Annotated in this window: 42 protein-coding genes and 1 pseudogene; 28 read left to right on the top strand and 15 right to left on the bottom strand. The window is 55.4% G+C overall.

Annotated elements, in window-relative coordinates; translation table 11 throughout:
- Positions 1-57: 57 nt before the first annotated feature.
- From ABJV08_RS05420 to asd, 5 genes are all read right to left on the bottom strand, one after another.
- Positions 58-1,065: a hypothetical protein gene (locus ABJV08_RS05420; protein WP_348037570.1), complete on the bottom strand. Its 1,008-nt coding sequence runs from the start codon at positions 1,063-1,065 to the stop codon at positions 58-60.
- A gap of 189 nt (positions 1,066-1,254) precedes the next feature.
- Positions 1,255-1,491, bottom strand: a complete 237-nt coding sequence (locus ABJV08_RS05425) for a hypothetical protein (protein ID WP_348037572.1) — start codon at positions 1,489-1,491, stop codon at positions 1,255-1,257.
- A gap of 1,123 nt (positions 1,492-2,614) precedes the next feature.
- Entirely contained in the window at positions 2,615-2,899 is a 285-nt protein-coding gene (locus tag ABJV08_RS05430; RefSeq protein ID WP_348037574.1) for a hypothetical protein, read from the bottom strand.
- 830 nt (positions 2,900-3,729) lie between these two features.
- On the bottom strand, positions 3,730-4,341 hold the full coding sequence (locus tag ABJV08_RS05435) for an SRPBCC domain-containing protein (RefSeq protein ID WP_348037576.1): 612 nt from the start codon (positions 4,339-4,341) through the stop codon (positions 3,730-3,732).
- Between the two features lie 204 nt (positions 4,342-4,545).
- On the bottom strand, positions 4,546-5,364 hold the full coding sequence (gene asd, locus ABJV08_RS05440) for an archaetidylserine decarboxylase (protein ID WP_348037578.1): 819 nt from the start codon (positions 5,362-5,364) through the stop codon (positions 4,546-4,548).
- 507 nt (positions 5,365-5,871) lie between these two features.
- Here asd and ABJV08_RS05445 point away from each other — a divergent pair.
- Positions 5,872-6,279, top strand: coding sequence for a PilZ domain-containing protein (locus tag ABJV08_RS05445; protein ID WP_348037580.1), 408 nt, complete (start codon positions 5,872-5,874; stop codon positions 6,277-6,279).
- Between the two features lie 95 nt (positions 6,280-6,374).
- Here ABJV08_RS05445 and ABJV08_RS05450 read toward each other — a convergent pair whose 3' ends face one another.
- The 3 genes from ABJV08_RS05450 to ABJV08_RS05460 all read right to left on the bottom strand — a co-directional run bounded on the left by ABJV08_RS05450 (position 6,375) and on the right by ABJV08_RS05460 (position 9,215).
- The gene (locus ABJV08_RS05450) at positions 6,375-7,877 is read right to left on the bottom strand and encodes a hypothetical protein (RefSeq protein ID WP_348037582.1); all 1,503 of its coding nucleotides are present in this window, start codon (positions 7,875-7,877) and stop codon (positions 6,375-6,377) included.
- A gap of 260 nt (positions 7,878-8,137) precedes the next feature.
- Positions 8,138-8,503 (bottom strand): hypothetical protein, encoded by a 366-nt coding sequence (locus ABJV08_RS05455; RefSeq protein WP_348037584.1) that lies wholly within the window; start codon positions 8,501-8,503, stop codon positions 8,138-8,140.
- An 85-nt stretch (positions 8,504-8,588) separates the two neighbouring features.
- A complete protein-coding gene (locus ABJV08_RS05460) occupies positions 8,589-9,215 on the bottom strand; it encodes a GNAT family N-acetyltransferase (protein ID WP_348037586.1) in 627 nt (208 codons plus the stop codon).
- 115 nt (positions 9,216-9,330) lie between these two features.
- Between ABJV08_RS05460 and ABJV08_RS05465 the strand changes: the two genes are divergently transcribed.
- From ABJV08_RS05465 to argC, 6 genes are all read left to right on the top strand, one after another.
- Positions 9,331-10,875 (top strand): NAD(P)/FAD-dependent oxidoreductase, encoded by a 1,545-nt coding sequence (locus ABJV08_RS05465; protein ID WP_348037588.1) that lies wholly within the window; start codon positions 9,331-9,333, stop codon positions 10,873-10,875.
- An 81-nt stretch (positions 10,876-10,956) separates the two neighbouring features.
- Entirely contained in the window at positions 10,957-11,289 is a 333-nt protein-coding gene (locus ABJV08_RS05470) for a PilZ domain-containing protein (RefSeq protein ID WP_348037590.1), read from the top strand.
- Positions 11,290-11,348: 59 nt separating this feature from the next.
- A complete protein-coding gene (locus ABJV08_RS05475) occupies positions 11,349-12,863 on the top strand; it encodes an NAD(P)/FAD-dependent oxidoreductase (RefSeq protein ID WP_348037592.1) in 1,515 nt (504 codons plus the stop codon).
- 39 nt (positions 12,864-12,902) lie between these two features.
- Positions 12,903-14,321, top strand: coding sequence for a leucyl aminopeptidase family protein (locus tag ABJV08_RS05480; RefSeq protein ID WP_348037594.1), 1,419 nt, complete (start codon positions 12,903-12,905; stop codon positions 14,319-14,321).
- Positions 14,322-14,449: 128 nt separating this feature from the next.
- Positions 14,450-15,376: a C40 family peptidase gene (locus ABJV08_RS05485; protein WP_348052398.1), complete on the top strand. Its 927-nt coding sequence runs from the start codon at positions 14,450-14,452 to the stop codon at positions 15,374-15,376.
- An 8-nt stretch (positions 15,377-15,384) separates the two neighbouring features.
- The gene (argC, locus tag ABJV08_RS05490) at positions 15,385-16,314 is read left to right on the top strand and encodes an N-acetyl-gamma-glutamyl-phosphate reductase (protein WP_348037598.1); all 930 of its coding nucleotides are present in this window, start codon (positions 15,385-15,387) and stop codon (positions 16,312-16,314) included.
- Positions 16,315-16,319: 5 nt separating this feature from the next.
- Here argC and lepB read toward each other — a convergent pair whose 3' ends face one another.
- From lepB to pyrE, 4 genes are read right to left on the bottom strand one after another with little or no spacing between them, the layout of a single operon-like run.
- Positions 16,320-17,183, bottom strand: coding sequence for a signal peptidase I (gene lepB, locus ABJV08_RS05495; protein WP_348037647.1), 864 nt, complete (start codon positions 17,181-17,183; stop codon positions 16,320-16,322).
- A 41-nt stretch (positions 17,184-17,224) separates the two neighbouring features.
- Entirely contained in the window at positions 17,225-17,626 is a 402-nt protein-coding gene (gene acpS / locus ABJV08_RS05500; RefSeq protein WP_348019005.1) for a holo-ACP synthase, read from the bottom strand.
- The gene (locus tag ABJV08_RS05505; protein WP_348037600.1) at positions 17,623-18,357 is read right to left on the bottom strand and encodes a pyridoxine 5'-phosphate synthase; all 735 of its coding nucleotides are present in this window, start codon (positions 18,355-18,357) and stop codon (positions 17,623-17,625) included. The genes acpS and ABJV08_RS05505 overlap by 4 nt, the downstream gene beginning before the upstream one ends.
- Positions 18,354-18,935: an orotate phosphoribosyltransferase gene (gene pyrE / locus ABJV08_RS05510; protein WP_348037602.1), complete on the bottom strand. Its 582-nt coding sequence runs from the start codon at positions 18,933-18,935 to the stop codon at positions 18,354-18,356. The genes ABJV08_RS05505 and pyrE overlap by 4 nt, the downstream gene beginning before the upstream one ends.
- A 238-nt stretch (positions 18,936-19,173) precedes the next feature.
- Here pyrE and coxB point away from each other — a divergent pair, with 238 nt between their 5' ends.
- The 16 genes from coxB (at position 19,174) to ABJV08_RS05590 (ending at position 31,507) form a co-directional block, all read left to right on the top strand.
- Positions 19,174-20,202, top strand: a complete 1,029-nt coding sequence (gene coxB / locus ABJV08_RS05515; protein ID WP_348037604.1) for a cytochrome c oxidase subunit II — start codon at positions 19,174-19,176, stop codon at positions 20,200-20,202.
- Positions 20,203-20,213: 11 nt separating this feature from the next.
- The gene (gene ctaD, locus ABJV08_RS05520; RefSeq protein WP_348037606.1) at positions 20,214-21,875 is read left to right on the top strand and encodes a cytochrome c oxidase subunit I; all 1,662 of its coding nucleotides are present in this window, start codon (positions 20,214-20,216) and stop codon (positions 21,873-21,875) included.
- Between the two features lie 32 nt (positions 21,876-21,907).
- Positions 21,908-22,813, top strand: a complete 906-nt coding sequence (locus ABJV08_RS05525; RefSeq protein ID WP_348037607.1) for a heme o synthase — start codon at positions 21,908-21,910, stop codon at positions 22,811-22,813.
- Entirely contained in the window at positions 22,810-22,971 is a 162-nt protein-coding gene (locus ABJV08_RS05530; RefSeq protein ID WP_348037608.1) for a hypothetical protein, read from the top strand. The genes ABJV08_RS05525 and ABJV08_RS05530 overlap by 4 nt, the downstream gene beginning before the upstream one ends.
- Positions 22,971-23,558, top strand: a complete 588-nt coding sequence (locus tag ABJV08_RS05535) for a cytochrome c oxidase assembly protein (RefSeq protein ID WP_348037609.1) — start codon at positions 22,971-22,973, stop codon at positions 23,556-23,558. Before ABJV08_RS05530 ends, ABJV08_RS05535 begins: the two co-directional genes overlap by 1 nt.
- A gap of 31 nt (positions 23,559-23,589) precedes the next feature.
- Positions 23,590-24,450, top strand: coding sequence for a cytochrome c oxidase subunit 3 (locus ABJV08_RS05540; RefSeq protein WP_348037611.1), 861 nt, complete (start codon positions 23,590-23,592; stop codon positions 24,448-24,450).
- Between the two features lie 9 nt (positions 24,451-24,459).
- Complete coding sequence (locus ABJV08_RS05545; RefSeq protein ID WP_348037613.1) at positions 24,460-24,852, top strand: DUF983 domain-containing protein; 393 nt, start codon at positions 24,460-24,462, stop codon at positions 24,850-24,852.
- On the top strand, positions 24,849-25,457 hold the full coding sequence (locus ABJV08_RS05550) for an SURF1 family cytochrome oxidase biogenesis protein (RefSeq protein ID WP_348037615.1): 609 nt from the start codon (positions 24,849-24,851) through the stop codon (positions 25,455-25,457). Before ABJV08_RS05545 ends, ABJV08_RS05550 begins: the two co-directional genes overlap by 4 nt.
- Before the next feature lie 13 nt (positions 25,458-25,470).
- Positions 25,471-26,874, top strand: a complete 1,404-nt coding sequence (thrC, locus tag ABJV08_RS05555; RefSeq protein WP_348037617.1) for a threonine synthase — start codon at positions 25,471-25,473, stop codon at positions 26,872-26,874.
- On the top strand, positions 26,867-27,751 hold the full coding sequence (locus ABJV08_RS05560) for a class I SAM-dependent methyltransferase (protein ID WP_348037619.1): 885 nt from the start codon (positions 26,867-26,869) through the stop codon (positions 27,749-27,751). Before thrC ends, ABJV08_RS05560 begins: the two co-directional genes overlap by 8 nt.
- A 37-nt stretch (positions 27,752-27,788) precedes the next feature.
- A complete protein-coding gene (locus tag ABJV08_RS05565) occupies positions 27,789-28,160 on the top strand; it encodes a dihydroneopterin aldolase (protein WP_348037621.1) in 372 nt (123 codons plus the stop codon).
- A complete protein-coding gene (locus ABJV08_RS05570) occupies positions 28,157-28,924 on the top strand; it encodes an SDR family oxidoreductase (protein WP_348037623.1) in 768 nt (255 codons plus the stop codon). The genes ABJV08_RS05565 and ABJV08_RS05570 overlap by 4 nt, the downstream gene beginning before the upstream one ends.
- Positions 28,925-29,047: 123 nt before the next feature.
- Positions 29,048-29,629: a fasciclin domain-containing protein gene (locus tag ABJV08_RS05575; RefSeq protein WP_348037625.1), complete on the top strand. Its 582-nt coding sequence runs from the start codon at positions 29,048-29,050 to the stop codon at positions 29,627-29,629.
- A 177-nt stretch (positions 29,630-29,806) separates the two neighbouring features.
- Positions 29,807-30,376: a fasciclin domain-containing protein gene (locus tag ABJV08_RS05580; protein WP_348037627.1), complete on the top strand. Its 570-nt coding sequence runs from the start codon at positions 29,807-29,809 to the stop codon at positions 30,374-30,376.
- A gap of 100 nt (positions 30,377-30,476) precedes the next feature.
- Positions 30,477-30,887, top strand: coding sequence for an EVE domain-containing protein (locus ABJV08_RS05585; RefSeq protein WP_348037629.1), 411 nt, complete (start codon positions 30,477-30,479; stop codon positions 30,885-30,887).
- Positions 30,888-31,060: 173 nt separating this feature from the next.
- Positions 31,061-31,507 carry a response regulator gene (locus ABJV08_RS05590; RefSeq protein ID WP_348037631.1) on the top strand — a complete coding sequence of 149 codons (447 nt, stop codon included), beginning with the start codon at positions 31,061-31,063 and terminating at the stop codon, positions 31,505-31,507.
- Positions 31,508-31,532: 25 nt separating this feature from the next.
- Here the strand turns inward: ABJV08_RS05590 and ABJV08_RS05595 are convergent, their stop codons facing one another.
- The 3 genes from ABJV08_RS05595 to ABJV08_RS05605 all read right to left on the bottom strand — a co-directional run bounded on the left by ABJV08_RS05595 (position 31,533) and on the right by ABJV08_RS05605 (position 36,050).
- Positions 31,533-32,732, bottom strand: coding sequence for a fumarylacetoacetate hydrolase family protein (locus ABJV08_RS05595; RefSeq protein ID WP_348037633.1), 1,200 nt, complete (start codon positions 32,730-32,732; stop codon positions 31,533-31,535).
- Between the two features lie 21 nt (positions 32,733-32,753).
- The gene (locus ABJV08_RS05600; protein ID WP_348037635.1) at positions 32,754-34,409 is read right to left on the bottom strand and encodes a thiamine pyrophosphate-binding protein; all 1,656 of its coding nucleotides are present in this window, start codon (positions 34,407-34,409) and stop codon (positions 32,754-32,756) included.
- A 204-nt stretch (positions 34,410-34,613) separates the two neighbouring features.
- Complete coding sequence (locus tag ABJV08_RS05605) at positions 34,614-36,050, bottom strand: NAD-dependent succinate-semialdehyde dehydrogenase (RefSeq protein ID WP_348037637.1); 1,437 nt, start codon at positions 36,048-36,050, stop codon at positions 34,614-34,616.
- An 86-nt stretch (positions 36,051-36,136) separates the two neighbouring features.
- Between ABJV08_RS05605 and ABJV08_RS05610 the strand changes: the two genes are divergently transcribed.
- From ABJV08_RS05610 to ABJV08_RS05630, 5 genes and pseudogenes are all read left to right on the top strand, one after another.
- Complete coding sequence (locus ABJV08_RS05610; protein WP_348037639.1) at positions 36,137-37,057, top strand: SMP-30/gluconolactonase/LRE family protein; 921 nt, start codon at positions 36,137-36,139, stop codon at positions 37,055-37,057.
- Positions 37,054-37,701 carry an HAD-IA family hydrolase gene (locus ABJV08_RS05615; RefSeq protein WP_348037641.1) on the top strand — a complete coding sequence of 216 codons (648 nt, stop codon included), beginning with the start codon at positions 37,054-37,056 and terminating at the stop codon, positions 37,699-37,701. Before ABJV08_RS05610 ends, ABJV08_RS05615 begins: the two co-directional genes overlap by 4 nt.
- 108 nt (positions 37,702-37,809) lie before the next feature.
- A complete protein-coding gene (locus tag ABJV08_RS05620; RefSeq protein WP_348037643.1) occupies positions 37,810-38,619 on the top strand; it encodes a type II secretion system protein N in 810 nt (269 codons plus the stop codon).
- Positions 38,619-40,769, top strand: a complete 2,151-nt coding sequence (gene gspD, locus ABJV08_RS05625; protein ID WP_348037645.1) for a type II secretion system secretin GspD — start codon at positions 38,619-38,621, stop codon at positions 40,767-40,769. The genes ABJV08_RS05620 and gspD overlap by 1 nt, the downstream gene beginning before the upstream one ends.
- A pseudogene (locus ABJV08_RS05630) lies at positions 40,769-41,254 on the top strand (type II secretion system protein GspE); the annotation flags it as partial. The gene gspD and the pseudogene ABJV08_RS05630, both read left to right, overlap by 1 nt.

Here is a 41,254-nt window from a genome sequence, read left to right on the forward strand (position 1 = left end):
CAGATCCATCTTGTCAGCATGCCCATCGCCCACCCGAAATTGACAAAGTTTACACGGTCATAGATTTTTTCCTTTCCCCGCCGCCAGCGCGCCCACGGCAGCAATGTCGGCGGCCATTTCGGCGCGGCCGATGATGGCGGAAAGGCGCGCATCATCATGCAATGCGCCGGTGGCTTTCGCGACCAGTCCGGGCACTTGGCGCTCCATCTCGGCGGCTTCTTCGGGGGTCATGCGGTAATAGTCAGGCGGTCCGTCATCATCCGGCCAGGTCAGCGCGTAAAATTCCGCGCCGTCCTCCTCCTCCTCCTCCTGCTCCGGCCTCCCGGGCGTCTCAGCTTCGGCGGCCCGCGTCGCCAGTTCCTCTTCCGTCGGAGCGGCGATCAGCGGGGCGGTGTCTTCGCCGGCGCCAATGGCATCCAGCATATCGCCAAAGCGTGCCGCGCCGCGTTGTGCCGGGATCTGCTCGGCGACCTTGTCGAGCCGCGCCAGCAGCGCGAGCAGCAAGCGGCTATCATAACGCCGCCGCGTCGCCACCACCTCGCCATGATAGAAAATCTCTTCCTCGACGCCTTCGATGGCCCGCTCTTGCAGCGCATCCTGGGCCGCCTCCCGCGCCAGTACCAGCGCGGCCAGCCAGGCCCGTGCAAAATCGACATCGCGTCTTTTCAGGGCATAGGCGGATTGTCTTGTCCGCTGCACCCACATCGCCGCCGCACCGACATTGCCCGTATGGGCCAGCGCTTCGAGAAATTTGACGCGGATATCGGGGTGCCAGCCATCGTGGCGGATCGTGCGGGTTGGGGCATCGCCTCCATCCGTTCGTCCTGAGCCTGTCGAAGGATCGAGTTTAGAGCATTCTAGAGGCTCAGGACGAACAGATTTATAGTCACCGTCATTCTCAACGGCATCGTCCGCGTGGAGGTGGTGCCTCAGTTTACCGCCACTTTCGCTAGCATGGTCAGCGTCACCTGGATTCCCGCTGTCGCGGGAATGACAAGCCGCATTCCCGTTACCCTGATCCTGCCGAAGCGCCACACGCCGCTTAAATTCATCCTGAAAACCCATAAGCCATATTCCTTCTAAGAGACCATCCTGACCGCATCACCGGTCCGGAGGAATCGGAGCGGCAGTCCGTTTATGGTTTGTCAAAGAGAGATTTATAACCTATTTGGTTCTATGTAGGAAAGAACTCACTTCAGACGGCATGTCTATCGACGTCCGCTTCATCCCGAAAGCGGACATTAGCAAAAATCACTAGGATAAATTGAGCGTTATATCTTGACCCATTTCCTTTTCACACCTCAAATGGAAAGGGCCGATTTTCTTATCTTGTGTAAGCATATAATATGAGATGTTGCCGGAAAATGCGCCTGCCTTTGTTTTATGACTCTCTTTTTCAATTATTTCGAATGGGTCTTCCTCTAATATGTCCGCAAGCATCTTTTCACATTCGATCAAAAATCTAATTAGTTCTCCATCTTGATCCGTCATCTCAGTTATCCCAAACTATTGCGTTATATCCGCTATATCCCGAAAGCGGACATTAGCTTTCATCCCGTCGAATGTCTGAAAGTGGGGGTGGAAGCGGACGCCAACTAAGTCACGTGCTGGAGGCTGGAAACACCCGAAAGCGGGATTTTACCCAAATTCGGTCCAACACCATTCACCAGATAGCGATTTCTTAAAATCCACTGAAACGGGAGACCAATTCCCATTAGAGATATCCGGGTTATCATGGATAACTCTATTCTCGTAATTGCACACGGCTCGTTTTTTGTCCTCCCCATACCACGCGCAATGAAAGTCTCTCTCTTGACTGGTTCCTTCTGCCATTTCCGGGATCAAACAATTGCCATAGAGCACACACTCGCAACTCTTACTTGCGTCTATTTCTGCAATATCTGGCAAGCCATTTGACATTGAACAGCTAGCTACCAGTGATGCAGAGAGTGCCAGAACCAAGAGTCGATAAGAGTTAAACTTCATTTTTTAAGTGTAAGCTTAAGTTCCAACGCTTTCAATGAACTCATACAACAAGGTAGAACAAATCTAGAGACCGCTTTTCGCCCCTTACTGCTATTGGCAAATGATGGAGCAAAGGTCTGGAAATGGGTCGTTAGCGGAAGGTCAGCTTACATTGCCACAATGTCCCCAATATCCCGAAAGCGGACGCTAGCATTGGTCGCTTTTGACGGCAACAATTGAGTAGGGAACGGACATTCCGCTCTCATTGTTTTAGTCGCAGCTTCCGCTTCAAACGGACTAACAGATCGCACGTGGCCGCCCCGCCGAATGCCATCAACGGGGTACCGAAGATCAAGAACAAAAACCGATAAGTGGCATCGCCAACGGATGACAATGGAACGAAACTGCCGTTGAACCAGCGAAATGCACTAATGACCATAAGAGCCATCCACACCGGCCACAGTATGGCAGAGGCCATCGGCCAAAGGCTTCTGAAATAAGTAAAAAGCTTTCTCATCACCATTCTTTTACACTCAAACGGAAGCTCCACAAGTGGGGCGATTGCCGAAGGGCAGCTTCTGCATTAGTGGCTGCTACATCCCGAAAGCGGACACTAGGTTGATGAACCGGGGCGGCGATCCTTCCATTTTTATTCCAGCGACAAATTGTCAGCCTTCCTCCAGCTCTCTATTGAGAGAACTGTAAATTCCCCTCCGATAAAATCATCCTTTTTGAGAAACTTATAATCAACCAAACCATTTATTCTCAAAACAAAATTTGGATCTTGAACGTTTCGATAAGCTGCCCGAGCTATATCGGAATGCAACTGATCTCTTGGAATGATCTTCGACATATCGACACTGAAATACTTCTCAGGACAACTTTCAAAGTAGATGGCATAGCCATGAGAGGATGAAACCAAATCGAATTTCACATCATATTTGCCATTGGAGACTGCGTCTGGATCATTACAAATTTTTGATTGAAAAGATTTCAGATTCCTCTGGACGTGACTACACGAAGACAAACTTGACAGCGCAACCAGTCCTAATGCCAATGTCCTAATTACAGGTTGCATGCATTGAGCCCGCGCAAGAATTTCTTATCATGGTTTTGTCTTCTTTTTCGATCATCGCCGTCCTCTCATTTAACGTAAGGTCGTTAATGTCGCAGAACTACCTGCTGTCTTCAGCCTAGCCTAGTTCTAATATCCGCTTTTGCGCCCAAAGCGGACATTAAGCTTGCGACCGCAACATCCCGAAAGCGGACATTAGAGTTCACAAGTCGAAATCTCTTTTGCCACACTTTGGACATGGATCGATAACCCAAGGCACGAAAACCCCAGGCATGAAAGATTTGGTCGTCTGGCAAACCAGCCCATGTCCGCACTTTCGAAATCGCAAAATTAGTGAATATGCGTAAACGAATGAAATGAATGACGTTGCAACCCAAAAATATTCTAGAATGCACGAAGGTGGAAAAGAAAATATTCCCGTCATTGCGATAAGACCGCTTAAAATCATGCGACGAGAATACGCACCCTTTTCTTGCGGCCATAACTTGAAGGCTAGCTTCTGATAAATGTTGTGCTTCCTCCCACACCAGCGAAGAGATCGGTCTAAATTATTCTATTAGGCCTTGCATCCAGTCCAAAGGTCAATACGAATTCCCATCCTTCCACAAAAAAATGCGATGTTGGAATTTCTAATGTCCGCTTTTGCGCCCAAAGCGGACACCAGGAACCGCAAATTTAAGGTAAGCTGCCTAAGGTATAAACGGAGTCTTTCGGTCGGATTGAGCGTTGCGCTTTTTTGCCAGCATTTTGTTTAGCTCGCCAAGCGACCAACTGTTGCCGGCTTTGAAAAATTTGACCAGTCGCTGCGATTCTTCATCCGGGCCGTAACCGATGCCTGAAATGGTGATTTTGGTTTGACCATTTTCCAAAGCTTCAAACTGAAACACCGATACCAATCGGTCCAAAATATCGCGCGACGCAAATCCTGGAGGCGCTTGGGTGTTTTTAAGCACCAGCAATTGTTCCGGAATATACGCGAGAATTTCGTTCTTGATATTGGCTGGATCGCCTATTTTTGCCTCAGGATTATAACTTGTTTCAAAAAACCCACCGACGCGAAAATCGACAAATGCAACGGGAACAGCCCATGATTTATATCCGTCTTCGGTCGCAAATGCTGCCCAAACATCGGCAACAGGCGACGAAATGACGGCGATATTCTGAAGAATGATCCGCTCATCAGCATCTGCGATTTCCAGATCGGTGATTTCGGGAACTGTGTCACTCGGTTGTTCTGCCGATGCGGGCACGGAAGATATTAGCGAAGTCGCCACAATGAATGAAGCTATCAACCGTTTCATAGAAAACTCCTCGCACCAGAGAAGATCTTGATAGCCTTTTTCACGTCTCGCAGCAAGTTTGCCCATGGTTTCTAAATGCACGAAACCTAAGTCCGGGCTAGGCTCTTCTACAAGTGTTTAGCGTTCCAAAGGACGGCTTCATCCTGAAAGCGGACAGCGGTGCGATCTCCGCTTCGTTGTTTCTTGATGCAAGTCGATGCAATGTCAAAAACCGGGGCGATTGCCCATTGTTTCGCCAAGACGCACCAATTTTTCCGGTGCCCAATCGGCGGACAAATCGATGGCATGTTGCCGGAACAGCATAATCACGGTTGAGCCGAGCAGAAAACGACCCATTTCATCGCCCTTTGCGAGCGTGATATTCTGGTCGGCATAGGTCCATTGCGTCATCTGGTTGGCGGGCTTTGGTTTGACAAGGCCGTGCCATATAGTCTCCATGCTTCCGACAATTGTAGCGCCGACCAGGACCATGGCGAATGTGCCATGCTCTGGTGATTCAAATATACATATCACCCGCTCATTGCGTGCGAAAAGACCAGGCACGCCGCGCGCAGTCGTAGGATTAACGGAAAATAGCGAACCGGGCACATAGGTCATGCTTGTAAGCTTGCCGTCACAAGGCATGTGGATGCGATGATAATCCTTCGGTGACAGGTAGACATTGGCGAAGCTCCCGTTCCGAAACTGGCTTGCCAATGCAGTGTCTCCGCCCAGCAATGCGGTCGTAGTGAACGAATGGCCCTTCGCCTGAAGGATGTGATGGTCATCAATATCACCAAGCTGGCTGATCGCGCCATCTACCGGACAGGCAAAATCCGCTTCCGTAATGGGGCGTGCGCCGGCTTTGAGCGGACGGGTGAAAAAGGCGTTGAAGCTTTTGTAGCTGGCGATGTCGGGATTGCGGGCCTCGCTCATATCGACCGCATATTGGCCAACGAACCAGCGGATGAGTCGGGTTGTAAACTTGCCTTGTTCTGCCCCGGCAACGCGGCCAGCAAAGGCGGTAAGGCCCCGTTTTGGCAATATATATTGGGACGCGACTTTCAAACGTTCGAACAAAATTTAACTCGCATCAATTGATCAACCAACTTTTAGGCCGTTGGCCCTGCTAGATCGCCGTTTCGGAATGGTTTGGATAGGAGATGTTCTGGGCGGAAGCAACCACTGCTCAAACTCCAGCCGCAACGCCCGCTTATCCGCAGTTGCGGGTATCGACAGCTTGGCCAATGGGCGTGGCATTAAAATGCTAGCCCGCTGTCCATTCTGTACAATGCAGCCAATATTCCAAATGCTACACCCCCTATCGGAACGGAGATTGCGACCCGTCGTTCCAACACCCCGTTCGACCATTCCGGTCGGCGGGGTTTTCTATGGGCGTCACTATTCCCGTTCGGGATGCTGCGGATGATGGCCCTTCTTGCGTGATGCCCAATATCGGCTTTTGCGCCGCTAGCAAACATCCGCAAAGCGCCGACCCTTTTTTTGTCCCCAAGCCGTTAAATCCCAGCCGATCCGACCGTCATTAGACAAATGAACAGTTTTGACCTTGATGCTGCCCCTGAACCAGCGCCCTCTGACGAGCGGGAAGAACGCGTTCACCGGCGGACCGATGTCGAGATCGAGTTTGATGATGGCCGCCGCTGCTCGGCCGTTGTGACCAACCTGTCGACCCATGGCATGGGGGCGGAAATGCAGGGCAGCTTGCAGCCTTTCTCGCTGATCAGCGTCATCAAGCAAGGCTATGGCCGGGTGCAGGGCGAGGTTCGCTGGGTAGACCAAGACAGGTTCGGGGTGCTCTTTGCCGAGCCGGTAAATGTGGAATTGTTCAATGGGTCCGACTGCCATCCGCAGGGCCCTCTGGGCGAGCAACCGCAAAATGGTCAAAGCGCACCGGGTTTCGATATCCACAGCGCGACGGGACCTCAGATTTCATTCTAGTCGCTGCGGCGGGATGAAGCACCGCTGATACGCCTTCCGGCAAACTCCAACTTTACGTATACCGTGCGTTCCGGATCACTCTCGGTTCCGGGCGGCTAATCCACCAGAACATCAAAATATAGGGTGGCGGTGGTGCCGGGCGGCAAGTCGTCAAGCTGTCCCGATACCGTGGTTCCAGAGTAGGAGCCGCCAGGAGTGCCTGTCGAGAAGTCACATTCTCCGGCAATGGTGCTGCCATTGATCTTGATCGTGCCGGGCAGAAATGTCACCGCCATCGGTAGCAGGTCGTCGAAAATACTGACGGCCTGTGCGGTGACGCTGTTCGCCTGATTTTCGGCCTGGATGCAATATCGCATCGTCGCGCCAGGAATGGCCTTGGGATTGCTTGTGCCGCTCACCGGATCGGAAATGACGATCGAAGATTTGGTGATGTGTAACCCGACGACTGTCACAGTTGCGGTTGCCGTATCACAATTGGTCGGATCGGCGGTTTCACAGATTTGATACTCGATTGCATAAGTGCCAGGCGGTACGCCGGCGGAGACGCTGATATTGCCGCTGGCGGTGTCGAGCGTTACGCCAGCGTGTGATGCTGCGGTGACGACCGAGATCGTTGCCGAGGATGCCGTCGGCGCGAGCCCGCGGAGCCTATCATTGGTCAATATGTTGAGAATATCCGTTGCGCCAACGCCAACATCGATCGAACCCGCATTATCGTCATCGGCGGCTATTGGCGCGCTCGATTTCATGATGAATATCTTGCCGTCCCCATGGTCCTGGGTGGCGGCAATAAAATCAACTTTGGTGATGACAGAGCCGACCGGAACAAGAGGATCGAGCAGGAACAATGCAATGCCGATCGTGCCATTGTTGGAATTGACCCGGCCGGATCCCCAATAGTCGACTCCGGTTGCAGGCGCACTGGTGGTCGCCCCCCACAATGTTGATCCACCATGGACGAATGTTCCACCAATGATCTGCTCGGCCCCGCCGCCCACTGGCGTGCCAAATATCCGGATATAGTAACAGTTGTTCGCGTTGCGCTCGGTCACCGCGAGGATAGAACCGGCGGTTGCGGGAACACCAAAACCGTATGACAGACGTTGGATCTGATTGGAGGTCGATGATATCGCAGCGGAATTGTCGCAAATATTGGCATTGTTGTTGGACGCGCTGGCTTCGAATTTGAAGTTGAGGTTTCTGCTGGTGAAAGCTGCGGTTGCACTGCTATTCCACGACGCGTTTGCACTGCTGCTTTCGATCTGCACGCCGTTCTGCCGGATGTGGTTTGAGCTGTGGCCACCGGGGCCAACTTGCAGCATTGTATAGCTTGTCGGCAAGGTCAGAGCATCATAGATAATGCCGTCGACGGTGACGCCTGACAAAGTTGCCGAATCTGTTTGGCTAGACTGTGAATCCGACCATTGAAATGTAACCCCGCTGCGGATGCTTTGTGCGTCTAAACACTCAAGTCCAGCGACCATAAACAACAAGATGGTCACAAATAGCAGAATCTGGATCAGGTTTTTCAGCGACAATTGCGACACCGCAAAGTCTATCGATTTTTCGGCGATCGATTCCCAATATGTTATCAGCATGAATCTTCACCGACCGACTATGATCATCTTGGATTGGGCAGGCGGCAATGCGCCTTGAATGCCGGAACTGAAAAAGAATGGACTGATAACAATATACATGGGGGAGAGGATCCTTTCTCTGCTTGGATAATCAAAGAAGACGGCCAAGCGGAAGAAGAATTAAGACCAATTTGACTACATTTTTTAATAAGTCGAATGATGTTCAAGCTTTTGAAATACCACGATTCCGTTAGTTTTCTGCAGATAGCGCCCGTTCGGCTTCATCCCAGCCCGGTTAACCCGAGTCCGGAAATGACAAATACATAGCCGAGAAGGCCATACATTGCGGCGCGGAATATCGGATAGGGGATGCGGGCTTTGTCCGGATAGCCGGCGGGGTGGACCACCGTCATCATCTCGCCGATCACCGGGGTCGGGAAGGGTGTGTAGAGTGGATCGCGGACCTCGATAAAGCCGCCGCGCTCATCGGGCACCAGCAATATTGCGCTATACATGGTTGCACCGCCGCGCTTGGCATGGTGATGGCGAACCACCTGAGAGGGCACGCGGCGGGTCTCGTTGCGGATGAACAGCACGTCGCTGCGCAAGGCCAGCGCCAATCCCGAACCCGCGAGCGCGAGACCCATCAAGAGGAAGATAGTTTCGATGGCGCCCAGCTATCACAGCTTTGGATGGCTGTTAAGCGGCGTCTGATCTCGGGCTATTCAGCGACTAGTCTGCGGTGTGCTTCTGCCATTGTGTGCGGGTCACTTCCCACACCAGCGACGGCCGGGTGGAGCCGTCGGCGCGCTGGCTGAGGGTTTCTCCCATCCGACGAAAGCCCAGTCCGTCCAGCAAATGGGCGGTCCGGTGATTGTCGAGCGAGGCGGTTTCGCAGATCAGGTCGAGGCCGAGCTGGTCGAACATCCAGTCGAAACTGTGCCGTGCGCCTTCGATGCCGCGGCCTTTCCCTTGCCGGTCGGGGTGGACCGCGCCGCCCAGTTCGCCGGCGGCCCACTGCGGCCAGATGCAGATATCGGTATAGCCACCGATCCGGCCCTGGTCGTCAAAATTCAGGAATAGCAAGCCGATGCCTTTTTCGCGCTGTGCCAGATGGTCATTGATAAAGTCGCGGACTGCATCGACCGTCAACGGGCGGGGCAGCGTGTAGATGGGCGCGTGTATCTGCGGATCGCTGAGAAATTCATGGAAGATCGTGGCATCCTCGGGTTCGGCTAGCCGCGACGAGGCATTTTCCGTCTTGATCGCCGTGGCGGTCGCGACCGAGTCGCCAATTGCTGCGGCTTTCTCGTCCGGGACCGGATGTCTGGTGATCGGGATCTGGGGCATTTCAATCATCGGGCGAGTCTAGTCTGTTTCGCGGAGGGAGGCCATGGCTTAACCGACCGGTTAAATTGCCAATTGCAACTTTTCCCTCGCGGTGGCATAGTTGTAAAAAGCTGGGAGAGACGGCATGCCTGACAAGACGGGGGCGACACAGATCGCCAACACGGTTAGCGACGCAACGATATCGGTCGATGTACTGATTGTCGGTGCCGGGATTTCGGGCATCGGCATGGCGGTGCATCTGGGCGACAAATGCCCCGGTAAAAGCTTTGCCATAGTCGAACGCCGCGACGATATTGGCGGGACCTGGAACCTGTTCCAATATCCCGGCATCCGCAGCGACAGCGACATGCACACATTGGGCTTTAAGTTCGAACCCTGGACCGAACAAAAATCGATTGCCGATGGCCCTTCGATCATCAAATATCTCCACCGGATCAAGGACAAGAATGATCTGGAGCAGCATATCCATTTTGGTCATAAAGTCTTGTCCGCAAGCTGGTCGAGCGAAGACGCGCGCTGGAGCGTGACGGCTGAGAAGGCCGACGGTTCGCAGGTCGTGATGCACGCCAATTTCGTTTATATGGGCGCCGGCTATTATGACTATGACAATCCCTATGACGCGAAGATAGAGGGCTTGCAGTCGTTCAAAGGCGACGTGGTTCATCCGCAATTCTGGCCCAAGGATTTCGACTATAGCGACAAAAAAGTGGTGATTATCGGCAGCGGCGCGACGGCGGTGACGATTGTCCCGGTGATGGCCGAAAAAGCAGCCCATGTCACGATGCTGCAACGGACCCCGACCTGGTATGCGGCGCGCCCGTCGAAAGATATGTTGGCCAATTTCCTGCGCAAGGTGATGCCGGAAAAATGGGCCTATGCGATCATCCGCAAGAAGAATGTCTGGATGCAGGATATCACCTTCCGGGCGTCGCGCGACAATCCGGAAAAGGTGATCAGCAAGCTCGAAAAGCCGATGAAGAAAGAGCTGGGCGACAAATATGTGAAGGAAGATTACACGCCGCCTTACGGTCCGTGGGAGCAGCGCCTGTGCCTCGTCCCCGATGGCGATATGTTCAAAGCGATTGCCGCCGGTACGGCTGATTTGAAGACCGGCCATATCGACACGGTGACCGGCAGCGGCATCAAGCTCAAATCCGGTGAGACGCTGGACGCCGATGTCATTGTCACCGCCACGGGCCTGAAGATGGCGGTTGCTGGCAAGGTCGCGTTTGAGGTGGATGGCAAGCCGGTCAACTGGCCCGATCATTATTATTATAAGGGCTGCATGTTCTCCGACATTCCCAATCTGGCGATCGTGTTCGGCTATCTTAATGCCAGCTGGACGCTCAAGGCGGATATCGTCTCGGAATATACCTGCCGGTTGCTCAACCATATGGATGCCACATCGACACGGATCGTCAATCCGGTGCTGGACACGGACGTCGAGCAGGAAGAACTTTTCGACTTCTCTTCCGGCTATATCCAACGGGCGATTAATGAATTGCCGCGCAACAGCACCGCCATGCCGTGGAAGCTCAATCAGGATTATCTCTACGATAAAGATATTCTGCTCAACGGCGCGATTGATGACGGGGTTATCCAGTTTTACGGCCCCAATTCGCAACGGGGGCTTGATGAAGGCGAACCAGCGCTCGAAGCTGCTGAATAAGTCCGATGCGGGCTTGGCCACGGATTGATTAACCGTTTGTTGACCGGACTTCGATAGTCTCCCGTTCTAGAGGTGGGGACCATGGGACTTATGAATTCGCAATATCGAGCGGTTGCACCGGCGCTTGTTGATCAGCGCCAAGTCTATCGTCATGCCGTTCAGATCCAGCGGACCAAGATCAGGCAGCAAGGCAAAACCGCTACGGCTGGCGAGTTGATCGATGTGTCTATCTATGGCTGCCGGGTTGCGAGCGATCAAATTTTTGCCGAAGGCGCGCGTATTTGGCTGGGCTTTGATGGCGGTCAATCTGTTCCGGCAACCGCCATATGGTGCAAGGGCGGCCATGTCGGCTGCCGCTTTGACGAAACCATCGATCCGAAGTTGTTTCGCGCCTTGACCCTGATCAGCGAATAGCCAAAACCTCGTAAAATCACGCCCTTGCCAGCTAACACTCATGTCAGTAGTGTGCGGGCATGGAAAATAAGATTCTTGACGTTCTGATTGTCGGCGCCGGCTTGTCCGGTATTGGCGCGGCTGTTCACATCACCAAAAGATGCCCTGGCAAGAGCTTTGCCATTGTCGAGGGACGAGAGCGGCTTGGCGGGACCTGGGACTTGTTTCGCTATCCCGGTATCCGATCGGACAGCGACATGTATACGCTGGGGTATAATTTCAAACCCTGGACCTCGCGCAGAGCCATTGCTGACGCGCCATCGATCCTTAAATATCTCAACGAAACGGTCGACGAATATCGTCTGAAAGACAAAATTCAATTCAACCACAAGGTTGTGGATGCCAGCTGGTCCAGCGAAGAGGCCTTGTGGACCGTCAGCCTGCAACATGGTGATGGTTCGCTCAGCACAGTCCAGTGCAATTTCCTCCACATGTGCTCGGGCTATTATGACTATGAGGAAGGCCATAACCCGGACTTCCCGGGAAAAGCCGAGTTTTCCGGACAGATTGTCCATCCGCAATTCTGGCCCGAAGATATGGACTATAGCGGCAAGAAAGTGGTGGTTATCGGCAGCGGTGCGACCGCGGTGACGATTGTTCCGGTGATGGCGGAAAGCGCCGAACATGTGACCATGCTCCAGCGTTCTCCGACATATATCGTATCGGCGCCCGGTGTCGACAAATGGGCCTTGCGATTCCGCAAAGCCTTGCCGAGCAAACTCGCTTATTTGATGACCCGCTGGAAAAATGTCCTGTGGGGCCTGTTCACGTTCAATCTTGCCCGCAACAAGCCCAAGGCTTTTAAAAAGCGCTTGCTTGATATGGTGCAGGAAGAAATGGGGCCGGACGTGGATATGGCCAATTTCACGCCCAGCTATAATCCATGGGATCAGCGCCTGTGTCTGGTTCCCGACAGTGATCTATTCGCGTCGATTAAATCGGGCAAAGCGTCGATCGTAACCGATCATGTTGAAAGCTTTTCCAAAGAGGGAATCAAGCTGAAATCGGGTCAGACACTGGAAGCGGATATCATCGTCACGGCGACGGGCCTAAAAATGCTCACCGGCGGCAGCGCGACTATTTCGGTTGACGGAAAGCCAGTCAATTTTGGCGAGACCATCAATTATAAAGGCGTCATGTTTTCCGGCATTCCCAATTTCGGGATGACGATGGGCTACACCAACGCCAGCTGGACGTTGAAAGCCGATCTCACCAGCGAATATGTTTGCCGCCTGGTCAATTTCATGGCCGAGAACGGAACGCCGATCGCGACTCCGACTTTGCCGTCCGACGGATCTATTGGAACAGAGCCGATGCTGGATTTCAGCTCCGGCTACGTCCAGCGGGCGATCAAGGATTTGCCCAAACAAGGTGATCGCAAGCCTTGGAGGCTCAATCAAAATTATCCCAAGGATATTATCAACCTGCGACACAAAACGGTGGATGACGGGGTTCTCGTCTTTTCCAAGGCCGGGGCGGTCGCGGTTCATTCGCCGGATAATCAGGATGATGTGGCAAGCATCGCGGCAGAATAGACTCTCGCGCTCGGCTTCATCTGGAGCTATAGTGATCAAATGACTGATTTTAAGGCATTGATCCAGGCCGACACCGGCCAGACCGCGCGCACCATCCAGATATTGGATGTGCATAATTTTGAAGATTGGCTGAAAGGGCAACCGGAGTCGATCCGGGCCATTGTTGGTGCCTATAAATTTGTCGCCAATCCGGATTCCTACCTGTTGTTGCCGTTGGTCGGTGGCAAGAATGATGACAAGTCCATCGCCGATGATTTTACCGTTGTTGCTGGTGTTTTGAATCGCGAAAAGCTCGATTCATGGTCGCTAGCCAAGCTTGGCGGCAGATTGCCCGAGGGAACCTATCGCCTTGCCGGCGCAAGTGCCAAAGGCGCGCTGTTCGGCTGGATGATCCCGCAGCATGAATTTGACCGCTACAAGGAACTGCCCAATCAGCAAGGACCTAGCGTGCTGTTGGTCAAGGATGCCCTTGGTCAGTGCGATGAGGCCGTGCGTCAGGCAGAAGCCACGGCGCTGGTTCGCGATATGGTCAATACGCCAGCCGCCGACATGGGGCCGGACAAGATCGAAGATTTGGTCGACAAGCTGGCGGAGCAAAATGGCGCAGAATTGATCGTCACGCGGGGTGACACGCTGGCAGAAGATTTCCCGATGATCCACGGCGTTGGCAAAGCGGCGATGCGGGCGCATGCGCCGCGCTTGATCGAATTGAAATGGGGCAAGGCCGATCATCCGAAAATAGCGATTGTCGGCAAAGGGGTGACCTTTGACAGCGGCGGGCTTTCGATGAAATCCCCGGCTGGCATGATGCTGATGAAAAAGGATATGGGCGGCGCGGCCCATGCGATTGCCCTGGCCAAACTGGTGATGGAAGCCAATTTGCCGGTGCATTTGCATCTGCTGATTCCCGCTGTGGAAAATTCGGTCGACGGCCATGCTCTGCGCCCGGGTGATATATTGAACAGCCGCAAGGGTCTGACGGTCGAGATTACCAACACCGATGCCGAGGGCCGTCTGGTTCTAGGCGATGCGTTGACCCTGGCCGGCGAGCAAGATCCGGAAATGATCATCGATTTTGCCACATTGACCGGTGCTGCCCGCGTTGCGCTGGGCCCTGATTTGCCGGCTATGTTCTGCGACGACAAGGCGATGGCGGACGGATTGCTGGCATCAGGCGAAGCGGAGAGTGATCCGCTTTGGCAGATGCCGATGTGGTCCGGCTATGATTCCCGGTTGAACAGCACCATTGCCGATTGCGTCAACAGCGCGTCCGGTTCTTTTGCGGGATGCATCACGGCCGCTTTGTTTCTCAAGAAATTCGCTCCGGATTCTGTGGCTTGGGCGCATTTTGATACCTATGCGTGGCGCCCTGCGAGCAAGCCGGGACGGCCAAAAGGCGGCGAAGCGCTGGGGCTGCGCGCCAGCTGGCGCTATTTGAACGACCGATACGCCCAATAGGCTTCTGCGACACCGCTTGATTAACCGGCCCTAGGTCGGGTAAGGGCGGCCGATTGTCATAACTTTGCAATATGGCGCATAAGCCGCAGAGTGGAGACATTTTGAGGCGCAATTGGGATTTCGAAACCATGAATATGGAAACTGCAGATACAGGCGCGCACGCGAAATTCGTGTTGAACGGTCCGGAAGGGGATTTCGATCCCCGGATTACCGCGCATCGCGGCGACCTGGCCGATATTGCGCTCGCCGGGAAAATGTTTGCGCCGCATTATGCTGAATCAATGCCGATGCGTTGTTCTGCGCCGAAAGCGATGATCCGCAAGCAAAGTGGCAAGGATCATGAAGCGATTTCCGAATTGCTGCACGGCGAGGATTTCCATGTGCTGGATATCGCTGGCGATTGGGCCTGGGGCTATTGCGGCCATGACGGCTATGTCGGCTACGTGCCGGTCCATGCTCTGCAACATCAGAAGAAGACACCCGTACCGACTCATTTGATCTTTGCGCGCGCAGCGCTGATCTTCATGGAACCGGATTTCAAATCGGGAGTCATGAAGCGGCTGCCAATGGGCGCGCGGATTGCCTGCGGTGAACCCAGCGAATGCGGGAATTTTTTGAAAACCGGCAAGGGCTTTGTCCATGTCCATCACGTGCAGGCTATTGGTACGCAGGTTGTTTTTGACGGCAGCAACGGCACGGCGGCCCTCGCTGAACAGCTGATCGGCGCACCATATCTCTGGGGTGGTCGGAGCGGTGACGGTCTGGATTGTTCCGGGCTTGTCCAGATGATATTGGCGCTGACCGGCGTTGCCGCGCCGCGGGACAGTGACCAGCAGATGGCGGCGCTGGGCGAAGATATTCCGGAAGACGAGGCGCTGCGACGTGGCGATCTGGTTTTCTTTCCAGATCATGTTGGATTGATGATCGATAAAGATCGAATCATTCACTGCACTTCGCATAAGATGCAGGTGATAATTGAACCATTGAAGGATACGGTTGCCCGATTTGCCAAAACATCAGAACAACCGATATTGGCTCGCAAACGACTTTCCTGAGGCTTAAGATGACGCATAAAATTTTCATAGATGGTGCGGTCGGCACGACCGGACTGGAGATCGTCGAACGGCTTTCCGGGCGGAGTGAATTCACGCTCATCCAGCTTCCCGAGGATCAACGCAAAGACGTCAACGCGCGGCGCGATGCGATTAACGGCAGCGACTTTGTCATCCTGTGCCTGCCAGACGCGGCGGCCATAGAGGCGGTGTCGCTGATCGAGAATGATAGCACCCGTGTGATTGATGCCTCGTCAGCGCATCGGACAGCTGACGAATGGGTCTATGGCTTTGCCGAATTTCGCGAAGGTCAGAGAGAGGCCATCGCCAATGCGCGTTTTGTTTCCAATCCCGGCTGCTATCCAACTGGCTTTCTGGCGCTGATAGCGCCTTTGATTGCCAATGGCCGACTGTCGGCAGATTGGCCGTATGTGCTGAATGCCGTGTCTGGCTATTCCGGCGGCGGAAAGGCACTGATCGAGCGTTTCGCGCAAGAAGCGGATTTGGGCTATCGCAGCTATGGTCTGAACTTTGACCACAAGCATATGCCCGAAATGAAGACCCATGGCGGTCTGACCCATGACGTTATTTTTGCGCCGTCGGTGATCCGCGCCTTTCGCGGAATGCTGGTCGACGTGCCGCTTCATCTGGGGGCTATGGGATCTGCGCGCGCGGAACAGCTTTTGGAAGACCTGAGCGTGTTTTTTGCCGACTCGAAGATCGTTTCGGTGCAGGGCGGCGGCGACGTGTCAGAGCTGTTGATCAGCGAGAATGACGCCCCGACCGACCGGCTTGAGCTGTTCGTTTGTGGCAACGCTGAAGGCTATCACGCCCGACTCATCGCGCGGCTGGACAATCTTGGCAAGGGTGCCGCTGGCGCCGCTGTACAGAATCTCAATATTATGGCTGGTCTGGACGAGACCGCAGGTTTGCGGCTCTAGGAGAGCTATTCAGCGGCGGCGGCTTTGTCTGGTCGCAGGCTGGTGCCCGCCCGCCCGCTGCGAAATGCGCCGAGCCAGCTCAGTGGATTCCAAGTCGTGGTACCGTCCAGGGAGAATGTGATAAATTCTGCCCGGCCACCGATATTTTCCCACGGAATCGGACCGTCAAGGCCACCGTCGCGCATCGAAACCCGGCTATCAGCGCTGAGATCGCGATTGTCGCCCATGAGGAAGACATTATTCTCGGGTATGACCAGCGGCGCAAAATCATCGGTCAACTTCGGACCGAGGTCGATGATATCATAGGAAACCCCGTTGGGAAGGGTCTCGCGCAAGATTGGGAGATTGCAAACCGGCTCGCCACTGGCATTGGTGCTTTGCAAGCCGGGAAACTCGAGACTGCAGGGGGCATTGGCATCAATCGGCACTTGCAGATCGGGCTGGATTTTCTGTTCGACGGCCTCGCCGTTGAGGAATATCTGGCCGCCTCTAAGTTCTATCGTGTCTCCGGGAAGACCGATGATCCGTTTGATCCAATCCGCGCTCGCGTCTTTTGGTGTCAGGATCACAATGTCGCCGCGCTCGGGCAGGCTGCCGAACAGCCGGCCTTTCATGCGTGGCAAAATGTGGAAAGTCGGGGATACCCATGACCAGCCATAGGCATATTTGCTGACGATCAACCGGTCACCGACAAGCAAGCCGGGCATCATCGATACTGACGGAATATAGAAGGGCTTGGCTACCAGACTGTGGAACGCCAGCACCGCGAGCAACAGCATGCCGATGCTTTTGATCTCGCCGATCCAGTCGGTCTGTTCTTTCTCCGGTTTTTTGGCGGTTTCGCTGTCAGCGGTATTTTCTAGAGCCATATTTTTGTCTTTTGTGTCCTGGTCCATGCGAAGCGTGTTTCCTACAACGGATGGGCTTCAATGATCACGAATGCTTGTGCCCATGGATGATCATCGGTGAGTGTGAGATGAACGATGGCTTCATATCCCGCCGGAGTCAGCGCGTCGAGCCGTTTTTTCGCGCCGCCGGTCAGGGCAAGTGTCGGCGCACCGCTCTTGGCATTGACCACACCGATATCCTTCATGAAGACCCCGGCGCGAAAGCCGGTACCGACCGCTTTGGAATAAGCCTCTTTGGCGGCGAAGCGCTTGGCATAGGTTCCGGCAATAGTGAACGGGCGGCGTCTGGCCTTGGCGCGCTCCAGTTCGGTGAACACGCGATTTTCAAACCGCTCGCCAAAGCGATCGAGCGAATTCTGGATCCGCTCTATGTTGCAGAGATCGGAACCGAGGCCGATGATCATCGCGCATCATCCATCAGCGCGCGCATCTGTCTGATGCTGCCATCCAGCCCGTTGAAAATCGCTTCGCCGATCAGGAAGTGGCCGATGTTCAGTTCGACGAGCTGCGGGATGGCGGCGATCGGCACGACATTGTCGAAGGTCAGGCCGTGGCCAGCATGGGGCTCAATGCCATTTTTTGCCGCGAGTGCCGCAGCATCGGCAATCCGCCGGAGCTCTGCTTCGCGCGCGGCGCCGGTGACCTCGGCATAATGGCCGGTGTGAAATTCGACGACCGGCGCGCCGAGATGGATGGCGGCTTCGATCTGGCGTGGATCGGGCTCGATGAACAGGCTGACGCGGATATTCGCTTCTTTGAGCTGCCCGACAAAATCAGCTAGCTTATTGTGCATGCCCGCTGCGTCCAACCCGCCTTCGGTCGTCCGCTCTTCGCGATTTTCCGGTACGATACAGGCCGCATGTGGTTTGTGGCGCAGGGCGATGGCGAGCATCTCGTCGGTCGCAGCCATTTCCAGATTGAGCGGGATCGTGAGCTTGTCCATCAGCACGAGCAGATCATCGTCGCGGATATGGCGGCGGTCTTCGCGCAAATGGGCGGTAATACCGTCTGCCCCTGCCTCTGCCGCGACCAGAGCGGCTCGCACCGGTTCCGGATGCTCGCCGCCACGGGCGTTGCGGATGGTGGCAACATGATCGATATTGACACCCAGTCTGAGGAAGGGGGCATCGCTCATGCTTGGCGACTGCCCGGCTTTGTCGTCGGAATGGCGGCCAGCTCGGGCGGCACCTCATCCGGTGCATAAGATGGCACGTCGAGCGTCACGAGCGGAATGAAGGGGACGTCAAATTGAGCCGCGCCATTGGACCGGTCGACCAGCGCGCCGGCAGCAACCACGTCGCCGCCGGCATCGCGGATCGCCTGAATGGCTTCCCGCGAGGAAAGGCCGGTGGTGACAACATCTTCCATCATCAGCACTTTCTGACCGGGTTCCAGCCGGAAGCCCCGACGCAGTTCGAACGTGCCTTCCGGCCGCTCCAGAAACAGCGCATCCAGACCAAGCGCCCGTCCCATTTCATGGCCGACAATCACGCCGCCCATGGCCGGTGAAACGACAATATCAATGGATCTCCGAATATTCTGCGGAATTTTCTCAGCCAGCGCTGTCGCCATCCGGGCTGCGCGTGCGGGGTTCATCAGCAGCCTTGCGCATTGCAAATAGCGACTGCTGTGACGCCCGGACGACAGAACAAAATGACCCTGCAGCAAGGCATCGCTGCTCCGGAATTCGGCTAAAATCTCGTCTTCTGTCAATGTTTTATCCCGGCTTGTTTTATTTCTACATGTCCAGATGGGCATATTGCCAACGCATTGCCAGAAAAATTAAAGGCAAAAAACTGAAAAAATATCCAATCGGTAGCTTGAGGCTTGTGACAACCATGCCTATAAGCCGCCGCAATCGGACTATTTCAGACCGGTCTTAGTGATTCCAATTGCCGAGCCGTTGCTGAAAGACTACCGAAACTTGGGGTAAGATAGGGTTGAGCGATATATGACTCATTTTGTGAAAACTTGGATTCTGGCCATTGGCCTGATTCTCACACCGGCAGCTTTGTCGGCGCAGGAAGCATTGCCGGAAGCGCCGGTTGTGGATCCAGCGGCAGCGAGCGCAGTTGAATCGGCGGAAGCACCGGCTGTTGCCGCGACCACCGCCTCTGGACTTGATCCTGCTCTTTATACCCCGATGAAACCCACGCCCGGCATTGGGATGCCGGTTGATGGCGGCATTGATTTTCAAGAGCAGTTTAGTGAAACGGGTCAGACGGCGCACTGGATTAACAATGCAATTCTGGTCCCCATGATGGTCGGAGTTAGCCTGTTCGTTCTGATCCTGCTTTTCTGGGTGGTCTTTCGTTTTCGCCGAGGCGCCAACCCTGTGCCTTCGAAAACAACGCACAATACATTTATCGAAATCATCTGGACGGTCATTCCGGTCCTGATTCTCGTGGTTATCGCCGTCCCGTCGATCAGCCTGCTGGCCGAGCAATTTGAACCGGCGCCGGAAGATGCGCTCACGGTGAAAGTGACCGGATACCAATGGTATTGGGGCTATAGCTATCCTGACAATGGCGATTTCGAAGTTATTTCAAACATGCTGACCGAAGAGGAAGCCGAAGCGCGCGGCGAGCCTTATCAGCTGGCTGCCGACAACCGGATGGTTATTCCCGTGGGCAAGCCCGTGAAGCTTTTGATCACCGCTGCGGACGTTATTCACAGCTTTGCGATCCCGGCAGCATGGTTCAAGCTTGATGCTGTTCCTGGTCGGATCAATGAAAAGGTTCTGCAGATTGACCGCGAAGGCGTTTATTACGGACAATGTTCCGAACTATGTGGCGCACGACATGGCTTCATGCCCATCACCGTCGAAGTGCTATCGGAAGAGAAGTTCAACAACTGGCTTCTCGCCAATGGCGGCACTGTGAAAAGCGACGCTGCCGAGCCTGAGGCGACAGAAGTCGCTGCAGTCACTGATACGACAACCGAACTTGCGCCTGCCGATGCAGCCGCTGCGACCAACTGAGGGTTAGAGCAATGACAACAATCACAGCAGATGGCCATATCGACGATCATGCGCATGATGCGGATCACAAGCCGGCGTTCTTCCAGCGCTGGTTTATGTCGACCAACCATAAGGACATCGGCACACTCTATCTGATTTTCGCTATTGTTGCGGGCATCATAGGTGGTGCAATTTCCGGTTTGATGCGGCTGGAGCTGGCTGAGCCAGGTATCCAGTATCTGCAGGCTTGGGCAAGCATGTCCAACGGCAGCGAAGCTACGATGGATCAGGCCTATCACCTTTGGAACGTGCTGATTACGGCGCATGGCCTGATCATGGTCTTCTTCATGGTGATGCCGGCTATGATCGGCGGCTTTGGTAACTGGTTTGTGCCGCTTATGATCGGTGCGCCGGACATGGCCTTCCCGCGGATGAACAACGTCAGCTTCTGGCTTCTGGTCCCCGCGTTCCTCTTGCTTCTCGGATCCTCCTTCGTTCCCGGCGGGACCGGCAACGGCGCGGGCACCGGCTGGACGGTCTATGCACCGCTCTCGACGAGCGGGTCCGTTGGCCCGGCTGTGGATATGGCGATCCTGTCGCTCCACCTGGCAGGTGCCTCCTCCATTCTCGGAGCGATCAACTTCATCACCACCATCTTCAACATGCGCGCACCGGGTATGACCCTGCACAAAATGCCGCTGTTTGTCTGGTCGGTTCTGGTGACAGCATTCTTGCTGCTTCTTGCGCTTCCTGTGCTGGCTGCGGCGATTACGATGCTGTTGACCGATCGTAACTTCGGTACGGCCTTTTATGATGCCGCGGGTGGCGGTGACCCCGTTCTCTATCAGCATCTCTTCTGGTTCTTTGGTCACCCCGAAGTCTACATCATGATCTTGCCCGGTTTCGGTATGGTCAGTCACATTATCTCGACCTTCAGCCGCAAACCGATTTTCGGTTATCTCGGCATGGCATATGCGATGGTTGCGATCGGTGTCGTCGGCTTTGTGGTCTGGGCGCACCATATGTTCACCACCGGCATGTCGGTTAACGTGAAAATGTACTTCACCGCCGCAACCATGGTTATCGCAGTGCCGACCGGCATCAAGATCTTCTCGTGGATCGCGACGATGTGGGGCGGTTCGCTTTCCTTCAAGACGCCTATGATGTGGGCTCTTGGCTTCATCTTCATGTTTACCGTCGGTGGCGTGACCGGTGTTGTGCTTGCCAATGGCGGTATCGACGACAATCTCCACGACACTTATTATGTGGTTGCTCACTTCCACTATGTGCTGTCGCTGGGTGCGGTCTTCTCGATCTTCGCCGGCTTCTACTATTGGTTCCCGAAAATGTCGGGCCGGATGTACAGTGAATTGCTGGGGCAGCTCCATTTCTGGATCTTCTTCATCGGCGTGAACATCTTGTTCTTCCCACAGCATTTCCTCGGACAGCAAGGCATGCCACGTCGCTATGCCGACTATCCTGAGCAGTTTGCTTATTGGAACCAGATCAGTTCGCTCGGCTATGCCGTGATGCTGGTTGGCGTGTTGATCTTCTTCGTGAATATCGGTTGGTCTTTGATGGCTGGCCGCAAAGCGGAAGGCAATTACTGGGGTGAAGGCGCGACGACTCTGGAATGGACGTTGTCCAGTCCTCCGCCGTTCCACCAATTCGAAACCCTTCCTCAGATCAAGTGATCTGAGGTCCAGTCGGTAGCTTGGAAAGCAAAATGACCACTGCGTCACAAACCATGTTGGGCCTAGCCAGCGCGAAGGATCTCTTCGCGCTGACCAAGCCGCGCGTGATGTCGCTGGTCATATTTACGGCGCTTTGCGGATTGCTGGCTGCACCGGGGACGATACATCCGATCATCGGCTTTACGGCGATCTTGGCGATCAGCCTTGGAGCAGGGGCTTCGGCAGCGCTCAACCAATGGTATGAGGCGGATATTGACGCGATCATGAAACGCACGAGTGAGCGACCCTTGCCGGCTGGCCGGATGGATCGGGAAACTGCACTGCATTTCGGTATCGGATTGTCTGTCTTTTCGGTGCTTTTGATGGGCGTGGCGGTCAATTGGTTCAGCGCCATATTCTTGGCCTTTTCGATCTTCTTCTATGCCGTGGTCTATACCATCTGGCTGAAGCGCAGCACGCCTCAGAATATCGTGATCGGCGGCGCCGCTGGCGCGTTCCCGCCCGCGATTGGCTGGGCGGCGGTTACCGGCGATGTGACGCTGATGCCGATTTTGCTGTTCGCGATCATTTTTTTCTGGACGCCACCACATTTCTGGGCGCTGGCGCTGTTCATGAACAGTGACTATTCGAAAGCCGGTGTTCCGATGATGCCGGTTGTCGCTGGCCGGAAATCAACCCGTCATCAGATATTCGGATATAGTCTCGTGTTGGCGGCGGTTGCTGTCGCGCCATTCGCGCTTGGTCTAGCCGGAACAATCTATGGTGCTGCTGCCATTGTGCTGAGCGCGGTCTTCTGCCTTCTGTCTTGGCAGGTCTCCCGCAGCCAAACGACGGCACCGGACGATATGGCGATGGAAAAACGCCTGTTCAAATTTTCAATCTTCTATCTGTTCGCCTTATTTGGGGCGGTGGTGGCTGACCGGATGATATTGTCATGAGCGAAATCGATAGCAGCAAGACGGCCATGAGCCCCGAGGAACAGAAAGCCTATCAGGCACGGCAGAAGCAACGCGCGGTGATCTTGGCTGGCTTGTTGATGTTCATGGTGGTGCTTTTTTACTTTATCACGATTGTAAAAATTGGAACCGCGTCCTGATGACGACCGCGAAAGCCTCTCTTGCTGGTAAGAACCGGCGCAGCGGCTGGATGGCGGCGTCCATGGGACTCGGCATGCTCGCCCTCGGCTTTGCCGCCGTTCCGCTATATGAAGTCTTTTGCCGTGTGACCGGATATGGTGGTACGACTCAGCGCGTGGGCGTAGCGCAAGCCGCGACCGTAAAAACCGCGAGCGAGGTTCTGTCTATTCGGTTCGATTCCAATGTGAACTCGGCGCTTCCGTGGTCATTCAAGCCTGAGCAGGCGGTGGACCGGGTCAGCGTCGGCGCCCGCGACATGGCGATCTTTATCGCGACCAACAATAGCGACCAGCCGGTGGTTGGCACCGCTACATTCAACGTGACACCGCTTCTGGCGGGCCAATATTTCAACAAGGTTCAATGCTTCTGCTTTACCGAACAGGTGCTGAAACCCGGCGAGACCATGCGGATGCCGGTGCTTTATTATGTTGATCCGGCGATTATGGATGATCCGGAAACAAAAGATATCAAGGAAATTACGCTTAGCTATACCTTTTATCGTTCTAACGATCAGCGGGCGCTAGACGCCGGTGCAGGCGATAGCTAAGAGAAGTTTGAGACAAGGTTAGGGAATTATTATGGCCGGTGCCAAAAATCATGATTATCACATTCTGCCGCCAGACATCTGGCCGCTGGTTGGTTCGTTTTCTGCCTTTGTCATGGCAATTGGCGGCATCCGCTGGATGCATGATATGGCGCACGGCGCGCTGCTGTTCTACGTCGGCTTTGCTGCGGTAGGACTGACATTTTTCGCCTGGTGGTCCAATGTGATCAAGGAAGCCCATGCGGGTGACCATACGCCGGTGGTGCAATTGCATCTGCGTTACGGAATGATCCTGTTCATTGCATCGGAAGTCATGTTCTTTGTGGGCTGGTTCTGGGCGTGGTTCGACTTCGCGCTCTTCCCGCAGCCGCTAGAAATGATTGAAAATGTCACGACCAATTATATCGGACAAGATGGCGCTGCGGCGCTTCTGCAATGGCCACCGAAGGGTGTCGAAGTGCTCAACGCCTTTGAACTGCCATTGCTCAACACCATGATCCTGCTTTGCTCCGGTACAACCGTTACCTGGGCGCACCATTCGCTGATCCACGGAGACCGTAAGGGTTTGATTACTGGCCTTTGGCTGACGATCATCCTCGGCGCTGTGTTCACCGCCATCCAGGCTTATGAATATAGCATCGCACCATTCCCGTTTGCAGGCATCAACTATAGCGCGGCATTCTACATGGCGACCGGGTTCCACGGGTTCCACGTTCTGGTTGGCACGATCTTCCTGATCGTCTGTCTGGCGCGGGCCTATAAAGGTCACTTCACACCGAAACAGCATTTCGGCTTTGAAGCGGCTGCCTGGTATTGGCACTTTGTCGATGTCGTATGGTTGTTCCTCTTCGTCGTCGTCTATGTATGGGGCGGCTGGGGCGCACCGGTCCACTAGGCCATCGCGTTGACGGATACCGATAATACAAAAGGGCAGCCGGATGTTCTTCCTGCTGCCCTTTTTGGTCTTTGCCCCAAATGCGGGCAAAAGACGTTATTCGCGCATATTACCCAATTTTCCGATACATGCCGCGCCTGCGGCCTGGACTTTGGTCGCTATAATGTCGGGGACGGGCCAGCCGCTTTTCTGACCCTGATTGTCGGCGCTGTCATCTTGGGCCTGGCGCTCGCGGTGGAAAGCAATTTCAATCCGCCGATCTGGGTGCATGTTCTGCTCTGGGTCCCTCTCACCATCGCTGCGGTCGTTGGATCGCTTAGAGTGTCCAAAGCGATCTTGTTGATTTTAGAACATCGGAATCAGGCCCGGGAGGGCAGTATCGACGAGAGTAGCGACGCATGATGAAGCGCTTGCCGATCATCGGTACCGTTTTGGTACTCGCCGCCGTCGCAACCATGGTGGGCCTCGGCCTTTGGCAGCTGCAGCGCGCGGAATGGAAAAATGACCTTCTCGCAACCTATGCCGCTGCGGCGAATCGGCCTGCTGTTGCTTATCCCGCAGTGCCCAACCAAGATGAGACATCGCTTTATTTCCGAAAATCGTCGGTCAACTGCCTGGAGGTTATCGGCTGGCGGTCGACCAGCGGGCGCAGCGAGACCGGCAAGTCGGGATGGGCGCATATCGCCCATTGCAGGACGGCGGGTGCGGAAGGTCCCGGTGCGCAGGTTGTGGTGGGATGGTCCGAACGGCCGGATGATCCGGAATGGGCCGGTGGAATCGTCGATGGAATCATCGCTCCAGACAGCCAATATGTAATCCGCCTGGTGGTCAGTGAGCCGATCGCGGGCCTGCAGAAAAGCCAGCCGCCGAACATCGAGGACATCCCGAACAACCATATGTCCTATGCCGTACAATGGTTCCTCTTCGGCTTCATTGCCTTGATCATCTTTCTGATCGCATTGCGGGGGCGCAACAAGGGCGTTGCTCAATCGGGTAACTTACCCTAATCCGCTGGCCATTATGGACTATATCTCGACCAGAGGCGCAGCGCCCGCACTGAATTTCGAACAAGTAACCCTGGCCGGACTGGCTGGCGATGGCGGTTTATACGTCCCGCAATCATGGCCATCCTTCAGCGCCAATGAGATTGCCGCTATGGCGGGCCTTTCTTATGTGGAAACCGCTGTTCGGGTCATGCTTCCATTTGTCAGTGATACGCTGGATGAAGCCGAATTGCGTGACTTGTGTGAACAGGCTTATGGCCGTTTCTCTCATGTCGGTGTGACACCGCTTGTGCAGCTGGACGGGCAGCAGTGGCTGCTTGAGCTGTTCCACGGTCCGACGCTGGCATTCAAGGATGTGGCCCTCCAATTGCTTGGCCTTCTGTTCGAGAAATTTCTGGCACGGCAGGACAAGCATCTCACGGTGGTGGGCGCCACGTCCGGTGACACCGGATCCGCTGCGATTGACGCGCTGGCCGGCCGCGACAAGGTCGATATTTTCATGCTCCATCCCGATGGCCGGATATCCGATGTCCAGCGACGGCAGATGACCACTGTGCGTGCACCCAATGTCCACAATATCGCCATTGACGGCAGCTTTGATGATGCCCAGGCGATGGTAAAACGGATGTTCGCAGATCAGGAAGTGGCCAATCGTTTCTCAATCTCAGCGGTGAACTCAATCAACTGGGCGCGCTTGATGGCGCAGATTGTCTATTATTTCTACGCCGCTAGCCAATTGGGCGCGCCGCACCGCAAGGTTGCTTTCTCGGTGCCCACTGGCAATTTCGGCGATGTTTTCGCTGGCTATGTGGCCGCGAAAATGGGACTGCCAATCGAGCGTCTGATCGTAGCGACCAATGTGAACGACATCTTGCACCGGGCGTTGAGCGCTGGTGATTATTCGACCGGAAGCGTGACGCCAACAGCGGCACCATCGATGGATATTCAGGTCAGCAGCAATTTTGAGCGCCTGTTGTTCGACCTGGAAGGCCGTAACGGTGACAAAACAGCGACGCGGATGGCCGCTTTTGAACAAAGTCACAATATGCAGCTGGAGCCCGCTATGCGGCAATCTGCGGACCAGATTTTCACCAGCCATCGCGTTGATTCCGACGATATGGCACTGGCAATGCGTTGGGCGCATGAAGAGGCGGGCCAGGTGATCGACCCGCACAGCGCCATCGGCTTGTCGGCAGCACAAAATGTCGATCTTGATCCATCCGTGCCGGTCGTGACTCTGGCAACCGCGCACCCCGCCAAGTTCCGAGATGCGGTTGAGCGGGCGACCGGGATACGTCCGATGTTGCCCCGCCGGGTTGGTGATCTGTTTGATCGGGAAGAAAAATATACCAAGCTGCCGGGTGACTATGATTCGGTAAAACAATTCATCATGTCGAACGCCACGCCAACCGATGGCTGACATTAGCTCCGCCCCGATATTGATGATCAGCGATCCGCGCAGCGACTATGCGCTGGTGGATTCTGGTCATGGCCGCAAGCTCGAGCGTTACGGGAAATTTCATTTCATCCGCCCTGAACCGCAAGCCATGTGGGCGCCCGCCCAGGCTGACTGGCAAGCCGATGGGGAATTTATTCCCGCATCCGATGAAGATGGCGGTGGCCGCTGGCATCTGAAAAGCCATGTTCCGACAGAAGGGTGGCAGATGGACTGGGAAGAAATCAGCTTCACCGCCCAATGCACCCCGTTTCGGCATCTCGCCTACTTCCCGGATATGGATCCGGTTTGGCGCTGGTTCCGTGGCAATCTTCAGGATGTTGAATCCGCGCAGATGATGAATCTCTTCGGCTATACCGGCGTCGGTACTTTGGCGCTGTCGGCAGCGGGAGCACATCTGGTGCATGTCGATGCATCCAAGAAATCGGTGACCGCGGCGCGGGACAATGCTGCCTTGTCAGGAATGACCGAACGTCCGATCCGCTGGATCATCGACGATGCCGCAAAATTTGCGGCCCGTGAAGTCAGGCGGGAGCGGCGCTATGATGCAATCCTACTCGACCCGCCCAAATATGGCCGGGGCCCGGATGGCGAAATCTGGCGGCTGGAAGAGCATCTTGCTGGCCTGATCGAAAATTGCGGAAAGCTGCTCGATGCCGATAGTCGCTGCCTCTTTCTCACCGTCTATGCTGTGCGTATGTCCGCACTGGCGCTGGGCTCGCTGCTGAACGAAAAACTGGCCCATCTGAGCGGTACGATCGAAGTGGGTGAACTGGCTGTGCGTGAAGAGGCTCGCGACTTGCTTTTGCCGACGGCAATTTTTGCCCGCTGGTCTGCCTGACTTGCCATTTCAACAGGAACATGGTCAGAGATAAATTATGACAGATACTTTGCTATTGGAAGTCAACGACCTGGATGTTGACGTGCTCACCGGAATCTATTCCGAAGAAACCCATTTGCCGCAACCTCTGCGCATCTCGATCGCGGCGGATCTCAAAATACAAGATCGCTATGAGCCTGACACGCCGCTTGATCATTCCAAAAACTATATGGATCTCAAACATGCCGCTACATCGGGTTTGCCCGAAGGCGTACATTTTAAACTGATCGAAGCAGTTGCGGACCATATCATTGAAACATTGTTTCTTCAGGATCCGTCGGTTTTGCGAGTCAGGGTGAAAATCGTCAAACTGCTAATTTCCGAAAATGGGGAGCAGATCGGCATCACTCTTAGTCGGAGCCGAAGATGACCCGACCGCTCGCGCTCGTCACCGGCGGCGTCAAACGGGTTGGAGCGGCGATTGCGGCACGATTGGCAGATTCGGGCTATGCGCTGGCGCTGCACGGCAATAGCGATATCAAACCTGATGATCAGCTCGCGGATCGATTGCGGGACACCGGTTGCCAATGGTCTGGATTCCAAATGGATTTTTTGGATGAAGGCGCAGCCGAAGCGCTGATGGAAGCGGTTGTTGGACATTTCGGACGAACACCGGACCTGGTCGTCAACAGCGCTTCGATATTCGGTCAGGATGATGCCGATCTGATCAGCGAGATGGATCTGCAACAGCATTTGCGGGTGAACAGCCTTGTCCCGGTCTTGCTGACGACAGAGCTTCACAAGCGCTTGTCCGGTGCAGGTGACAGAGCCTGCGTTATCCACATATTGGATCAGCGCATCCGCAATCCCAATCGCGATCAGCTTAGCTATACGCTATCCAAACAGGCCTTGGCTGGATCCGTGCATTCGCTGGCGATTGCCTGCGCTGACAAGCTTCGCGTCAATGGCGTGGCTCCGGGATTAACGCTGACCGCTGGAGAATATGGTGACAACCAGTTGGAAAATGTTACGGCAATGATGCCGCTGGACCGACTCCCCATTCCCGATGATATTGCTGATGCTGTCTCCTATCTGGCCGGAGCAAAAGTGGTCACTGGCCAGACTATATATGTCGATGGCGGCGCCAGCCTGAAGAGCTTTGATCGCGATTTTGTCCATCTCGGAACGGATTGAAGGCCAGATACGCCCCAAAGGACATGTTTGAAGCTGCTTTGAAATAGCCCATCTCTTGAACATCCAAGGACCAGCCGCATAGGCAGCTGGAACGGATGCATTTATAGATTTGAAAGGCTTATCATGCGTATTTCCCCCAAATTGATACTCACAACCACCGCGGTCGTTGCTCTTGCGGCTTGCTCGACCGACGCCCCCGAGGCGGCTGCCGACGAAGGTTCCGCCGAAGCCATGATGGATTCCGCCGTGACCGCAGAGACCGGTACAATTGTTGACGTTGCCGCAGGCAATGCAGATTTCTCAACCCTTGTGACCGCTGTAACAGCAGCTGATCTCGCGACAACATTGAGCGGAGAGGGCCCTTTCACTGTTTTCGCGCCGACAAATGATGCCTTTGCGAAGGTTGATCCCGATACTTTGGCAGCGTTGCTGACACCTGAAATGAAGGATGACCTGACCGGGTTGCTCACATATCATGTTGTCGCAGGGCAACTGAAAGCTGCAGATGTGGTCAAGGCGATCACCGATGGCGGCGGATCGGCAGTCCTGACCACCGTGCAGGGCGCGTCGCTGACAGCTACGCTTGATGGCGAATCCGTCATTCTTGAAGATGCGGCTGGCGGCAAATCTACCGTGATATTGACCGATGTTGAGGCATCAAATGGTGTGATCCACGCCATCGATACGGTTATCATGCCGGGCTAAGTTTCATCCCCCGAACTAGGATGGATTGGGAAAGGCCTCGCCAACAGGCGGGGCCTTTTTTCTATTTGCACAATTGTGGGTTTGCTTTCTCTTGCTCACCGGCGTAGTTCGCCTTCGAATTTCACCACATATGCCCGCATGGTGCGGGAATTTAATTGATCAGAGGAAAGGAAATTCATGTTCAATCCCCCCAAATTCGTGCTCGCATTTGCGCTGATGGCCACTTTGCAGGCATGCTCGTCGGAGCTGAGTAAAGAAGAGCAGGAAATTCTCGACGCGCGCATCGCTGACGAGACCAAACCAACCAATATGACGGCCGTTTTGCAAGCCAACCCGGACCTTACAACCGCCAGTACCTTGGTCGGCCTTTCGGGTATTGCGGCTGAACTGAAAGACGATGGTCCGTTTACAAGCTTTGCGGCGACGAACGAAGCGTTCAACAAAATGGACGGTGAACGGTTGAGCGCACTCATGAGCGCCGACAACAAGGAAGAATTGGTCTCTATCTCAAAATATGCTCTCGTGAAAGGCAGCATGACCGCTGCCGATATTGCGAAGGCGATTGCTGATGGCGACGGAACCGCAAGCCTCACCACGCTGCAAGGCGGTGTGATCAAGGCGACAATGGACGGGGATAAAATCGTCCTTGAAGATGGCGTCGGCAACAAAGCGAACGTGACCGAAGCGGATGTGAAATCTAGCAATGGCACCATGCATATCATCGACCATGTCCTGATGCCCAAATAGGTTCAGACATGGACGGACAAGAGAGGCCTCGCTTGATTGCGGGGCCTTTTTTGTTGGCGCATTGTCGGCTAGCATGTGCCCGGCACAAAAGGAGCGCGACATGCGGCAATATTGGTTGATGAAATCAGAACCGGATGCTTATGGCTGGGATGATCTGATCGCCGAGGGAGAGGGCACCTGGGATGGCGTGAAAAATGCGCAAGCTTCCAACAATATGAAGGCGATGAAAAAGGGTGATGAAGTGTTTTTCTATCACTCACGCCAAGGGCTGGAAGTGGTTGGCATCATGGAAGTCAGCGAAGAACAGAGCCCGGACGTTACAACCGACCCGGATCGCTGGGTGGTGGTCAAGGTAAAGCCTGTGCGGAAACTGAGCAAACCGGTGCCTCTCAAAGCAATGAAGCAAAATCCAACGCTCGCAAATCTAGCAATACTCCGCCAAACCCGCCTTTCTGTGGCGCCGGTGACGGCAGAAGAGTGGGACGCAATTTTGGCGATGGGCGCAGCTTAGCTATAAGGACGCCATTGTTGAGCCATCCGGCCGACTACCCTGCCCATATGGTTGCTTCGGCTGCTGCTGCTGCCCGAAAATGAAATGCGCGAAGATGGTTAACGGAATCTCACTTCAACCGTATATTGATGGGACTGTTCAAGCGATCGGCTTGGTGAAGGGAGATGATAGTCATGCTCGGAGCAATTAGAACGCTTATTGTCGACGATTCTTCAACGTTGAGAGCCATGCTGGATTTGGTGATCAGCGACAATCGCGACTTTCGTCCTCCGGAACACGCCGCAGACGCTTTCCAGGCAATGGCCATTTTGAATGAACGGCTGTTCGATCTGGTATTGGTCGACATCAATATGCCGGGAATGGATGGGCTGCAGCTTCTAGATCATATCGTCGCCCATTCATTGTCCTCGGTGATGATCATATCGTCTCACTCGGTGAAGGGGTCAGAAATCAGGGATGACGCACTGAACCGGGGCGCCATTGCTTGTTTCGACAAGGCGAATTGCGTCAAGGAATCCGATCGGCTTGTCGACATGATCCGGGATATTGTCGCGCAGAAAACAGAGCCGGATCCATGGCTCGGTGGCATGCATCCGACAGAGTTTGCGCTGAGCGCCTGAGCGAACTCCTCTCGGAAGTCAGACTTCAGAGAGGGGTAACTTCAACTTCAATATCACCCAAAAAGTTTGAATCGTGGCGGATGATATCTCCGGCCTTTAAGAAATGGTCGGACTCAATTTCATTCTCGACAAATGTCTCCCCGACAATATCGGTGAATGATTTGTCAGACAGCGGACCGCCCTTCCGGATATAGCGCAAAAGAGCCTCTATGATGTCCGCGCGGGTTGGCGGCGCGAAGATGACGCCCTCGGATGTCCCGGACATCAACGTTGTACTCGTGTTTATCCGCTTGTCCGTGGTCAAGAAATGAAACGTGTCGCGGTATAGAAAACGCGGTTCGGACATATCGCCGAGCGCTTTCTCGGACAGTTGTTTGAAATCCAGTATCATCTCTGCACCCCGAGCATCCTGACGCGGCTCGCCGTTGACGCTGGTCGTCATCCTCAGGTTTTTGGTAAAGGCGGCCCAGTCGTTTGGGATGACTAGAAATGGCCCGGTGGGAAACGACTGCGGGCCGCTTTTTGCATCGCTGAGGCCGCGGCCGGAATTGAGATTATTGGGATCGGCGAGTTGGACCAATAGGTTGCGATTGGTGAAGTCACCACACAGGAACAGGCCCTTTTTGGTACCCTCGAAATCTTGTGCGGAACTGATGTCCCGGTCGAAGCGTATGCAGAGCTCGACTTCGTAATCCAGCAAGTAATCCTGGCTTGCGGATATCTTGGTCCGCGCGGGCGTCGCAGCACCGAATTTGGGGAATTGGAACACCGACGCATTGTTCGCTTCTTCTGCATGTTCCGGAAAATTGGTCCCGGTCCCGATATGCTGCATGCCGCTTGTACCCGAAGGCAGCAAATCCGACATGGCCACTTCCTGGCTTGGATAGTCGCTTGCTGTTTCTAAGGTGACAGGGGCGGCATTGGCCGATTCTAGCACTGCAAAAGGATCGTCGCCCGGTGCCGCGCCGAGTGAGGCCAGGTCGATTCCTGTGATCGTCTCCCCGGAAAAGCTGAGCACTTGAAGGGTGATGATCTTGCCGTCCGGATTTCTATATTGGGCTAAAGTAACGGCCTCGTTCAGCGGCGCGATGCCAGCGGTCAATGGTTGCTCTTCAAAGCTTGCCGGGTTGAAACGGGGGTCTGGGGACGTCGCCCAGGCCACAGTCAGAACAGCGACAATCAAAAGAACCAAAATACCCAAATAGCGGCCTATTTTCTGCAGCATTTCTGTTCTCCCCCGATTGCTTCAGCTTGCTCTGTTCCTAAGCTTGCTAACCGTTGCTCCCGCTGCTGTCAAAAATTCGACATCGGTCTTTACGTGGAGCAATTTCAGACCCTTGTGCTGCATGGCTTCGGCCAATGCCGGTGCAAATGCATCCGTGCTGTCGACCGTTTGGCTCCATCCACCATAAGCTTTTGCCAGTGCCGCAAAATCGGGGTTTCGCAGCGTGGTGGCCGATAGCCGGGTCGGATATTCGCGTTCCTGATGCAGCCGGATCGTGCCGAAGCTGCCATTGTCGATCACCAGCACCAACAGATTGGCATCATATTGGATCGCAGTGGCGAGTTCCTGACCGTTCATCATGAAGTCGCCATCGCCTGCCAGCGAAACGACGGTGCGGTCGGGGAAACGCAAGGCAGCGGCAACCGATGCCGGGACGCCATAACCCATGGCACCGGATGTAGGGGCGAGCTGGCTGGGATATGTGCCATAGGTCCAATAGCGATGCCACCAACCGGAAAAATTGCCTGCGCCGTTGCAGATGATCGCGTCGGCGGGGAGCTGTTCCTGCATCGCCGCGACACAGGGGCCGAGATCAAGCTTGGCTTCGGTGGGTTGCGGCGTAGACCATGCGCTATATTCAGCATGGGCATCCTTACCCGCGTCAAAGCTGAGCAGATCATCCTGCCAAAGCGCGGCCTGCTCAGCGAATTCATCCATCTCCGCGCAGATTGGTAGATTGATGCGATAGACATGGTTGAGCTCGTCGGGATCGGGATGGACGTGGACGAGAATCTGGTCGGGATGATCGGGGGTAATCAAAGTATAGCCATCCGTCGTGGCCTCGCCGAGCCGCGCGCCGACCGCGATCACGAGATCAGCGTCCTTGATCCGTTGGGTTAACTTGGGATTGGGACCATAGCCCAGATTTCCGGCATAGACCGGGCTTTCGTTGGGGAAATTATCCTGCCGCCGGAACGCGACCGCCACGGGTAGGCCGATGCGCTCGGCATATTGGGCGAAATAATGTTTGGCCTTGTCGCTCCAGCCCGCACCGCCAACGATGGCAATTGGATCGGTCGCATCACGCAGCATATCGGTGAGCGTGGTCATGGCGTCGGGGCACAGCGGCTGGGCCGGAGCGATCACCTTTGGCCGATCGAGCGCCTCGACTTCGTCGCGCAGCATGTCTTCCGGAAGCGCGAGCACCACCGGGCCGGGCCGCCCTGAATTGGCAGTATCAAAAGCACGCGCGATATATTCCGGAATCCGGGCAGCATTGTCGATCCGCGCCGCCCATTTGGCCAGCGGCGTAAACATCGCGGTGAAATCGACTTCCTGAAAGCCTTCGCGGTCGCGGTCGTCGCGGGCGACATCGCCGATGAACAATATCATCGGGGTGCTGTCCTGCATCGCGGTGTGGACGCCGATACTGGCATTGGTCGCGCCGGGACCGCGGGTGACAAAGGCAATGCCGGGCGCGCCGGTCATCTTGCCATCGGCTTCGGCCATGAAGGCGGCGCTGCCATCTTGCCGTGTGGAAACGGTCTGGATGGTACCGCAATCATGGAGCGCGTCGAGCACGGAGAGAAAGCTCTCGCCGGGTACGGTGAAAATACGGTCAGTGCCCTGGATGGCCAGTTGATCGACCAAAATCTGCGCGCCGGTGCGTTTGTTCATGTCCAAGCCTCTCGATATCTCACCCGCAGCTTTAGCTGCGCCATTGGTTTATAGGACTCGCACGAAGACACAAAGCCACGAAGGAAACATGTCCCCAAATCTGCTTTGCGCCTTCGTGTCTTCGTGCGAGTCATTTTTAATGCTGTCGCGGTTGCGGACGACGCAGGGTATTCAGGGAAAGAGCTGATGCGAAGCGCCAACTGCTCAAGCCTGATGGATCGCTTTGGTCACCATATAGGCTTTGAGCCCGTCCGGTCCGTCTTCCGATCCATGACCGCTTTCCTTCACGCCACCAAAGGGCGCGTCGCCCGGACTGACGGTCAGATTGTTGATCGCCACCATCCCGGCCTCGATCTTGTCGCCGACCATGTTTGCGGTGTGCAGGTTGTTGGTGAAGGCATAAGCCGCCAGACCGAGCGGCAGACGGTTGGCCTGTTCGATCGCTTCGTCCAGCGTGTCAAAGGGCCGCATCACGGCGACCGGGCCGAAAGGCTCGTCGTTCATGATAGTCGCGTCGAGCGGAACGTGGGACAAAACGGTGGGATCAAAGAAAAACCCGTCATCTCCGCGCCTTTCGCCGCCGAGCTGCACATCCGCGCCCTTGGTCCGGGCGTCCTCTATCATCGCGCCCATAGCGCTCGGGCGGCGGGGATTGGCAAGGGGCCCCATTTCAATTCCGTCACCGAAGCCGTCCCCGACTGCAACTTTGGCGGCGCGTTCGGTAAAGCCTTTGACGAACCGGTCATAGATCCCGGACTGCACATAGAAGCGAGTCGGCGAAACGCAGACCTGTCCGGCGTTGCGATATTTTTGCATGGCCGTCAGATCGAGCGCCTGTTCAATATCGCAATCGTCGAAAACCAGCACCGGCGCGTGGCCGCCCAGTTCCATCGTTGTGCGCTTCATGCCTTCTGCGGCGAGCTTCATCAAATGTTTGCCGACCGGCACCGATCCGGTGAAGCTGACTTTGCGGATGACCGGCGAGGCAATGAGATGGCTTGAGACTTCTGCCGGATCGCCAAAGACGACTTGAGCCACACCGGAGGGGAGGCCGGCATCGAGCAGGCAGCGGACCATTTCAATCGGACTGGCCGGGGTTTCTTCGGCAGGCTTGAGGATGATCGAGCAGCCTGCGGCAATCGCGGGGGCCAGCTTGCGTACGGGTGTGAACACAGGAAAATTCCACGGGCTGAACGCCGCAACCGGTCCGACCGGTTGATATTTCACCAAACTATTCTGACCCGCAGGACGCACGAGAACGCGGCCGTAACAGCGCTTGGCTTCCTCAGCCATGATATCGAAATGACTGGCAGAAGCCGTGACTTCACCAATGGCCTGTGCGAGCGGCTTGCCTTGTTCCGCGGTCATCAGACGACCAATCTCGGGCGCCCGTTCGCGCATCAGGTCTGCGGCTTTGTGGAGAATGGCGGCGCGCTCGCCCACCGCTGTGTCGCGCCAGATCGGAAAGGCGCGGTCGGCTGCGTTCAACGCCCGGTCAAGATCCGCCTTGGTCGCTTTCGGCAGGTCTGAAATGGCTTCTCCCGTTGCCGGATTGATGACCTGATGAATGGCACGGTCTGCGCCATCAATCCATTCACCATCGATATGAAGTTGCAATTTCTTGGGATATTCGCCTGACATAGTTGCTCCTGAAACCATCTGTCTTGTTACTAGACTTGTCGCCGAATTCCCGCAATGACTGTGACAGAGTTTGAGAGGAAATATTCATGGAAATAGTCACCGAAGGGCTGCGCTTTCCCGAAGGGCCGATTGCGATGCCCGATGGCAGCGTCATATTGGTCGAGATCGAGGCGAAGCAGCTAACCCGCATCTTGCCCGACGGCAGCCAACACGTGATTGCGAAAACCGGTGGCGGTCCCAATGGCGCGGCTCTGGGTCCCGATGGTAAAATCTATATCTGCAACAATGGCGGTTTTGAATATCAGGATCAAAATGGTTTCCTGACCCCTGCCGGTATTGCCAAGGATTATATCGGTGGCAGTATCCAGCGGGTTGATCCCGATACGGGTGAAGTCGAAACCCTTTATAATGACGGAGATTTTGGCTGCACCTTGCGCGGCCCCAATGATATCCAGTTCGATAGCCACGGCGGCTTCTGGTTCACCGATCATGGCAAAACCGATTATGAAAAGCGCAGCCACGACATTGTCGGTATCTTCTATGCCAAGGCCGACGGCAGCCATCTGGAAGAAGTGATCTTCCCGTCGCAAAATCCCAACGGCATCGGCATCTCACCTGATGGCAAGACGCTTTACGCGGCCGAGACCTTCACCTGCCGCCTGATGAAATTCAACATCATAGCGCCCGGTAAAGTCGCCCCGGATGCCGGCCCTGGCGGCCCGGGCATTCCGCTCTATCGCCCTTCCGGTTATAAATTCTTCGACAGTCTGGCGATGGAAGAATGCGGCAATATCTGTGTCGCCACGATCGGTGAAAGCGGAATCAGCGTGATCTCCCCGGAAGGTGAGCTCGTCGAATTTGTCGCCACGCCGGATATTTTCACCACCAATATCTGCTTTGGTGGCGATGATATGATGGACGCCTGGATATGTCTGTCCGCAACAGGAAAACTCGTAAAAACCCGCTGGAAACGGCCCGGAATGAAATTGGAATATTTGAACAAATGAAATTCACCACAGTAATTTTCGACTTTGGCGGGGTCATTACCTCGTCGCCCTTTGAAGCGTTTAACCGGCTGGAAGCGGAAAAGGGCGTGCCCAAGGACAGTGTGCGCCGGATCAACAGCGCCAATCCGGACGACAACGCCTGGGCGAAGTTCGAGCGGGCAGAGCTGGATGGCGCGGGCTTTGATGAAGCCTTTGCCCAAGAAGCCAAGGCCCTTGGTCTGGAATTGCGCGGCGCCGATGTGCTGGCGGTTCTTGCGGGCGACGTGCGGCCCGATATGGTGGCCACGCTGGACCGGCTAAAGGCCGAAGGGTTCGCCATTTCCTGCATCACCAACAATGTGCCGGCTGGCAAAGGCGCGGGCATGGCGATGGATGATGAGAAAGCCGCTGCGGTCAAAGCGGTTATGCTGCGGTTTGACCATATCATTGAAAGCAGCAAGGCCGGCGTTCGCAAGCCCGATCCGCGCATCTACGAGATGATGTGCGAGGCATTGAATGTCGAACCGGCGGAATGCATCTATCTCGATGATCTCGGGATCAACTGCAAACCGGCGGCTGGTCTCGGCATGGCGGCGATCAAAGTGTCTGCAGAGCGGCAGGCGCTTGATGAACTCGGCGCTCTGCTGAACATGAAATTGCCTTGATAGCCTGTTGCCAAAGCGATTAGACTTGTAATCTTTTTGTCATCAATGAGTCGTCGAAAGGTCGTGAAAACGCTATAGCGCGACCGGGATGCAAGCTTGTGGGGATTCGTGAGTAATAGCTTTTCGGGTATTTTGGGTAATGTGACCCGCTGGTTCAGCCAGCAGGGTCTTTATCCTGTTCTGTTCCTCTGCTTGGCCGTTTTGTTGGTGGTTCAAGCGATACGGCTGGTTTGGTTGGTCGTTACGCCGCTGGGTCCGGTTGGTGATTATCGCGTCAATGATGTGGAAATCATGTCACCGCAATCTCGCCTGACCCTGTTTAGCAGCTTCGATCCGTTTTTCCGCAGCGATGCTGCACAAAGCGCCAATGTCGTGACGTCCTTGCAGCTCACGCTCTTTGGAATTCGCATGAACGAGGCATCGGGTCTTGGTTCGGCAATCCTGTCCGGTCCGGATGGCGTGCAGGAAAGCTATGCGATCGGCGAAGAAATAATGGCGGGCGTCACCTTGAACAGCGTCGCATTTGATCATGTGGTCATCGATCGCGGCGGCGTTCGCGAGAGTCTCTATCTCGATCAGTCCATTCCTGCGCAGACGGTGGGCACAGACGATCCTGTTGCGCCTGCGGCTCTGACCGCAGGCAAGAATGAAATTCCGGGGGTCGCTTCGCTGGCGCCGCGCAATGATCAAGGTCGGGTGACTGGCGTTGTAATCGCTCCTCTGGGCGATGGTGCATTGTTCAAAACTGCGGGTTTCCGCAATGGAGATATCATCGTGTCGATCAACGGAAGTCCGGTGGGCTCTATGGGCGATATTGATGTTTTGAAGAGCCAGATCAAACCCGGCGCGCGCCTGTCTGTCGAAGTTGAACGCGGTGCCGAAACCGTTCCGATCGCCGTCAATCTGGGAGTCCAGTAATGCGTAGTATAATCGCCCGGATCATCGCGGTCCTTGCTCTGTGTGCCAGTCTTTGGGCGGCGCCGGTATCCGCCCAGCACACGTTGAATGTCCGCGATGCCGATATCCGCGCTTTCGTTCAGGATGCGGCGCGGGTCACGGGTCGTACCTTCATTCTCGACAGCCGGGTGCAGGGCAAGGTTTCGGTGGTCACTGACCGTCCGCTCAGCCGTTCAGAATATTTCGAGATTTTCCTATCGACCCTGCGGGCCAACAATCTGGTCGCGATTCCTTCCGCCCGCGGTGCCTATCGCATCCAGCCTGCCGATGGTGCGGCTTCGCAACCGACCCGCATCGGGTCCAGCGGTGCGGCGGCCAATCAGCTGGTGACAGAGGTTGTGCGGTTGAAATCAATAGTTGCAGCCGAGGCGCTGGAAACATTGCGCCCCTTGGTCAGCAAACAGGGATCAATCACCACCAACCGCAATGCCAACAGTCTGGTGATCGTTGACTATGCAGACAATATTCGCCGGATCCGGCGTCTGGTCGGGGAAATTGACCGGGATAGTGCGGCCAGCACTATCATCAATCTGAAAAACGCCGGCGCTCGGGAAATTGCCACTTCGCTGCAGGCGCTCGCATCGCAAGGCGGCGGCGAAGGTGTCCGCGCACCGGTTACCGTGGTGCCGATTGACAGCAGCAACAGCATCGCTCTGCGTGGCGACCCCGGCGCGGTTTCGCGCTTTGCGCAGATGGCGCGGGAGCTCGATCAGCGCGCGGAGTCGGGAACCGAAATACGCGTGCACCGGCTGGATTACGCCAATGCCGAACATCTGATGCCGGTGATCGAGAATTTGCTCGGCAGCAAGGGAACCAGCGGCGGCGCTGCAACGGTTGCCGCGGCTAGCAATAGCGAAGGCGCGAGCGGCGCTCCGGCGAGCAACAGTGGCAATGGCATCGCCAATCGTGGTCCCGCGATTGTCACCCGTCTGGAAGGAACCAACGCGATCATTGTCGCCGCCAATCCCGACGTACAGCGGATGATCGGTGAATTGATCCGTCAGCTCGATACACGGCAAGAGCAGGTCGTCGTCGAAGCGATCATCGTGGAAATCTCGGAATCCCTGGCCCGTGAACTGGGCGTACAATGGTTGGTGGGCGGAGAAGATGTCCCTTTTGCGGTGACCAATTTCTCCAACGCGTCTCCCAATATCGTCGATGTCGCGGGCGGTCTGCTGGCGGATCAGTTTGATACAACGACCACAACCACAACCACAACGGCAACCACGACCACCACCAACAGTTCGGTGGGCGATGCTCTGCGCCAGAATGCAGCAGATGCCGTGCTTGGCGCGCGCGGCGGCTTCACTGGCTTTGCGACCAGCCTTGGCGGCGGCGCCGTGCTGGGCGCGATCATCAATGCGATCCAGTCGGACACGGACAGCAATGTGCTCTCGACGCCGTCGCTGACCGTGAACAATAATCTCAAAGGCAGCATCCTGTTCGGGCAGGAAATTCCGGTTTCGACCGGCGAGGCGCTCTCGAACAATTTCGACAATGCTTTCCGCACGATCCAGCGGCAGAATGTCGGGATCGAACTGGAAGTGACGCCGCAAATCAATGCCGGCAACGAAGTGCGGATGGAATTGCGCCAGCAGGTCAGTTCGATCGCTGGGCCGGTTTCCGACGACTTTAACGAGCTCATCATCAACAAGCGCGAAATCAACACGACGGTGACAGTCGGTGATGGCGAGATTATCGCGCTGGGCGGACTGCTCGACGACAATGAGCGCCGCACCATCCAGAAGATTCCATTTCTGGGAGATATTCCAATCATTGGCGAGCTGTTCAAATCGCGTGGTCGGTCGCGGGTCAAGACCAATTTGATGGTCTTCATTCGTCCGACGATCCTCAAGGACCCGAATGATGCGCGGCGCTTCTCTGCAGCGCGCTATGGCTATGTGCGAGAACGTCAGCTCACCCGCAACCCGGATCAGGAACCGTCGATTGACGCGCTGGTGCGTGACTATCTCGGGACCACACCGCCGTCGGCCGCCGCGCGACCGGATGACCGGATCATCTATGCGCCAGGCGACGTCCCCGCGGTGCGCGACAGCGGAATGATAGAGAAGACACCGCTGCCGGCGAGCGAGACCAGCGGGAATCCGTGATGGAGATCGCGCGGGGAACAGAAGCGGTTGTTTCCGAAGCGGATGACGGGCCCGCCATGTCAACGGCTGCCAAAGACCTCCCCTATGCCTATGCCCGTGACCATGGCCTGTTGCTGTGCGCGATGGAAGGTGGCCGGGCATCCTTGGCGATGCGTGCGGGTTCTGATCCATCTGCCTTGCTGGAGGTGCGGCGCTATCTGGCACTGCCTTTTGACGTGGAGCTGGTCGACGGCCCGGCGTTCGAAAAGCTACTGAGCGCTCACTATGCGATGGACGGCAGTGCTGCAGCCATGGCCCAGAACATTGGTGGTGATATGGCGCTGGCGGGGGAAGGGCTGGATGACATAGCCGGCGACATTCCCAGCGCCGAAGATCTGCTGGACAGCGCGGACGACGCGCCGACCATCAGACTGATCAACGGGATTATTGCAGAGGCAGCAAGACAGGGTGCCTCGGACATTCATATCGAGCCTTATGAGACCGGC

This window comes from Parasphingorhabdus sp., from assembly GCF_039982395.1.
GTDB lineage: Bacteria > Pseudomonadota > Alphaproteobacteria > Sphingomonadales > Sphingomonadaceae > Parasphingorhabdus.

Bases quoted from the DNA above. Each gene is read 5' to 3' on its own strand.
- ABJV08_RS05420 (WP_348037570.1), bottom strand. From the start codon at position 1,065: ATGGGTTTTCAGGATGAATTTAAGCGGCGTGTGGCGCTTCGGCAGGAT.
- ABJV08_RS05425 (WP_348037572.1), bottom strand. From the start codon at position 1,491: ATGACGGATCAAGATGGAGAACTAATTAGATTTTTGATCGAATGTGAA.
- ABJV08_RS05435 (WP_348037576.1), bottom strand. From the start codon at position 4,341: ATGAAACGGTTGATAGCTTCATTCATTGTGGCGACTTCGCTAATATCT.
- ABJV08_RS05445 (WP_348037580.1), top strand. From the start codon at position 5,872: ATGAACAGTTTTGACCTTGATGCTGCCCCTGAACCAGCGCCCTCTGAC.
- ABJV08_RS05450 (WP_348037582.1), bottom strand. From the start codon at position 7,877: ATGCTGATAACATATTGGGAATCGATCGCCGAAAAATCGATAGACTTT.
- ABJV08_RS05455 (WP_348037584.1), bottom strand. From the start codon at position 8,503: ATGGGTCTCGCGCTCGCGGGTTCGGGATTGGCGCTGGCCTTGCGCAGC.
- ABJV08_RS05460 (WP_348037586.1), bottom strand. From the start codon at position 9,215: ATGATTGAAATGCCCCAGATCCCGATCACCAGACATCCGGTCCCGGAC.
- ABJV08_RS05465 (WP_348037588.1), top strand. From the start codon at position 9,331: ATGCCTGACAAGACGGGGGCGACACAGATCGCCAACACGGTTAGCGAC.
- ABJV08_RS05470 (WP_348037590.1), top strand. From the start codon at position 10,957: ATGGGACTTATGAATTCGCAATATCGAGCGGTTGCACCGGCGCTTGTT.
- ABJV08_RS05475 (WP_348037592.1), top strand. From the start codon at position 11,349: ATGGAAAATAAGATTCTTGACGTTCTGATTGTCGGCGCCGGCTTGTCC.
- ABJV08_RS05480 (WP_348037594.1), top strand. From the start codon at position 12,903: ATGACTGATTTTAAGGCATTGATCCAGGCCGACACCGGCCAGACCGCG.
- ABJV08_RS05485 (WP_348052398.1), top strand. From the start codon at position 14,450: ATGAATATGGAAACTGCAGATACAGGCGCGCACGCGAAATTCGTGTTG.
- argC (WP_348037598.1), top strand. From the start codon at position 15,385: ATGACGCATAAAATTTTCATAGATGGTGCGGTCGGCACGACCGGACTG.
- lepB (WP_348037647.1), bottom strand. From the start codon at position 17,183: ATGGCTCTAGAAAATACCGCTGACAGCGAAACCGCCAAAAAACCGGAG.
- acpS (WP_348019005.1), bottom strand. From the start codon at position 17,626: ATGATCATCGGCCTCGGTTCCGATCTCTGCAACATAGAGCGGATCCAG.
- ABJV08_RS05505 (WP_348037600.1), bottom strand. From the start codon at position 18,357: ATGAGCGATGCCCCCTTCCTCAGACTGGGTGTCAATATCGATCATGTT.
- coxB (WP_348037604.1), top strand. From the start codon at position 19,174: ATGACTCATTTTGTGAAAACTTGGATTCTGGCCATTGGCCTGATTCTC.
- ctaD (WP_348037606.1), top strand. From the start codon at position 20,214: ATGACAACAATCACAGCAGATGGCCATATCGACGATCATGCGCATGAT.
- ABJV08_RS05525 (WP_348037607.1), top strand. From the start codon at position 21,908: ATGACCACTGCGTCACAAACCATGTTGGGCCTAGCCAGCGCGAAGGAT.
- ABJV08_RS05530 (WP_348037608.1), top strand. From the start codon at position 22,810: ATGAGCGAAATCGATAGCAGCAAGACGGCCATGAGCCCCGAGGAACAG.
- ABJV08_RS05535 (WP_348037609.1), top strand. From the start codon at position 22,971: ATGACGACCGCGAAAGCCTCTCTTGCTGGTAAGAACCGGCGCAGCGGC.
- ABJV08_RS05540 (WP_348037611.1), top strand. From the start codon at position 23,590: ATGGCCGGTGCCAAAAATCATGATTATCACATTCTGCCGCCAGACATC.
- ABJV08_RS05550 (WP_348037615.1), top strand. From the start codon at position 24,849: ATGATGAAGCGCTTGCCGATCATCGGTACCGTTTTGGTACTCGCCGCC.
- thrC (WP_348037617.1), top strand. From the start codon at position 25,471: ATGGACTATATCTCGACCAGAGGCGCAGCGCCCGCACTGAATTTCGAA.
- ABJV08_RS05560 (WP_348037619.1), top strand. From the start codon at position 26,867: ATGGCTGACATTAGCTCCGCCCCGATATTGATGATCAGCGATCCGCGC.
- ABJV08_RS05565 (WP_348037621.1), top strand. From the start codon at position 27,789: ATGACAGATACTTTGCTATTGGAAGTCAACGACCTGGATGTTGACGTG.
- ABJV08_RS05570 (WP_348037623.1), top strand. From the start codon at position 28,157: ATGACCCGACCGCTCGCGCTCGTCACCGGCGGCGTCAAACGGGTTGGA.
- ABJV08_RS05575 (WP_348037625.1), top strand. From the start codon at position 29,048: ATGCGTATTTCCCCCAAATTGATACTCACAACCACCGCGGTCGTTGCT.
- ABJV08_RS05580 (WP_348037627.1), top strand. From the start codon at position 29,807: ATGTTCAATCCCCCCAAATTCGTGCTCGCATTTGCGCTGATGGCCACT.
- ABJV08_RS05585 (WP_348037629.1), top strand. From the start codon at position 30,477: ATGCGGCAATATTGGTTGATGAAATCAGAACCGGATGCTTATGGCTGG.
- ABJV08_RS05590 (WP_348037631.1), top strand. From the start codon at position 31,061: ATGCTCGGAGCAATTAGAACGCTTATTGTCGACGATTCTTCAACGTTG.
- ABJV08_RS05595 (WP_348037633.1), bottom strand. From the start codon at position 32,732: ATGCTGCAGAAAATAGGCCGCTATTTGGGTATTTTGGTTCTTTTGATT.
- ABJV08_RS05600 (WP_348037635.1), bottom strand. From the start codon at position 34,409: ATGAACAAACGCACCGGCGCGCAGATTTTGGTCGATCAACTGGCCATC.
- ABJV08_RS05605 (WP_348037637.1), bottom strand. From the start codon at position 36,050: ATGTCAGGCGAATATCCCAAGAAATTGCAACTTCATATCGATGGTGAA.
- ABJV08_RS05610 (WP_348037639.1), top strand. From the start codon at position 36,137: ATGGAAATAGTCACCGAAGGGCTGCGCTTTCCCGAAGGGCCGATTGCG.
- ABJV08_RS05615 (WP_348037641.1), top strand. From the start codon at position 37,054: ATGAAATTCACCACAGTAATTTTCGACTTTGGCGGGGTCATTACCTCG.
- gspD (WP_348037645.1), top strand. From the start codon at position 38,619: ATGCGTAGTATAATCGCCCGGATCATCGCGGTCCTTGCTCTGTGTGCC.